The following is a 57,671-nucleotide window of genomic DNA, read 5'->3' as shown; positions in this document are numbered from 1 at the left end:
TCGGTGCGGCGCACCCAGGGCTCGATCCGGCCGTGGTTGAACCGCAGCCGCAGCGCCCCGCGCATCCGGACGGTGCCGCTCAGGCCCTCCACCAGCCGCACCAGCCGCGGCAGCCGGTCGCGCTGGGGCATGAAGTCGGTGATCCGCACGGTGCCGGTGGGCGTGCGCCAGAGCGACTCCAGCACCAGGGTCTCCGGCAGGTAGCGGCGCTCCGTGCACGGCCCGCCGCCCTCGGGGGCCAGCCGCCAGGCGCCGTGCCGGTCGCTGCCGAGCAGGCCGGCGAAGCAGCTGGGGGAGTCGAAGCGGGGCAGGCAGAGCCAGTCGACCGAACCGTCCCGGCCCACCAGGGCGGCGGTCTGGAGGTCTCCGAGGAGCGCGTAGTCCTCGATCCGTCCGGCCATGAGGCTTCCATTCTGGGACGGATCGCCGGGACCGACCAGGCAGGGGAGGGGAGACGGTTCGTCACACTGTTCACTTCCGTCTCTGCTGCTTCGCTGGTGACAGGCGGCGGAGCGATGATAGGAAGATCCTCGTGTTGTCCCGTCAGAATCAGAACCGGTAGGGGTGCGGTCATGCAGCAAGCGAACTGGGTGCCCGCCGGAACGGACCTCGACAAGCCGAACGCGGCCCGGATGTACGACTACTACCTGGGCGGCTCGCACAACTTCGAGGTCGACCGGATGATGGCCCGCAAGGCCATGGAGCTCTGGCCGGAGCTGCCGGAGATCATGCGCGCCAACCGCGCCTTCCTGCGCCGCGCCGTCCAGTTCCTCGCCGAGAGCGGCGTCACCCGCTTCCTGGACATCGGCTCCGGCATCCCCACCTTCGGCGCGGTGCACGAGGTGGCCCAGGCGATCCGCCCCGACAGCCGGGTGGTCTACGTGGACCACGACCCGATCGCGGTCGCGCACAGCCGCCTGCTCCTCAAGGACGACCCGCAGAGCCTGGTGGTCGAGGCCGACCTGCGCGATCCGGCCGACGTCCTGGCCCGCCCCGAGGTGAAGGAGCTTCTGGCGGACGGCGAGCCGGTCGCCCTGCTGCTGGTCTCGGTGCTGCACTTCATCACCGACGACGACGACCCGTACGCGCTGCTGCGGCAGCTGCGCGACGCGCTGCCCTCCGGCAGCGCCCTGGTCATGTGCCACGCCTCGCTGGAGGGCCGCCCGGACCAGGCCGAGGCCCACCAGGACCTCTACAAGCGGACCCCGACCCCGATCACGATGCGCAACTACGCGGCGGTCGAGGCCTTCTTCGAGGGCTTCGAGCTGCTGGAGCCGGGCCTGGTCTACATGCCCCAGTGGCGCCCGGAGGACCCGGAGTCGGTCGGCCCGAACCCGGAGCGGATGACCGGTCTGGTGGGCGTCGGGCTGAAGCCGTGACCGCAGGCCCGGGCGAGACCGAGGGGCTGGCGCAGGCCGAGCGGGAGGTCCGCTTCCACCACGAGTGGGAGCGGCTGCTCTCCAGCGGCCACGGCGCGGCCGTGCACCCGGGCATCCTGCGCCGACTGGTCTCCCGGACGGCCGCGCTGCTGCACCGGGCGCAGTCCGAGGAGCCGTTCCGCCCGGAGCTGGCCGCCCAGGCCGGGGCCCAGCTGGTGGACGCGCACTTCACCGACCCGGTGGTGCTCGCCCGGGCGGTGGAGCTGCTCCAGCGCACGCCGGACCGGGACGGCCGCGGCCCCGAGCTCTGCGGCTCCTTCGCGGCCGGCTGGGCGCGCGCCCTGCGCGAGCGGACCCTGCGGGAGCAGGAGGCGATCCGGCTGGCGGCGGACACCGCCAAGCTGGAGGTGGAGAAGGCGCTGCGGGAGTCGGAGAACAAGTTCCGTGCGCTCTTCGAGTCGGCCGCGATCGGCATCGGCATCGGCGACACCGACGGCAACATCATCTCGGTGAACAAGGCGCTCGGGGAGATCTTCGGCACCGGCCCGATCGACATGACGGGCCGTCGGGTGGACGAGCTGGTGCACCCGGAGGACACCCCCGGCGTCTGGGAGGCGTACGAGGACCTGATCTCCGGGCGCACCGAGTACTTCCAGTTCGACAAGCCGTACTACCGGCAGGACGGCGAGGTGGTCTGGACCCACCTGACCGTCTCGCTGATCCGGGACGACGAGGGCGTCCCGCTGTACCAGGTGGCGATGCTGGAGGACATCACCGACCGGTACCGCCTCCAGGAGCGGCTGCGCCACCAGGCCACCCACGACCCGCTGACCGGCCTGCCCAACCGGGTGGCCTTCTTCGAGCGGCTGGAGAAGCTCTTCGAGGAGCCGGAGCCCGGCGCCCGCTTCGGCCTCTGCTACGTGGACCTGGACGGCTTCAAGGTGGTCAACGACAGCCTCGGGCACGACACCGGTGACCAGCTGCTGGCCGCCGTCGCCCAGCGGCTGGAGACCGCGCTGACCCCGCTCGGCCACCTGGTGGCCCGCCTCGGCGGCGACGAGTTCGTGGTGCTGCTGGAGAACTGCCGGGGCGAGCAGGAGGCGGTGGCCGCCGCCAAGACGGTACTGGCCGCACTCGCCAGACCGGTGCAGGTGGGCGACCACTCGCTGGCCGTCGGCGCCAGCGTCGGCGTGCTGGAGCGCCGGGTGGCCACCACCACCCCGGGCGCGGCGGTGCGCGCGGCGGACCTGACGCTCTACCGCGCCAAGGAGGCCGGGCGCGGGCGCTGGACGCTCTTCGACCCCAAGGAGAACGCCCGGGCGGTCAGCCGCTACGCGGTGTCCGTCCGGATGCCGGCCGCGCTGGACCGGGGCGAGTTCTACATCGACTACCAGCCGCTCTGCTCCCTGGACGACGGCCGGCTGGTCGCGGTCGAGGCGCTGGTGCGCTGGAGACATCCGCAGCTCGGGGTGCTCGGCCCGGACGAGTTCATCGGGGTGGCCGAGGAGACCGGCCTGATCATGCCGCTCGGCCGCTGGGTGCTGGAGCAGGCGTGTCGTCAGGCCACCGAGTGGGTACGGGAGTTCGGCGAGGCGGCCCCGCAGCTGAACGTCAACCTGGCGGTCCGTCAGGCCCGCAGCGCCGGGCTGGTCACCGACGTGGACCGGATTCTGCGCAAGACCGGGCTGCCGCCCGGCAAGCTCCAGCTGGAGATCACCGAGTCCACCGTGGTCGGCCCGGAGGACGAGACCCTGAAGGCCCTGCACGGGGTGCGTGACCTGGGCGTCTCGCTGGCGGTGGACGACTTCGGCACCGGCTGGTCGAACCTCGCCTACCTGCGGGACCTGCCGGTCTCCTGCCTGAAGATCGCCGGCTCCTTCGTCGGCGACATGCACGACCCGGCCAAGGACACCCACACCGGCTGGCGGATCGTCAGCGGCCTGGTCTCGCTGGCCCACACCCTGGGGCTGACCGTCACGGCGGAGGGCGTGGAGACCGACAAGGACGCCGCGCGGCTGCGCGAGATGGGCTGCGACTGGGCCCAGGGCTGGTTCTTCGGCCGCCCGGCCCGCCCGGAGGACATCGCCCGGCGGCTGGCCGAGCAGACCGCGGCCGAGCGGACCGAACTCCCTTAGGTCAATTCGGACATAAGGGTTGACATCGTCCGTCGGGCGGGCGGACGATGAGGCCCTGGCACCAGTTCATTCGCCAGTTGCCCGACCCAGGCGGCTCCTGCCGCCGGAGACCGGTCGGCGCGGATCCCGAAGGGTTCTCGGGGAGTCCTCACCACAACCCCCGCGCCGTTCTGAACCGCTCTCCCCCTTCAACCGGGGCCATCCCGCGCCCGAGGCGCGGTGCACTCCGCCCCGTCGACAGAGGGCCACGCCCGTGGGAGTACCGGCGTGCCCGCTGCCTCCCGAGAGGCTGTCCAACGATGAGCACCACGCTGCCTCCCAACGTCCTCCCGTACCCGGACCGCGAGATCCGACCGCTGCGCCGCTCCACCGACCGGCCGCCGGCCGAGCGGCCCCGGCGCCGGGTGGAGGACGGGACACGGACCCGACACTCCGTCAGCCTGGTCATCCCCGCGCAGAACGAGGCCCGCAACATCCCCTGGGTGTTCGAACAGATCCCGTGCTGCGTCGACGAGGTGATCCTGGTCGACGGCTCCTCCGACGACGCCACCCTGGCCGTCGCCGAACACGCCCTCCCCACCGTCCGTTCCCTCCAGCAGAGCGCCCCCGGCAAGGGGAACGCGCTGCGCACCGGATTCGCCGCCGCGACCGGCGAGTACGTGGTGATGATGGACGCGGACGGGTCCATGTGGCCCGGCGAGATCCCGCACTACCTGCACTTCCTGGACCACGGCTACGACTTCGTGAAGGGCTCGCGCTGCATCGGCGGCGGCGGCTCCCTCGACCTGACCCGGATCCGCACGCTCGGCAACCTCGCGCTGCTGAGCGTGGTGAACCGGCTCTACCGGGCCAGGCTGACCGACCTCTGCTACGGCTTCTGCGCCTTCCGCCGCAGCTTCCTGGACCAACTCGACCTGCGCTCGGCCGGTTTCGAGATCGAGGCGGAGATGGTCGCGCACGCGCTCCGCTCCGGCCTGCGGATCGCCGAGGTACCGAGCCTGGAACTCCCCCGACGCAGCGGACGCTCGCACCTGCACGCCGTCTCCGACGGCCGCCGGGTGCTGCGCACCCTGATCGCCGAACGACCTGGCGGCCGGGGTGCGGCCGCCCCCGTGCCGAGGGAGCGATGATGAACGGCAACGACCAGCGGACCGCAGCGGCCTGCCCCTGCCCCGCCGCCCGTGACACGCTCGACACCCCCGTCCACGTGGTCGAACTGGACCTGGCCGAACCCGGTGAGCTGCGCTCGCCCGGCGGCACCGGGCCGGCCGCTCCCGACGGCCGCGTGCTGGCGTTGGTGCGGCTGCACGGACACCCGCTCGGCCTGGTCGAGGCCACCGGTGCCGACCCCGCCGACCCCGGCGGCACGTACCGGTCGCTGGTCGCTGCCGCTCACCGCGAACTCGGCCCCGTCCCCGAGCAACCACCCACGAAGAATGACCGGTTGACCTCCGCGACGTCCGGCGGGCCCTCAAGTCGGGTCGGCGGCCCCCGGACGCCCGCGGGCCATCCGCCGCGCGTCAGCGTGGTGATCGCCACCCATGACAGACCGGAGCCACTCCGCCAGTGCCTTGACTCCCTACTGCGGATCGACAGCCCGCGGTACGAGGTGCTGGTGGTCGACAACGCCCCGGCAGGGGACGACGCCCACGCGCTGATCCGCGAGCGGTACGCCGGCCGGGTCCGCTACCTGCGAGAGCCGGTGGCGGGCCTGGCCCGGGCGCACAACCTCGGACTGGCCGCCGCCAGGGGCGAGTTGGTCGCCTTCACCGACGACGACACCCTGGTGGACCGGAACTGGCTGGCCGCCCTGACGGCCGCCTTCGACGACGACGCCAGGACCGGCTGCGTCACCGGCCTGATCCTGCCCGCCGAACTGGCCACCCCGGCCCAGCTCGCCCTGCACCGCCAGGGCGGCTACGACAAGGGCTTCGCCGGACGCCGGCACGCCCTCGACCTGCCGAGCGCCGACCCGCTCTTCCCGTTCACCGCCGGCCGGTTCGGATCCGGGGCCAACATGGCCTTCCGGACCGGACTGCTCCGCGCCCTCGGCGGCTTCGACCCCGCCACCGGCGCCGGCACCCCCGCGCACGGCGGCGACGACCTGCTGGCCTTCTTCCGGATCGTCAACTCCGGTCTGGTGCTGGACTACCGGCCCGACGCCATCATCTGGCACCGCCACCGCCGCACCGACGAGGCGCTGCCCGCCCAGCTCTACGGCTACGGCGCCGGCCTCGGCGCCTACCTGGCCGCCGCCGTCAGCGCCGACCCCCGGCTGCTGCCCGCCCTGGTGCGCCGCCTGCCCGGCGGGCTGCGCCAGGCCCTCGGCCAGGCCAGGAACCGCACCACCGTGCAGGGGGAGCACTCGACCCGGCTCACCCTGCTCGAGCTCTCCGGCATGCTGTACGGCCCGCTCGGCTACCTGCGCTCCCAGCACCAGGCCGAGCGGCGCCGGATCGCCGACGAGCGGATCGCGCGCGGCCCGGAGCCGGCCGGCGCCCGAGTGCCGAGCCTGCGGGCGGGGTGAGCCCGATGGCCGTCACCACCGCGGGCTCCACGGCCGGGCGAACCACGACCGCGGGGTGCGGCTGCCCGCTCCCGCTGCCCTGCCAGTGCTCCTACCCGGCCCTGCTCCGGGCCCGGCTGCGGGCCGCCCTGGCCACCGAGCCCCTGCTGCGCAACGGCCACGTCCTGACGGCGAGCTCCCTGCTCACCGCCGGGCTCGGCGGCCTGTTCTGGCTGCTCGCCTCCGCCTGGTACGGCCCGGCGGCGGTGGGCCGCGGCTACGCCGCGCTGGCCGCCGCCGCGCTGCTCTCCGGCATCGGCCAGTTCAACCTCGGCGACGTGCTGATGCGCTTCGTCCCCACCGCGGGGCGGCACACCCGCCGGCTGCTGCTGCGCTGCTACGCCGTCAGCTCGGCCGCCACCGTGCTGGCGGCCGGCGCCTTCCTGCTGCTCGTCCCCGTGCTGGCCCCCGAACTCGGCTTCCTGCGCGCCCCGTTGACCGCGGCGGCCTTCCTCGCGGCCGCCGCCGGGTACACCCTCTTCGTGCTCCAGGACGGCGCGCTCACCGGCCTGCGCCGCCCCGGCTGGGTGCTCGGCGAGAACGCGCTGTTCGCCGTCGCCAAGACCGCGCTGCTCGGCGCCTGCGTCCTGCTGCTGCCCGGCTCCGGCATCCTGCCGGCCTGGAGCGTGGCCCTGCTGATCTCCCTGCTGGTCACCAACGCCTACCTGTTCCGCCGCGCCGTCCCGGCCCACGCCCGGGCGGGCCGGGAAGCCGACCCGCCCGTCGGGCTGGTCCGCTACGCGGCCGCCGACTACCTCGGCGCCCTGCTGCGCACCGCCTCGTACAGCGTGCTGCCGCTGCTGGTGCTCGGACGGCTCGGGGCCGAGCAGAACGCGTACTTCTCCCTCGCCTGGGTGATCGCGTACACCCTCCAGCTGGCCGCGCTCAACATGGGCAGCTCGCTGATCGTCGAGGCCGCGCACGCCCCGGAGCAGCTGGCCGCCCAGGCCCGCCGGGTGCTGCGGCACTCCGCGCTGCTGATCGGCGCCGGCGCGGTGGTGCTGGCGGTGGCCGCCCCGTGGATGCTCTCGCTGTTCGGCCCCGGCTACGCCGAGCACGGCACCACCGCGCTGCGGCTGCTCGCCCTGGCCGCCCTGCCGAACCTGGTGCTCGGCCTGGCCGTGGACGTCTGCCGGGCCCGCCGGGCGATGCGCCCGGTGGTCGCCCTGCAGGCCGCCCTGCTGGGGCTGGTGCTGCTGCTCGCCCTCCTGCTGATCCCCCCGCTCGGCATCACCGGCGTCGGCCTGGCCTGGCTGATCGCCGAGAGCGCCCTGGCGCTCCCCCTGTTGGCCACCCTGGGCCGCTGGCTCCCGAAGGGACGGTGACGGCGATGACCGCCCACCCGCTCACCGAACCGGTCCTGACGGGCCGTCCGCCCACCCTCACGGTGGTCATCTGCTCCTACACCATGGCCCGCTGGCCCGATCTGGTGGCCGCGGTCCGCTCGGTGCAGCGCCAGCACCACCCCGCCGAGGAGCTGCTGCTGGTGGTCGACCACTGCCCCGAGCTGGCCGTACGGGCCGCCGGAGTGCTGGCCGGGGTGCGGGTGGTGCCCAACCACGAGCGCCCCGGCCTGTCCGGCGCGCGCAACACCGGCACCGCGCTGGCCCACGGCGAGGTGGTCGCCTTCCTGGACGACGACGCCACCGCCGACCCGGACTGGACCGAGCGGCTGCTGGCCGGCTACCGGGACGAGCGGGTGCTCGGCGTCGGCGGCCTGGTCCGCCCGCACTGGGAGAGCGGACGCCCCTCCTGGTTCCCGCCCGAGTTCGACTGGGTGGTCGGCTGCTCCTACCTCGGCATGCCCGAACAGGGCGGCTGCGTACGGAACTTCATCGGCGCCAACATGTCCTTCCGGCGGGCCGAGCTGCTCGCCGCGGGCGGCTTCCGCCCCGACCTCGGCCGGGTCGGCAGCCGCCCGCTGGGCTGTGAGGAGACCGAGCTCTGCATCCGGCTGACGGCCCGTCACCCCGGCGCCGTGCTGCGCTACGAGCCCACCGCCGGGGTCAGCCACCGCGTGCCCGAGGGCCGCACCAACTGGAGCTACTTCCGGGCCCGTTGCTTCGCCGAGGGCCTCTCCAAGGCCGCCGTCGCCCGGCACACCGGACGCCGCCCGGCGCTGGCCAGCGAGCGCCGCTACCTGTACGCGGCCGTGCCGCGCGGGATGGCCCGGGCGCTGAGCCGGGAGGGCGGCGGCCCGCGCGAGCTGGCCGCGCTCGCCCTCGGGGTGGCCGTCACGGTGACCGGCTACACCACCGGCCGGCTGCGCCAGGCGCTCCCGTCGGCGGTGCCCCCGCCGTCCGCCGCCCCGCCCGCGGCCCCGGCCGGAAGAGGGGGAGGGGCGGGCGGGCCGGGCGGGCCGGGAGGTGCGCCATGACCGTCGTACCGGTGTACCTGTGGCACTCGGTCTCCGAGGACCCGCCCTCCTGGATCGCCCCGTGGACCGTCACCCCGCGCGCCTTCGCCGAACAGCTGGACCGGATCGCCGACAGCGGACGCACCGTCGTCCCGCTGCACCGGCTGGTCTCCGCGCTGCGCGGCGGTCCGGCGCTGCCGGAGAACTGCGCGGTGCTCACCTTCGACGACGGCTTCGCCGACTTCTACTGGACGGCGGTCCAGCAGCTCACCGACCGCGGCCTGCCCGCCACCCTGTTCGTCACCACGGGAGCCGTCCACCCGCCCGGCGGCCCGGCCTCCGGCAGCCTGCTGCCGCCGGCCCGGATGCTGAACTGGCGTCAGGTGGTCACCCTGGACGCCTGCGGGGTGGAGATCGGTGCGCACACCCGGACCCACCCGCAGCTGGACACCCTGCCGGGCCGCTGGCTGCCGGGCGAGATCGTCGGCTGCCGCCGGGAGCTGGAGGACGTGCTCGGCCACCAGGTGCTCTCCTTCGCCTACCCGCACGGCTACTCCAGCCCGTCGGTGCGGCGCCAGGTGGCCCTGGCCGGGTTCACCTCGGCCTGCGCGGTGGGCAACGCCTTCAGCTCCGGCAACGACGACCCGCTGCGGATCGCCCGGCTGATGGTGCGCGCCGACACCACGCCGGAGCACTTCCGGCGCTGGTCGGACGGCGAGGGAGCCCCCGTCGCGCCCTTCCCGGAGCACCTGCGCACCAAGGGCTGGCGGTACTACCGGCGGCTGCGGGCCGCGGTGGGCCGCCCGGTCGGCGGGCCGCCGGACCTGTGAGCCGCTGGATCCGCGAGCCGCCGGGCCATCGGGCCGGCGGCCGCTCAGTGCTGCCAGACCCGCACCCAGTCGACCTGCATCCGGGCGGTGTCCACGCCGTCCGGCGGGGCCGAGGGGTAGCCGACCGCCAGGTCGAGCAGCAGTTCCATCGGCTGGTCCGGGATCCGCTCGGGCCTGGTCTCGCGGTGCCGGGCGACCCCGTCCACGTACCAGGTGAGCGAGTCCTTCTCCCAGGCGAGCGCGAAGACGTGGTACCCGGCGGGGAAGTCGGCAGGTCCGTAGGAGGCCGAGTCGTGCAGGTCCTGGCCGCCCGGGCCGGGCCAGTGCACGGTGAACTGGGCCCGGTCGGTGGAGCCGATGAACTCGACCACGTCCAGCTCGGGCGGGGTGGTGCGGGTGGCCGCCGGCATCAGCCAGAAGGCGGGGAACATCCCGCCCTCGGGCGGGATCCGGACCGCCGCCGCGAAGTAGCCGCGGGTGAAGACCTGCCGGGGCGGCGCGTCCCAGGAGTCCCGGCCGGTGGTGACCATGCCGGAGGTCCACGGGTAGACGTGCCCGTCGGCGCCGGTGGTGGGGCGGCGCTGCGCCGTCAGGGTCAGCGCGCCGCCGCCGACGGTGGCCTGGGAGGGCAGGTACCACTCCAACTCCCCGTTGGCCTTGTTGGTGCAGCCCCCGTCGTTCCAGTCGTAGCAGGTGGCCCAGCGCCGGGTGTCGAGCGCGGTGCCGTCGAACTCGTCCTGGAGCACCAGCCGCCAGTCGCCCGCCGGAGCGGGGGCCGAGGCCGCGGCGGAGGCGGTGCTCTCGGAGATCCGGGCACCGGGGGTGTTCCACACCTCGTGGCCGGTGCCCCCGCCGCCGCAGGCGCTGACCAGCAGGAGCAGCCCGGCCAAACCCACCCGGCCGAACGGGGGACGCGCCAGCACCGCCGCAGTGGTCAGCAGGGCCAGCACCAGCACCGCCCGCGCCGGGGTGAACCAGCCGCCCAGGTAGAGCGCCACCGCGACCAGGGTCTCCACCGCGAGCCCGAGGGCCCCGGCCAGCACCACCGACCGGGTCCGCCCGCCCCGCCCGGGTGCCAGCCGGGCCAGCGCGGTGCCCGGACCGGCCAGCAGGAACAGCAGGGTGACGGGCAGTCGGACGGCCTGCGGCAGGGCGAGGGCGGCCAGCGCGGCCCAGCCCGCCAGGACGGGCAGCAGGGGAACGGCGAAGCGACGGAACACCTCTGACACCTCCTCGGACGGCCCGCCCCGGTCAGCCCGGATCGGGGACGTAGCGGTAGACCGCCGCGTCGTCGTTGCGGTCCACCACGGCGAAGCGCGGCGCCTCGTCCACCGCGGTGCCCAGCCGGGCCACCGTGTCGGCGGGCAGCACGCCGGTCAGGTAGCACTCGGCGGCCTGGCCCCGGTTGAGCACCAGGTAGAAGGGCGTGCCCGGCGGGGCGAAGGCGGTGGCCCGGGCCAGCGCGGCCAGCGGGTCGGTGGCCAGCTGGCGGCGGACGTCCTCGCTCTCCTGGTTCAGCTGGACCCGGGGGTGGACGTCGTAGTGGGAGGCCACCCCCGGAACGTTCCCGGTGACCGAGACGATCACCGCGCCGGGTGGTGCCACCTCGATCATCCTGGCCACCGCGGAGACCTCGCCGGGGGTGAAGTAGTTCATGTTCTCCTTGCTGTAGTAGCCGAAGAACAGGCCGCCGAGCAGGGTCAGCACCACCGCCACGGCCGCCGTCGCCCGCACCCCGGAGCGGGCCGTCGGGCGGAGCAGGGCGGTGACCAGGAAGGCACAGGCGGGCAGCGCGAAGAGGTAGACCCGGAAGATCATCTCGCCGCCGTAGCTGTTGGCCAGCAGCAGCGGCAGCGGGGCCGCCGCCATCAGCGGCAGGGCGGTGCGGCGCACCCAGGGCCGGCGCCAGACGGCCAGCACGGCCAGCAGGATGACGGCGGCGGAGAGCCCGCGGTCCACCCAGGCCACCACCACCTGGCCCGGTGCGGCGGCGCCCAGCCCGGCCAGCCCGGAGACCACGTTGGAGTCCGGCGAGGTCAGCCCGTCCAGGAACTCCGGCAGGTTCCTGGCCAGGAAGGGCCGGGCGGCCGTGGTGTCCCAGAGCACGGTGAGCAGCACCGCCCCGGCCAGCGCGGGCAGCACCGCCCGCCGGTTGCGCCGCGGCAGCGCGAGGGCGGTCAGCACGCATATCAGCATCAGCGGGGTGAGCTGGTGCGAGACCACCACGGCGGCCTCCAGCAGCAGCACCGCCAGCAGCGGGAGCAGCCGGGGCGGGCCGGCCCGCTCCGGTGAGCCGGAGGCGTGCGCGCCTCCGCCCGGGGCGGCGCCCGGGAGTTGACGGGCCACCAGGGCCAGCACCGTCACGAAGAGCAGGAAGGCGAAGGCCTGCGGGGCGAAGTAGTCCTGGCCGACCCAGGCGCAGCAGTAGTAGACCCAGAGCGCGCCCCAGACCAGGCCCCGGTCGGTGGAGAAGGAGCGGTAGAGCAGCAGCAGCGGGCCGAGCAGCAGCGCGTTCACCACCGGCGGGGCCCAGGCCGCGTAGCCGAGGGCCGACTCCAGGCCGGTGACGCGCAGGTAGAGGGCGTTCAGCAGGAAGAAGCCGGGCCACTGGTTGTAGATGTCGAAGCCCCCGGCGTGCGGCACCTGGCCGTCGCTGCGCAGCATCGCGTCCAGCACGGCGATGTGCTTCCAGGCCCAGGAGTAGCGCAGCGTCGGGTAGAGCAGTGCCGGGGTCGCGTGGATCATCGCGACCAGTCCGAGCAGGTACCCCGTCAGCCACCGGACGGGGACGGTGCGGTCGCGCAGCGCCAGCCAGAAGCCGGCCGTCAGCAGCACCACCGCCACCCAGTACCCGGCGGGCAGCACCTGGAGCAGCCCCAGGTCGTCCATCCCGGCCAGGTCCACGGTGCGCAGCGAGAGCAGCCAGACCAGCAGCGCCAGCGGCAGCAGCAGGTACGGCGGACGCACCCACCGGTGGAGCGCCTCGGTCGTCATCCGGTGCCCTCCAGACTCCGGTGCCCTCCGGACGGCGGCTCGGGCACCCTTCAGACCAATGTGCACCGGCGCGGCGGGCCCAGCACCCCCGGGGGCGGGGCCGGGCGGGCCGGGCGAGAATGCGGACCGGGAGGTCACGCCGCCGAGGAAGGGCTGGAGCCGGATGTCCCCGATCGAGCCGGACCGCGGCACGCCCGCCCTGTTGGTGAAGGTCGGCCGCTACCCGCAGCACCACGGCGGCCTGGGCGTGGTGCGCACGCTGGGCCGCCTGGGCGTCCCGGTGCACGCGGTGGTGGAGGACCGCTGGACGCCGGTGGCCCGCTCCCGCTACCTGGGCCGGGCGTTCGTCCGGCCGACCGACGGGACGGAGGCCGCGGAGCGGCTGCTGGCCCTGCTGGCGGAGCTCGGCGCGGCGATCGGCCGGCCGGTGGTGCCGGTGGCCACCGACGACGAGGCGGCGGTGCTGCTGGCCGAGCACGCCGAGGCGCTCTCCCGCTGGTACCTGCTGCCCGCGGTGCCGCCCGGGCTGCCGAGGCGGCTGGCGGACAAGGGCGGCCTGGCCGGGCTCTGCGCCCGGCACGGGGTGGACACCCCGCGGGCGTGGGCGCCGGGCAGCTACCGGGAGCTGCTGGAGGTGGGGCGCGGGCACGGGTACCCGCTGGTGCTGAAGAACCTGGCGGCCTTCACCCGGCTGCGCGCGCCGGTGGTGGGGCACACCACGGTGGTGCACGGGGAGGAGGAGCTGCGGGCGCTGCTGCCGGACCGTCAGGAGCCCTCCGTGCTGGTGCAGGAGTACCTGCCGCCGGAGCACTGCGAGGACTGGATCACCCATCTGTACTGCGGCCCGGAGGGCACCGAGCCGCTGGTGTTCACCGGCCGCAAGCTGCGCTCCTGGCCGCCGGGGGCGGGGGTGACCACCCGGGCCCGCTCGCTGCCGGAGCCCCGGCTGGCCGCGCTGGCGGCGGATTTCTGCCGCCGGATCGGCTACCGGGGGGTGGCGGACCTCGACTGGCGGCTGGACCGGCGGGACGGCCGCTACCGGCTGGTGGACTTCAACCCGCGCGCCGGCGCGCAGTTCCGCCTGTTCGAGACCACCGCCGGGGTGGACGTGGTGCGGGCGCTGCACCTCGGCCTGACCGGGCGTCAACTGCCGCCGGGGGAGCAGCTGGTGCGCTCCTTCGGGGTGGGCCAGCTGGACCTGCCCTCGGCGCTGGCCGCCGCCCGGCGGGAGCGCCGGGTGCCGGCCGACCTGCTGCCCCGGCGCTCGACGGAGCGCGGGTGGCTCGCGGCCGACGACCCGCTGCCGGCGCTGGTCGAGGCGGTCCGCTTCTGCGGTACGGCGGCCGCCCGGCTCCGCCGGATATGACCGTTATCTCTGACCTGTGTTGGTCAGATCGCACTCGAACTGCCCCGGGCTGTCGCAGAGTTGTGACAGAAGAGAGCGAAATCCTTCCCCTGGTGCGGGGTTTGTGGACGTAGTGTTCGAACATGGCACCGAAGCGCCCCATATCCAACGGCCTGAAGTTCATAGGTTTCTCCACCCTGGCCGGCGTGCTGCTGGCCGGGATGGCCCTGCCCGCGGCCGGCGCCCTCGGCCTGACCGCCAAGAGCGGGGCGGAGAGCTTCGAGGAGGTGCCGGACGACCTGAAGACCCCGCCGCTCTCCCAGGCCAGCCACATCTACGACGCGCAGGGCGGCCTGATCGCGACCGTCTACGGGCGGTTCCGCACGGTGCTGACGGCGGAGGACATGGGCACCTTCATCCGGCAGGCGCAGGTGGACATCGAGGACGCGCGGTTCTACGAGCACGGCGCGGTCGACCTCAAGGGCGTGCTCCGGGCGGCCAGCAAGAACGCCGAGAGCGGCTCCGCCGTGCAGGGCGCCTCCACGCTGACCCAGCAGTACGTGAAGAACGTCCACGTGGAGCAGGCCGGGGACGACCGCGAGGCGGTGCTGGCGGCGCAGCGCAAGACCCTGGGCCGCAAGATCCAGGAGCTCAAGTACGCCATCAAGCTGGAGGAGGAGCTGACCAAGGACCAGATCCTCACCAACTACCTGAACATCACGTACTACGGGAACCAGGCCTACGGCATCGAGGCCGCCGCCCAGCGCTACTTCTCCAAGCACGCCAAGGAGTTGACCGTCCCGGAGGCGGCGCTGCTGGCCGGGCTGGTGCAGAACCCCAGCCAGTACGACCCCAGGCTCCACCCGCAGGCCGCCCAGAAGCGCCGCGACGTGGTCATCGACAAGATGCTGGAGCGCGGCCACCTGACGGCGGCCCAGGCCGCCGAGGCCAAGGCCGCCCAGGTCGGCCTGCGCTACCAGGCGCCGCGCAACGGCTGCATCACCGCCCAGGCCGGCATGGGCTTCTTCTGCGACTACGTCCGCCAGGTGGTCCAGCAGGACCCGGTGTTCGGCGCCAACGCGGCCGACCGCAAGCGCCTGTGGGACCTCGGCGGGCTGGACATCCGCACCACCCTGGACCCGAAGAAGCAGGCCGCCGCGCAGAAGGCGGTGACCACCAAGGTCCGGGTCAGCGACCCGGTCTCGGCGGCGGCCACCATGATGGAGCCCGGCACCGGCAGGATCCTGGCGATGGCGCAGACCCGTCCGTACGGCCTGGACAAGGCCAAGAACGAGACCGTGGTCAACCTCAACGTGGACGCCGCGATGGGCGGGGGCAACGGCTTCCAGCCCGGTTCCACCTTCAAGCCGATCGTGGCCGCGGCCGCCCTGGAGTCCGGGCTCCGGGCCACCCAGGCCTTCCCCTCGCCGGCCAGGATGGACTGGCCGACCATGACCACCTGCGCGGGCACCTGGAAGAACCAGTCGAAGGGGAAGAAGGAGGGCTCCGTCCCGAACGACGACCCGTCGGAGGTCGGCCCCTACGAGCTGAAGCAGGCGATGGCGATGTCCATCAACACCTACTTCGTGCAGATGGAGCAGGAGATCGGCCTCTGCGCCGTCAAGCAGATGGCCAACAAGCTCGGCATCAAGGGCCGGGCCAGCGGTGCCCAGCTGGACGAGGTCCCGGCCATGGGCCTGGGCACCCAGGAGGTGGCGCCGATGACCATGGCCAACGTCTACGCGACCTTCGCCGCCCGGGGCACCTACTGCGCGCCGGTGGCCATCGAGAAGATCACCAATGCCGAGGGCAAGGCCGTCCCGGTGCCGGAGCGCCGCTGCTCGCGGGTGATGTCCGAGGAGACCGCCGACGTCCTCAACACCGTGCTGCTCGGGGTCACCGAGAAGGGCACCGGCCGCCAGCTCGGCCTGGAGGACGACCGCCAGATCGCGGGCAAGACCGGTACCACCGACCAGAAGAAGTCCGCCTGGTTCACCGGCTACACCGCCGACCTGGCCACCTCCGTCTGGCTGGGCGGCCCGACCGGCGGCGTCCCGATGCGCAACATCAGGATCGGTGGCGTCCTCTTCGACGAGGTCTACGGCGCCACCGGCCCGGGGCCGATCTGGAAGATGGCGATGGACCTGGCGGTCGAGGGCACCCGGGAGCGGGAGTTCGAGACCGTGCACATCCCGGATCCGGTCCGCCAGCCCGGCCCGAGCGCCTCGCCGAGCACCTCCGGCAGCGCCTCGCCCGGTGCCCCGGCGACCCCCGGCTCCCCCGCCCAGCCGGGCACCCGCCCCGGGGCCCCCTCGAACGGGGCGCCCCGGCGCTGACCCGGCGTCAGCCGGCCAGTTCGGCGAGGGGGATGGCGTGGTTGGTGTGCTCGACCTTGGCGCGCAGGTAGCGGAGATTGGCCGGGGAGACGTGGACGCCGGTGGGGACGTGCTCGGTGACCTCGATGCCGTGGGCGGTCAGCTGGGCCGCCTTGTCGGGGTTGTTGCTCAGCAGGCGGATCCGGGGCGTGCCGAGGGCGGTGAGCATCTGGGCGGCGGCGGCGTAGTCGCGGCCGTCCTCGGGGAGGCCGAGCGCGGCGTTGGCGGCGTATGTGTCGAGGCCCTGGTCCTGGAGGGCGTAGGCGTCGAGCTTGTTGTACAGGCCGATGCCGCGCCCCTCCTGGCGGAGGTACAGCAGGTAGCCGCCGTCGGTGGCGATCCGCTCGACCGCCTCGCGCAGCTGCGGGCCGCAGTCGCAGCGGTCCGAGCCGAAGACGTCGCCGGTGAGGCACTCGGAGTGCAGCCGCACCAGCGGGGCGTCGCCGGACGGCTCGCCCAGGCGCAGGGCCAGGTGCTCGGCGCCGTCGGCCAGGCCGTGGAAGGTGGTGACCTCGGCCTGGACCCGGTAGCCGTCCGGGAACGTGAGCGGGATCCGGACGGTGGTGCGGACGGTCGCCTGGTCGAGCTGCTCGGGCATGCCCGTCCTCCTCGTGCTCTGGTGGGTGTGCTGTGCGTGCTGTCCCGGCCGACCGTACACCTGTAGTTCCAATTTGAACAACCTCCTGGGTCACTCCGGCACCGTTCGGCCCAGCAGCCTCCGGCGTGCCCGGGTCGGGGCCCGCAAGCTGGTGGGGTCGGACGAGCCACAGGTGGAGGAAGCGCGATGTCGAAGGCGTTCGGATTCGAGGCGTACGGCGGGCCGGAGAACCAGCGGTTCCTGGACCGGCGCATTCCGGTGCCGGGGCCGGGCCAACTGCTGATCGCGGTGCGGGCGGCCGGGGTCAACCCGGCCGACTGGAAGGTCCGGGAGGGCCTGTTCGGCCGGACCAAGCCGGTGCCCCGGGTGCTCGGTTCGGAGGCGGCCGGGGTGCTGCGGGTGCTGGGCGAGGGCGTCTCGGGCTTCCTGGTGGGCGACCCGGTCTTCGGGATCGCGCCCGACGGCGCCTTCGCCGACCACGTGCTGCTGGACGCCGGCGAGGCCGCCAAGGTGCCGGACGACGTCACCTTCACCCAGGCCGCCACCCTCTCGGTGGCCGCCGCCACCGCCCTCGACGCGGTGGACCAGCTGGGCCTGACGCCCGGTCAGACCCTGCTGGTGCTCGGCGTGTCCGGCGGGGTCGGCAGCGCCGCCGCCCAGATCGCCCGCAGCCGGGGGATCACCGTCATCGGTACCGCGAGCGACCAGTCCCGGGAGTACGTGGCGAGCCTGGGCGCCACCCAGGTCCGGTACGGCGATGGGGTGGCCGAGCGGATCGGGGCGGTGGCGCCGGAGGGTGTGGACGGGGTGCTCGACCTGGTCGGCGGCCAGGACGCGATGGCCGCCTCCGGCACGCTGCGCAAGGGCGGGCGGCTGGTCTCCACCGCCGATCCGGCCACCGTCGCCGGGCTGGGCGGGGAGTACGTGAAGCGCCGTCGCACCGGGGAGGTGCTGGCCTCGGTGGCCGCGCTGGTGGCCGGCGGCGCGCTGGACCCGCACATCTCGGAGACCTTCGCGCTGGACCGGGCGGCCGAGGCGATGCTGGCGGTGGAGTCCGGCCACGCGCGGGGCAAGTGCGTCATCGAGATCAGGGCCTGAGGGGGCGTCATGGTGCGGATCACCGAGACCCGGCCCGGTACGCCCTGCTGGTTCGAGCACGGCAGCGCCGACCCGGCGGCGGCGCAGCGGTACTACGGCGAGCTGTTCGGCTGGCGGGGCGAGACCGACCCCCGGCCGGAGGCCATGTGCTACACCGTCATGTACCAGGGGGAGGCCCCGGTGGCGGCGGTCGCCCCGCTGGTGGCCGACGGGCAGCCGACGGCCTGGTCGGTCTCGATCGCGGCCGAGGACGTGGACGCGGCGGCCGAGGCGGCGCGGGCCGGGGGCGGGCAGGTGTTGGCCGGGCCGATGGAGGCGCTGGACCTGGGCCGGTTCGCCGTGGTGGCCGACCCGGCCGGGGCGGTGTTCGGGCTCTGGCACGGCCGGGCCTTCCCGGGGGTGGCGCTGTTCGCCGAGCCGGGCGCACCGGGGTGGATCGAGCTGGCGACCCGGGACGTGGCCGGGGCGGTCGGCTTCTACTCCGACCTGTTCGGGTGGAGCGTCAACCCCGGGGAGCAGTACACCCAGTGGGGGCTGGACGGGACCGACTTCGGCGGGGTGCTGGACATGGGGGAGCAGTTCCCGGCCGACCTGCCACCGTACTGGATGCCGTACTTCGCGGCGGCGGACGTCGACCTGGCTGCGGAGCGGGCCCTCGGGCTCGGGGGAGACGCGGTGCTCCCGCCGACCGACGTCCCGGACGGACCGCGCCTCGCGGTCCTGAAGGACCCGCTCGGCGCGGTCTTCGGGCTGTACCAGCCGGAGGCCTGACGCACCCGCGGCCCGTGCGGCCCCGAAGGGGCCGTCAGGGGCGCGGGGAACTGCGCGCGGCGGAAGTCAGCGGCCCGTCTGCCGGGTACGGAGACTCAGGTGCAGGTGGCTGTCCGTACCCGGCACACGGTCCGCGTCTCCCGCTTCGCGCAGTTCCTCGCGCCCCTGGTCGCCGATGGCTGACCGCCGCCGGAAGGCCAGGCAAGCGGACAGCAGGGTGATCCCCGCCGCCGTGTACGGGACCCAGTCGCCGAGGCGGACGTACCAGGTGGTGGCGGTGGGGGCGGCGAGGGGGAGACGGACCGTCAGGGAGCCGGTGGAGCCGGTGCCGAGGAGGGCGAGGCGTCGGCCCTGGCGGTCGTAGGCGACCGACTCGCCGGTGAGGGCGGCCTGGACCACCGGCCGGCCGGTCTCGGCGGCGCGCAGGGCGCCGAGCGAGGCGTGCTGCTGCGGGGCCCAGGAGTCCTGGAAGGTCGAGGTGGCGGACTGGAGGACGAGCATCCGGGCGCCGTCGGCTGCGGCCTCCCGGGACATGTCGGGGAAGGCCGACTCGAAGCAGATCAGTGCACCGAAGGGGAGCGGGCGGCCCTGCCGGTCGGTGGTGTGCAGGAGGTGGAAGGAGGAGCCGGGCGCGCGGTTCTCGCCCGCCGCCCGGCTGACGCCGGTGAGCCAGCCGAACAGCGGCCGCAGCGGGATGTACTCGCCGAACGGCACCAGCCGGATCTTCCGGTAGCGCTCGGCGACCCCGTCCGGGGTGACCAGCACGGCGTCCTTGGAGATCAGGCCGTCGCCCTTGCGGGCGTCCTCGCCGGCCAGCACCGGGGCGCCGACCAGGGCGGAGAGCCGGGCCACCTCCCGGCGGGCCACCTCGTCCCGGTCCAGGTCGGAGTTGGTGCTGCTCTCGCCCCAGACCACCAGGTCGGGCGCCCGGCCCGCGAGTTCGGCGGTGATCCGCCCGCTCGCGGCGAAGCGGGCGGCCGAGTCGGCCACCTCGCCGGGCTGGACCAGGGCGACGGTGGCGGTGTCGCCCGGCGTCGGTGCGGGCAGGGCGGCGAACAGCAGCGGGCCGGCCAGCAGGGTGCCGGTGACGGCGAGGGCGGCGAGCACCCGGACCCGGAGGCGGCGGCCGGTGAGCAGGATCAGCACGCCGACGTTGGCGGCCGCGACGGCGGCGCTCACCAGCCAGGCGCCGCCGACGGAGGCGAGGCCGAGCACGGCGGGGTGCTTCCACTGGCTGGCGCCGAGCAGGGCCCAGGGGCCGCCGAGCGCGTGCCAGGAGCGGACGAACTCGGTGCAGACCCAGACCGAGGGGACCACCACCAGCGCGAGCAGCGTCCGACGCACCGTCAGCGGGGGTGACAGCAGCCGCCACACCGCGTACCCGACCGCGCCGGGGAGGACGCCGAACACCACCGCGAGCGCGAGCAGGCCGGGCCCGATCGAGGGCACCAGCCAGTACATCGACACCAGGATGAACCCGGCACCGAACCACCAGCCCCGGATCACGGCCTCCCGCCCGCTGCCGGCCCGCCGCATCACCTCCAGCCCCGGCACCAGCGCCACCCAGGCGAGCCACGAGAGACCGGGCGCGGGGAACGCCAGCACGGGCAGCCCCCCGAGGACGAGCGCGGCGTACCGAGCGGGTTGGCACAGGGAGGCGGGCAGGTGCATGGTCCCAAGCTAGCCCCGTCGGCGGCGTGGGGCTCGCAGGAGCGGGGGCCGGGTCGGTACTCCGTCGCCTGACGGGGCGTCAGGTCCGGTGTGCGGAAGGGGGATGGCCCGAACTGTCAAGCGGACGACGGGAGGGTTTTGCAGAGTGGACGGTCGGTTGACGCTACTGGTTCAGACCAATACCTTCCCAGCAGCAAAGCTCCATCCAGTCCGCACAACAGGAACGAGCCCATGCGTCACGGATCCATCTCCCGGCTGACCGTCGCCACCGCCGCGGCCCTCGGCCTGCTCGTCTCGATCGCTCCCGCCGTCTCCGCGCACGACGGCCACGACGGCCACGGCGCCCCTGCCTACAAGCGGATCGGCTACTTCACCCAGTGGGGCATCTACGGCCGCAACTACCAGGTCAAGGACCTGCAGACCAGCGGCACCGCGGCCAAGCTGACCCACATCAACTACGCGTTCGGCGCCATCGGCAAGGACGGCAAGTGCCTGGTCGGCAACGTGCCGGGCGCCGACCCGTGGGCCGACTACGGGCGCCCGGTGGACGCGGCCACCTCGGTCGACGGGGTGGCGGACACCGCCGAGCAGAAGCTGGCGGGCAACTTCAACCAGCTGCGCGAGCTGAAGGCGAAGAACCCGGGCCTCAAGGTGCAGATCTCGCTCGGTGGTTGGAGCGGATCGGCGCACTTCTCGGACGCCGTGCTGACCGACGCCGGCCGCAAGGCGCTGGTGGCCTCCTGCATCGACACCTACATCAAGGGCAACCTGCCGGTGGACGGCGCCCGCGGTGGCGTCGGCGCGGCGGCCGGGGTCTTCGACGGCGTGGACCTGGACTGGGAGTGGCCCGGCTCCGAGGGCAACGAGGGCAACGGCATCCGCCCCGAGGACAAGCAGAACTTCACCAAGCTGGTCCACGAGTTCCGGGTCCAGCTGGACGCCTACGCCCGCACCCAGCCGGGCCGCAAGCACTACGACCTGAGCGCGTACGTGCCGACCAACCCGGCGAAGATCGACGCGGGCTTCGAGGTCAAGAAGATCATCAAGGACTTCGACTTCGTCAACCTGCAGGGCTACGACTTCCACGTCTCCGGCGAGAAGACCACCGCCCAGCAGTCCGCGCTCTACGCCAAGCGCGGTGACTTCAGCGTCGACCAGACCGTCAACGCCTGGCTGGACCGCGGCGCCCCGGCGAACAAGCTGGTGGTCGGCATGCCGTTCTACGGCCAGGGCTGGACGGGCGTGACCGGCGGCGGCGACGGCCTCGGCCAGCCGGCCACCGGCCCGGCCCCGGCCACCTGGGTGGCGGGCACCGAGGACTACAAGGCGCTCAAGAAGCTGGCCGACTCCGGCACGTACAAGATCTACCGCAGCCGGGACAAGGGCAGCGCCTGGCTGTTCGACGGCTCCACCCTGTGGACCTACGACGACCCGACGGTGCTGCGCACCAAGGCCGCGTACATCCGCCACGAGGGCCTGGCCGGCGCGATGATCTGGGCGCTGGACGGGGACACCCCGAACGGTGAGCTGATCTCCGCCATCGACCAGGGCCTGAAGCGTCGCTGACGCTCCGCCAGGACGGCACGGGGGGACCGGCGGCCACCGGTCCCCCCGTGCGCTGTCCGCGTTCCGACTAGCTGTCGGACTCCAGGTCGCCCTCGGTCTCCAGGAACGCCGTCTTCAGCTCCTCGATCAGCGCCGGGTCCGGCTCCGCCCACAGGCCGCGGTCGGCCGCCTCCAGCAGCCGCTCGCTGATCCCGTGCAGCGCCCAGGGGTTGGCCCCGGCCAGGAACTCCCGGTTGGTCGGGTCGAGCACGTACTCCTGGGTGAGCTTCTCGTACATCCAGTCGGCGACCACGTTGGTGGTGGCGTCGTAGCCGAACAGGTAGTCCACGGTGGCGGCCATCTCGAAGGCGCCCTTGTAGCCGTGGCGGCGCATCGCCTCCATCCAGCGCGGGTTGACCACCCGGGCGCGGAAGACCCGGGCCGCCTCCTCGGTCAGGGTGCGGGTGCGGACCGTCTCCGGGCGGGTCGAGTCGCCGATGTAGGCGGTCGGGGCCTTGCCGGTCAGGGCGCGCACGGTGGCCACCATGCCGCCGTGGTACTGGAAGTAGTCGTCCGAGTCCGCGATGTCGTGCTCGCGGGTGTCGGTGTTCTTGGCCGCGACGGTGATCCGCTTGTAGGCGGTCTCCATCTCCTCCCGGGCCGGGCGGCCGTTCAGCTCGCGGCCGTAGGCGTAGCCGCCCCAGACGGTGTAGACCTCGGCGAGGTCGGCGTCGGTGCGCCAGTCCCGGCTGTCGATCAGCTGGAGCAGGCCCGCGCCGTAGGTGCCGGGGCGGGAGCCGAAGATCCGGGTGGTGGCCCTGCGCTCGTCGCCGTGCTCGGCCAGGTCCGCCTGGACGTGGGCGCGGACGAAGTTCTCCGCCTCCGCCTCCTCCTGACGGGCCGCCAGCCGGACCGCGTCGTCCAGCAGCGCGACCACGTGCGGGAAGGCGTCCCGGAAGAAGCCGGAGATCCGCAGCGTGACGTCGATCCGCGGGCGGCCCAGCTCCTCCAGGGAGATCGGCTCCAGACCGGTGACCCGGCGGGAGGCGTCGTCCCAGACCGGGCGCACGCCCAGCAGGGCGAAGGCCTCGGCGATGTCGTCGCCGGCCGTGCGCATCGCGCTGGTGCCCCAGAGCGAGAGGCCGACCGAGGGCGGGAACTGCCCGTCGTTGTCCGCCTGGTAGCGGTCCACCAGGGACTGCGCCAGCGCCTGCCCGGTCTCCCAGGCCAGCTTGGACGGGACGGCCTTCGGGTCCACCGAGTAGAAGTTGCGGCCGGTCGGCAGCACGTTCACCAGACCGCGCAGCGGCGAGCCCGAGGGCCCGGCCGGGACGAAGCCGCCGCCCAGCGCGTGCAGCACCGCGTCCAGCTCGTCGGTGGTGGCGGACAGCCGCGGGACCACCTCGCGGGCGGCGAAGTCGAGCACCTCGCGGACCGCGTCCGGGTGCCCGGCGGCCACCTTCTCCACGGCGGACGGCGCCCAGTCCTCGGCCTCCATCGCCTCGACCAGGGCACGGGCCTGTGCCTCGGCCGCGTCGGTGGCGCCCAGGGTCAGCGCCGCCTCGTCCAGGCCGAGCGCCTCGCGCAGGCCGGGCAGCGCGCTGACGCCGCCCCAGATCTGCCGGGCCCGCAGGATCGCCAGCACGATGTTGACCCGGTCCTCGCCGGCCGGGGCCTGGCCGAGCACGTGCAGGCCGTCCCGGATCTGGGCGTCCTTGATCTCGCAGAGCCAGCCGTCGACGTGCAGCAGGAAGTCGTCGAAGCCGTCGTCCTCGGGGCGCTCCTCCAGGCCGAGGTCGTGGTCCAGCTTGGCGGCCTGGATCAGGGTCCAGATCTGGGCCCGGATGGCCGGGAGCTTGGCCGGGTCCATCGCGGCGATGTTGGAGTGCTCGTCGAGCAGCTGCTCCAGGCGCGCGATGTCGCCGTAGGAGTCGGCCCGGGCCATCGGCGGCACCAGGTGGTCGACCAGGGTGGCGTGGGCACGGCGCTTGGCCTGGGTGCCCTCGCCCGGGTCGTTGACCAGGAAGGGGTAGACCAGCGGCAGGTTGCCGAGCACCGCGTCCGGCCCGCACTCGGCGGACAGCGCGGCGGTCTTGCCGGGCAGCCACTCCAGGTTGCCGTGCTTGCCGAGGTGGACCACGGCGTGGGCGCCGAAGCCGCCGTCGGCCTGCGCGGCCTCGATCCAGCGGTAGGCGGCCAGGTAGTGGTGGCTCGGCGGCAGGTCCGGGTCGTGGTAGATCGCGACCGGGTTCTCGCCGAAGCCGCGCGGCGGCTGGATCAGGACGAGCAGGTTGCCGGAGCGCAGCGCGGCCAGCACGATGTCGCCGTCCGGGTTCTGCGCGTGGTCCACGTAGAGGTTGCCGGGGGCCGGGCCCCAGTGCTCCTCGACCTGCTCGCGCAGGCCCTGCGGCAGCTCGGCGTACCAGCGGCGGTAGTCGGCGGCCGGGATGCGGACCGGGTTGCGGGCGAGCTGGTCCTCCGTCAGCCAGTCCTGGTCGTAGCCGCCGGCCGCGATCAGCGCGTGGATCAGCTCGTCGCCCTCGTGCCCGTCGCCGGTGAGGTCCAGGCCGGGGACGTCGGTGCCGATGTCCATGCCCTCGGCGCGCAGCCGCGCCATCAGCCGCATCGCGGAGGCGGGGGTGTCCAGGCCGACGGCGTTGCCGACCCGGGCGTGCTTGGTCGGGTACGCGGAGAGCACCAGGGCCAACCGCCGCTCGGCGGCCGGGACGTGACGCAGCCTCGCGTGGGCGACCGCGATGCCCGCCACCCGGGCGGCCCGCTCGGCGTCGGCCGCGTAGACGGTCAGGCCGTCCGCGTCCAGCTCCTTGAAGGAGAACGGCACGGTGATCAGCCGGCCGTCGAACTCCGGCACGGCGATCTGGGTCGCGGTGTCCAGCGGGGAGAGGCCGTCGTCGCTGGCCTCCCACTGCTCGCGGGACCAGGTCAGGCAGAGCGCCTGCAGGATCGGGCGGTCCAGCGCGGCCAGCGCGCCGGCGTCCCAGGCCTCCTCGTCGCCGCCGGCCTGGGCGTCGGCCGGGCGGGTGCCGCCGGCCGCCAGCACGGTGGTGACCAGCGCGTCGGCCTGCCCCAGCTCGGCCAGCAGCTCCGGCTCGGCCCCGCGCAGGGTGGCGCAGTAGACCGCCTTGGCGCGGGCGCCCTTGGCCTCGATCGCCTGGCAGAGGGTCTCCACGAAGGCGGTGTTCCCGCTCATGTGGTGGGCGCGGTAGTAGAGCACCGTCACCAGCGGGCCGTCGTTCTCGGCCGCCTGACGCTCCAACGGACCCCAGGCCGGGGCCGAGGCGGGCGCCGCGAAGCCGTGGCCGGTGAGCAGCACGGTGTCGGAGAGGAACGCGCCGAGCTCGGCCAGGTTGGCCGGGCCGCCGTGCGCCAGGTAGGCGTGCGCCTCGGCGGCCAGGCCGGCCGGGACGGTGGAGAGCTCCATCAGCTGGGCGTCCGGGGCCTGTTCGCCCGTCAGCACCACCACCGGGCGCGGCCCGGCGAGCAGCGCGTCCAGACCCTCCTGCCAGGCCCGGCGTCCGCCGAGCAGCCGGACCACCACCAGGTCGGTGCCCTCCAGCAGCGCGGGCAGGTCGTCCACCCCGAGCCGGGCCGGGTTCCCCAGCCGGTACGGGACCGGACCGTTCGAGGCGCGGGCGCTCAACAGGTCGGTGTCGGAGGTGGAGAGGAGCAGGATCATACGGAGGCCCTCCCGGCCGTGGCTTCACGCCGGGACGGCGGCGGGCACGAGGAGACGACGGCGCGACGGAGCGCTGGCGAACGGCGCACGGGCACGGCGGAGCCTTCCTCGGGGTCCGCGCCCCGGGCTGGTGTGAGGACGGCAGGAGTTCCTGGCTCCCACGGACTGGCCGTGGTCACAGTGGCGGGACCGCACCGGATTCGCACCGGTTTCCTCCCCATAGCGCCGTCGCTGGCGTTGGCTGGGCTGTGCGCCCACCCGGGGAGCATCGTACGGGGTGCGTCCGGGTTGCGGACCAGGGTCCCGAAGGTCTGTCAGGTGATCACGGTCGCGACGAGGCGCGGATCGCGGGGCGGACGGAGGGCCGGGCCGCCGTGGAGGGAGGCCGGGCCGCGGTGGACGGAGGGTCGCGCGGACGTGACGCAGCGGACAGGAGCAAACCGGCGGAACGTGGGTATGCTCGCGGCCATGCCACCCACGCCACCCGTCGCCGAGCCACGCCCCGGTGCGTCCGGCCGCGACCGGGACGGTGCCTCCGCCGGCGGGCGGGACGGCGCCGCCGGGCCCGGCCGCGACCGGGGCGACGCCTGCCCCGGGGCACTGCGACTGCACCGGGCCGACGACGGCGCGCTGGCCCGGGTCCGCCTCCCCGGCGGGCTGCTGACGGCCGCTCAGGCCCTGGTACTGGCCGACGCCGCCGAGCAACTCGGCGACGGGCGGCTGGAACTGACCTCGCGCGGCAACGTCCAGCTGCGCGGCCTGGCCGAGGACGCCGGGGCCGAGCTGGGAGCCCGGCTGCGGGCCGCCGGTCTGCTGCCCTCGGAGACCCACGAGCGGGTCCGCAACGTCATCGCCTCGCCGCTCTCCGGCCTGGACGGGCTCGGCCACGCCGACGTCCGGTCCTGGGCACGGGAGTTGGACGCCCTGCTCTGCGCCAGCCCGCTCGCCGCCGGACTGGCCGGCCTGTTCCTCTTCGTCCTGGACGACGGCCGCGGCGACGTGGCCGCCCTGGACGCCGATGTGACCTTGATCGCAACGCCCGGCGGCGGAGCGCTGCTGCGCCTCGGCCGGGCCGCCACCGCCCGCCGGATCGCCCCCGGGTCCGTACCGACCGCCGCGCTGGCCGCCGCCGAGGAGTTCCTGACGGCGGTGCGGGCGGCCGGGGTGAAGGCCTGGTTCGTCCGGGAGGCCGCGGAGCTGCTCGACCCCGGCGCCGAGCCGCTGCCCGCCTTCGCGGGCGGGGCGCCGGAGTCGGGGCCCTTCGACGGCGGGCTGGTGGCCGGGACCGGGTTCGGCACCGTGAGCGCCGCGCAGTGGCGGACGCTGGCGGAGGCCGCGGCGGCTTCGGCCGGGGAGCTGCGGATCACCCCGTGGCGCAGCGTCGTCCTCCCCGGAGCCACGGCGGTGCGCGAACTGGCCGCCGCCGGGCTGCGCCTGACGCCCGGTTCGCCCTGGGAGCTGGCCACCGCCTGCACCGGCGCGCCCGGCTGCGCCAAGTCACTCGCGGACGTGCGGGCGGACGCCGCCCGGGCACTGGGGACGGCCGGGGTGCCCGGGCTGCCGGTGCACTGGTCCGGCTGCGAGCGGCGCTGCGGCCACCCCGCCGGGGAGTGGGTGGACGTGCTGGCCACCGGCCCGGGCGCGTACCGGGTGACGGCCCGTCGGACGTCCGGACCCACAACGACCATGCAGGACCTGACCACGGAACAGATGGCCCAGGCGGTAGCCGAAGCCCGGAGGACGAAGTGATCCAGTACGAGAAGGACGGCGCGGCCATCTACCGCGAGTCCTTTGCCACCATCCGGGCCGAGGCCGAGCTGGCCCACCTGCCGGCCGACGTGGCCCAGGTCGCGGTGCGGATGATCCACGCCTGCGGCATGACCGACCTGGTGAAGGACCTGCTCTGGTCGCCGAAGGCGGTCGCCGACGCGCGCGCCGCGCTGAACGCCGGGGCGCCGATCCTGTGCGACGTCTCCATGGTCGCCAGCGGCGTCACCCGCAAGCGGCTGCCCGCCGACAACCAGGTGATCTGCACCCTCGCCGACCCCTCGGTGCCCGGCCTCGCCAAGGAGCTCGGCAACACCCGCAGCGCCGCCGCGATGGAGCTCTGGCTGCCGCACCTGGAGGGCGCGGTGGTGGCCGTCGGCAACGCGCCGACCTCGCTGTTCCGCCTGCTGGAGATGGTCGAGGCGGGCGCCCCCCGCCCGGCCGCCGTGATCGGCGTGCCGGTCGGCTTCATCGGCGCGGCCGAGTCCAAGGAGGCGCTGGCCGCGAACGATCTGGGCCTGGAGTACCTGGTGGTCCGGGGCCGTCGGGGCGGCAGCGCGATCGCCGCCGCCGCGATCAACGCGATTGCGAGCACCGAAGAGTGACCGAGTCTCGGATCGGCAAGCTGTACGGCGTCGGGCTCGGCCCGGGCGACCCGGAGCTGGTGACCGTCAAGACCGCCCGGCTGATCGGCGAGGCGGACGTGGTCGCGTACCACAGCGCCCGGCACGGCCGGTCGATAGCGCGCTCGATCGCCGCCCCGTACTTCAAGGACGGCGTGGTCGAGGAGAAGCTGGTCTACCCGATCACGGTGGAGACCACCGACCACCCCGGCGGCTACCGGGGCGCGCTGGACGACTTCTACGAGGAGGCCGCGGGCAGGCTGGCCGCCCACCTCGACGCCGGCCTCACCGTGGTGGTGCTGGCCGAGGGTGACCCGTTCTTCTACGGCTCCTACCAGCACATGCACAAGCGCCTGGCCCACCGCTACCCGACCGAGGTGGTGCCCGGCGTCACCTCGGTGAGCGCCGCCGCCGCCCGGCTCGGCAAGCCGCTGTGCGAGGCCGAGGAGACCCTCACCATCATCCCCGGCACCCTGCCGGAGGAGGAGCTGACGGCCCGTCTGTCCGGCGCCGACTCGGCCGTGGTGATGAAGCTCGGCCGCACCTTCCCGGCCGTCCGCTCGGCCTTCGAGCGCTCCGGGCGGCTGGCGGAGGCCTCGTACGTCGAGCGGGCCACCATGGCGGGGGAGCGGACCGGTGCGCTGGCCGACATCGACCCGGAGTCGGTGCCGTACTTCGCGGTGGCCGTCCTGCCCAGCCGGCTGGGCGGCGGCTCGCCCGCGCCCGTGTACGAGGGCCCCCGGCGAGGTGGTCGTGGTCGGCACCGGCCCGGCCGGGCCGCTCTGGCTGACCCCCGAGGTGCGCGGCCAACTCGCCTCCGCCACCGACCTGGTGGGCTACACCACCTACCTGGACCGGGTGCCGGTACGGGCCGGGCAGGTGCGGCACGGCTCGGACAACAAGGTGGAGTCCGAGCGGGCCGAGTTCGCCCTCGACCTGGCCCTGCGCGGGCGGAAGGTCGTGGTGGTCTCCTCCGGCGACCCCGGCGTCTTCGCGATGGCCACCGCCGTGCTGGAGGTCGCCTGCGAGGAGCGGTACGCCGACGTCCCGGTGCGGATCTGCCCCGGCATGACGGCCGCCCACGCCGCCGCCTCCCGGGCCGGCGCCCCGCTCGGCCACGACTACGCGGTGGTCTCGCTCTCCGACCGGCTCAAGCCCTGGTCGGTGGTGGCCTCGCGGCTGAAGGCCGCGGCCTCCGCCGACCTGGTGCTGGCGCTGTACAACCCCGGCTCCAAGTCCCGTACCACGCAGGTCGGTTCGGCGAAGGAACTGCTGCTGGAGGTGCGGGCCGCCGACACCCCCGTGGTGATGGCCCGGGACGTCGGCGGGCCGACCGAGCGGGTACGGACGGTCCGGCTCGGCGAGCTCGACCCGGCCGAGGTCGACATGCGGACCATCCTGCTGATCGGCTCCTCGCAGACCCAGGCCGTCAGTCGTGGGGACGGTGCCGAGGTGGTCTGGACGCCGCGGCGGTACCCGGAGGCGTGACGGCCGGGGCCGGCCGGCCTCCTGGCGGACGATCCGTCAGGGGGCCGGCACGGCGATGGTGCGGGTGCCCTTGCCGGTGGTGACCGCCAGGTGACCGCGGTCGGCCCAGGCCGCGGACACGAAGGCGCCGTCCCGGCCCGACTCCGGCAGGTCCGCGACCCGCCAGTGGCGCTCGGACCAGCCGCTACCGGTGTGCAGGACGAGCTCCCAGGACTGGGACTCGGCCTCCGATCCCGGGTTCCCGACGTGGGTCACCACCAGGACGTGCCCCGGGACGCCCGGCCTCGGCTGACGGCCGGTCACCTGCCGTTGCGGCAACGCGCCCTGGAGTGCCAGTGCGCCGGCGGCGTACAGCAGCGCGCAGGCGGCCAGCAGGCCGGCCACCGTCCGGCCGCCGCGGCCGCGGGCGGCCACCGCCACCACCAGGAAGGCCAACCCGGCCCCGCCCACGATCAGCGGGCGGAACAGCGCCACCGCGACCATCGTGCGCCCGCCCGAGCGGTCTTCGTACACGCCCCAGGCGTACGCGGCCAGCGCCAGCAGGCCCACCAGTACGAACAGGGCCGGCCAGCGTCGTCGTTCCGTCATGTGTGCCCCCTCCGGCGGGGATCGTAGCGTGCGGAAATAACGAGTCGTCACCGCCGTCGAAGATCCGTACGATGCGCGCTCATGACCTCCCACCACGAGATTCTCGACGCCGCGCTGGACAAGATCACCGCCGGCTACGTCTTCCCCGACCTCACCGGCCCGATCGCCGAGGCGCTGCGGGGGAAGCTCGCCGACGGCGCCTACGAGGGCCTGTCCGAGCCGGACTTCTGCGCCGCCGTGACGGCCGACCTCCAGGCCGTCTGCCCCGACAAGCACCTGCGGCTGCTCTGGAACGAGGAGGCCACTCCGGTCGAGGAGGAGGACTCCCCGGAGGAGGAGAAGGCCCGCTGGCTCGCCCACTACCGGGAGGGCAACTTCGGCATCGCCAAGGTCGAGCGGCTGGAGGGCAACGTCGGCTACCTCGACCTGCGCTTCATCCCGGACGCCGACGCGGGCGAGGCGGCGATCGGCGCTGCCATGCAACTCGTGGCCCACACCGAGAAGTTGGTGATCGACCTGCGCCAGTGCCGGGGCGGCTCGCCGAACGGCGTGGCCCTGTGGTGCAGCCACTTCTTCGGCGACGACGAGGTCCACCTCAACGACATCTACGAGCGCGCCACCGACTCCCACCGCCAGTACTGGACCTACCCGAACACCCCCGGCCCCCGCTACCTCGGACCGCCCCGGTCACCGTCTCGACCGCCGCCTTCACTTCTCCGCGGCGAGGAGCTCGCCTACAACCTCAGGCCCTGAAGCGCGCCACCCTCGTCGCGAGACCAACCGCGCGGCGGCGCCCACCCCACCGACCGCATCGCCCTCACCCGCACACATCGCGGTCAACCGGTCCCGGCCGCCCGCTCCATCAACCCGGTCACCGGCACCACTGGGAGGGCGTCGGCGTCAGCCCGACGTCGAGCCAGGCCGAGGACGCCTCGACGCGGCCCTCGCGGTGCTCGCCGGCTAGGGTCCTCCCGCCGGAACGGCGGGTGTGCCGGGACCGGAGTCCGGGCACGCCCGCCGAGCTGTCACGGCCTGCGCGGACGCTACGCCGGAGCCTCGGCGAACACCCTGATCGCGGCACCTGAACTCCACCATCCGCGGGTGGTAGGAGTCGTGGAACGCCTTCATGGCCCCGTCCTCGGCGTAGAAGAGCGACATGCCGACGTACGCCTCCTGGACGGGGTGTAGAACCGGCTGACGATGTCGAAGTGCCTGCGGACGAGCTCCTGAACCCGCGGGTCCCCGGTAGGCGCCGCCGTCGAGGACGGCCGTGATCTCCCGGTACAGGACGTCCAGTCCTGGTGACCCGCTCCCTGTCCACATGTGCCCAGTTGTCGTTCCGGCGAGGCTCTCCGCCTGCTCCCGCGGGCCAACGACCGCGGCACTCGTCCTCATAGCTGTCTGCCACGCATGGTTCCCCATCGTTCGTCGCCTCTCCGGTCGGTCCCGGGAGGCGGCCGGCCGTCGATGATCAACTGCCGGTCCAGGCCGAACGGTTTGCACACCACCACCGGGGCGGCAATCCATTTCCCGCTCCCTCCGCGACCGCGCCCCGGCCGACCGGCCCCCGGCGGGCTAGCCGCTGTGTGCGGCGGCGCGGTCGGACTCGCTGCGCATGACGCAGAACTCGTTGCCCTCCGGGTCGTGCAGCACCGCCCAGGCCGAGCCGTCGGGGTTGACGGCGGTCGGCGGCCATGGTGGCGCCGAGGGCGAGGAGGCGTTCGACCTCGGGGGTCGCGGGAGTCGGTGGGGCGCAGGCAGAGGTGGACGCGGTTCTTGACGGTCTTAGGGCTCGGGGACGGTGTTGAAGTAGAGGACCGGCCGCCGTCCAGGACCACCTGGGTCCTCGTGGTCGCCGGGGCGGCAGTCCGGGTCGCACCGGACAGCCCGTCACCATCGCTCCAGAACCGCGCCAGTTCGTAGGCGTCCGCACAGTCGATCGCGACGTTCTGCACCACTGAGACCATGGGTGCGAGTCTATGCGGATCTTGGTCGGGGACGCCAGCCGGACGTACGCTCCGGGGATGCTCCTGTGGATCAACGGCCCCTTCGGCGGCGGCAAGACCCAGACCGCGGTACGAGCTCGCGCGGCGGTTGGCGGGCAGTGTGGTGTGCGACCCCGAGCACGTGGGGTTCGGGCTGCACCGGATGCTGCCGCCCCGCGCTGCGCGGGGACTTCCAGGACCTGCCCGCCTGGCGGCAGGGGGTCTTCGAGGTGCTGGACCGGGCGCTCGGGGAGCAGAGCGGGGGTGGTGATCGTGCCGATGACGGTGGTGGTAGCCACGCGTACTTCCGCCGAGGACCGTCGGGCGGCGTGCGCGAACGCGGCCACGACGTACGGCACATTCGCGCTGGCTCGCGGAGCGGGGGACGTGCTGCGGCGGCGGCTGCGGGAGCGGGGGTTCGGGCACGCCGTGGCGGCTGGTCGGGGGGAAGGACGCACCGCTGCGGCGGGAGAGCTTCGCGGTGTCCAAGCTGGACCTGTGCCTGGAGCGGTTGCGGGGCGAGGAGTTCGACGAGCACCTGTGGACCGACCGGCTGACGGTGCCCCAGGTCGCCGACCGGATCGCCGCCTCGGCCGGGCTGACCCTCGCCCCGGAACACCGAGAGCCCCCTGCGGGGCCGGCTGCGCCGCGCACTGGACGGGCCTGCGCACATCCGCTTCGACATGAGCTCAGCCCGAGCCGGGCCAGTCCGGGCCGGTCAGGGCGGCGGTGAGGCGGCGCGCCCGCCAGTGGACGGTCACCGTCGCGGTCGGTCGTCACCCGGGTGGCGAAGTCCTCGGCGGGGAGGTGGTCGAGGAGGAACACGAAGTGCAGGGGAAGGCCGGCATGTCGTCCGGGAAGCCGTCGGAGTCAGGCGGAGGTTGGCCCGCCAGGCCGCCTTGCAGAGCAACCGAGACGACACAGGCCGAGGTGCTCCGCCGCCCCAGGCAGGTGATCGGCCGGCGACCAGCACACGCGACCGCCGGTTGCCGTGCCAGGGCCCGTGCAGGTCGTTGTCAGGCAGTCCACCAGGAGCGCCGCCCAGTTGTGGCCGAAGACCCGGGGAAGGGCAGCTCACCGCGCGAAACGCACCGGAACAGCGAGGCCGGCTCCAGCAGCTCCCGCCCGTCCAGCCGGAAGGCGACGCCCACCGCCGCCTCCAGCGCGGCCCAGCCACCGCCGCCACCAGGGATCCCGACGGGACGTCAGCACGACCCACGGTGAGCGGGTCTCGACCAGGGTGGGGCGCGTCAACCCATGGAGCTCATCCTCGCAGCCCGGACCGTGTTCCGTACCCGATCGGTCAGGCGGCGGCGAAGGCTGTCCGAGCACTGTTCGACAGCGGCGAGTGAGTTCTTCCAGGGGGCACTCCTGGCGGCCCATCACGATCGGCCTGAAGTCCTTGATCCGCCGTGCGGAGGAGAGGTACGCCAACGGGCGGACCGAGTAGCCGTCCACGGCGCTCCAGCCTGCTTCCAGGGGCGGCGTGTGCTCACAGGCCGGCCAGCCAGGTGAGGGCTGACAGGACGTCGGGGGCGGTGGGGAGGCCGGCCGGGGGGTCGGGGCGGCGGACGATCACGACGGGGAGGGAGAGTTCGCGGGCGGCGGCGAGTTTGGGGGCGGTGGCGGCGCCGCCGCTGTCCTTGGTGACCAGAACGTCGATGCGGTGGTCGCGGAGGATGCGGAGTTCGCCGTCGAGGGTGAAGGGGCCGCGGTCGAGGAGGACCTCGGTGGAGGCGGGGAGCGGGGGCTCGGGGGCGTCCACGGAGCGGGCCAGGAAGTGCAGGGGGGAGCCGGCGAAGGCGGCCAGGCCCTGGCGGCCGGTGGTGAGGAAGACCCGTCGGCCGAGCGAGGGGAGCAGGGCGGCGGCCTCGGCGAGGGAGCCGACCGGGTGCCAGTGGTCGCCGGGGACGGGGACCCAGCCGGGGCGGCGGAGGGCGAGCAGGGGAGTATGGACCTCGGTGGCCGCCTCGGCCGCGTTCCGGCTGATGGCCCCGGCGAAGGGATGGGTGGCGTCGATGACCGCGTCCACGTGTTCCGCCCGGAGCCAGGCGGCGAGCCCGGCGGGGCCGCCGAAGCCGCCGATCCGCACCTCTCCGGCGGGCAGCCGGGGCTGCGCGACCCGCCCGGCCAGGGAACTGGTCACGCGCAGGTCGGGCCGGGTGGCGGCGAGAGCGGCGGCCAGTTCGCGGGCCTCGGTGGTGCCGCCGAGGATCAAGATGTGCAACAGGACTCCAGGGGAACGTACGTGACTGGTGAGCGTAGTGGGAACGCCGAGGCCAAGGGCGGCCGGGAGGCGCAGCTGAAGAGCAGCGGGCTGCGGCACGGCTGGACCACCGGTGCCTGCGCCACGGCCGCCACCACCGCCGCGTACACCGCGCTGCTCACCGGTGAGTTCCCCGACCCGGTGACCATCACGCTGCCCAAGGGCCAGCGGCCCGCCTTCGCGCTGGCGGCGGAGCTGCTGACGCCGGGTCAGTCGGCGATGGCGGGCGTGGTGAAGGACGCGGGCGACGACCCGGACGTCACGCACGGCGCGCTGATCCGTTCCACGGTGCGGCACGGGGCACCCGGCAGCGGCGTGGTCTTCGAGGCCGGGCCCGGGGTCGGGACGGTCACCAAGGCCGGGCTGCCGATCCCGCCCGGGGAGCCGGCCATCAATCCGGTGCCGCGTCAGCTGATGCGCGATCACGTGGCGGAGGTGGCGGCCCGGTTCGGGGGCAGCGGGGACGTGGTGGTGCAGATCTCCGTCGACACGGCGAGGAGATCGCGCCGCTCGCACCTGGAAACCCTCGGCTCGGGATCCTCGGCGGGGCTCTCCATCCTGGGGACGACGGGGATCGTGGTCCCGTACTCCTGCTCGGCCTGGATCGACTCCATCCGGCGCGGCGTGGACGTCGCCCGGGCGGCCGGCCGCACCCACGTGGCCGGGTGCACCGGCTCCACCTCCGAGAAGGTGGCGGTGGCGGTGCACGGCCTGCCCGAGGACGCCCTGCTCGACATGGGCGACTTCGCCGGGGCCGTCCTCAAGTACCTCAAGCGCCACCCCGTCTCCCGCCTCACCATCGCCGGCGGTTTCGCCAAGCTCTCCAAGCTCGCGGCCGGCCACCTCGACCTCCACTCCGGCCGCTCCCAGGTCGACAAGTCCTTCCTCGCCGACCTCGCCCGCCAGGGCGGCGCCGACCCGGCCCTGGTCACGGCCGTCGCCGAGGCCAACACCGGCCTCGAGGCCGTGCAGCTGTGCACCGCCGCCGGCGTCCCCCTCGGCGACCTGGTCGCCGCCCGCGCCCGCCGCACCGCCCTGGACGTGCTGGCCGGGGCCCCCATCGAGGTCGACGTCATCTGCATCGACCGCGCGGGCACCATCGTCGGCACGGCCTGAGGAGGCGTCAGGCCCCGGGCCGCCCGTGCTCTTCGGTCCACCGGCGGAGGTGCTCCAGCCGGGGGTTCCACCCGCCGTCCGCCTCGGAGTACGGGCCGAGGCGGCGGTACGCCTCGAAGGCCCGGTCGTCGTTGCGTAGGGCGAGCCCCTCGCCGCCCGCCTCGCGGACCTCCTGGTCCTCGTCGTCCAGCAGGCCCCAGAACAGGTCGCCGATCTCCGGCCGGGGCTCCTTGCTGTACTGCAGGGCGAATGCTGCCCAGACCCGCACACGGGGCACGGGGTCCTTCAGGAGTGTCAGCAGGGGCTCCCAGAACTCGGGGGCGGCTTCCGGACGGAGCACGGCGGCGGTGGAACGGCGGCACCATCGGGTCGGGGTCGCGGGCCAGCTCCAGCAGCACGGGGACGGCGGCAGGCACAGATGAGCAGACCAGGCCGGGAACCCAGTACCGGACCCGGGGGTCCGGGTGGGCGCGGTGCTGGAGCCCGACCGCGTGGCGGTCCTCGTGCTGCGTCTCGTCGAGGGCGAACAGCACCCGGGCGAGCACCTCCGGGTCGGTCTCGGCCCGCGCCCAGGCCGCCAGCAGTGGCGGGTCGTCCTCCTCGTGGACGGCGTCCGGGTCGATGCCCGCACACATCGCCCGGTACAGCAGGAAGTCGGCGAGCACCTTCCGGTGCACCGGAGAAGGGTGGTGCCGGAGCCCGGTGACGGTCGTCCAGGTATCGGTGTCCTGACGGCGGCTCAACACGGAACAGGCGGTGCCCCAGTCGGGGTGGTCCTCGGTCGGCTGCCGGACCGCCCGGTCGATCAGCTCCCCGGCCGGGACCGCGACGCCGAAGTCCCATTCCAGCTGGGTGAGGACCGCTCCGTGCCCGGCTCGGACGGTGCGCCCGTCCACCACGAGCTGCTGGACCCGCGAGGTCTGCTCGTCCTCGACCCAGGTGACCGCGCCGAGCCCGGCCACGTCCCGCTCGTACCAGCGCCGGGCCACCGCCAGCAGGTGGTCGCGCTGCTCCGGTGAGAGCCGCGCGCGGGTCTCCCCGTCGAGCAGATGGGAGACCAGCAGCGGCGAGCCCGACTCCACGGCGAGCCGCAGCGGGGTGACCCCGTCGGGGCCCGGGGTGAGCGGGTCGGCGCCCGCGTTCAGGGCGGCCTCCACCGCCGGGGCGTCGAAGGCGGTGATCGCGGTGGTGAGGTCGGTCACGTGGGGTCCCTCCGGAGAGCAGGAGTGCGGCGGGTGACGGCCGGTCAGGGACGTGCGGTCGGGGTGTACCAGGCGATCTCGGCACGGACGGCGGCGTCCGGGTGGGCGACAGCCCGGGCGGCGATGGCGTCCGGATCCGCGAGCCGGTACTGGAACAGGGAGACCAGGAGCAGTCTCAGCACCTCGGCGTCGGCCTCGGTGAGCGCCCACTCCTCCAGGGGCGCCCCGGTGCCCGGCGACTCGGGGGCCGGGTCGGAGTCCGGCAGCAGAGTCCGGGAGAGGACGAACTCGGCGGCCAGCAGCCGGTGCAGCGCTGAGCTGTGGTGACGCAGGCGCAGGATCTCGTCCCAGGTGCGTCGGCTGGGGCGCCCGCCCAGGACGGTGGACACCGTGCGGAAATCCACGTGCTCGGGGTCGCCCGGCCGGACGGCGCGCGCCACCAGTTCGGCGTTCGGCGTCTGCACCACGAAGGCACGCTCCAGCAGGGTGAGGACTGCGCCGTGCCCGGACCGGACGGTGGAGCCGCCGAGTGTGACCTGTTCGACCGTCCCGCACCACTCGCGGTCTTCGACCGTGACGACCTCTGCGGGCCCCTCCGCGCCCGTCCGGCGGCGCAACTCCTCGACCGCGTCCGCCTCGTACCAGTGCCGGGCCGAGGCGAGCAGTCGGTCCCGGACGGAGGCCGGCAGCCGCAGGCGCGGCTCCTGGCCGAGTGCCGCGAGGACCACGGCCGGCGAGCCCAGGCCGACCGCCAGCTCCAGGGGGCTGATGCCGTCCGGGCCGGGGGCGAAGGCGTCGGATCCCGAGCGGACGGCCGTTTCGACGGCTGGGGCGTCGAAGGAGGTGATCGCGGTGGGGAGGTCGGGCAAGGGGGCTCCGGGGGTCGGACGGGGCGTCAGTCGCAGGTGTGGGTGCGGTCGCGGTCGGTGGAGTAGAGGTGGCTGTCGCGGAACTGTTCGGCGCCGAGGGTGCGGCCGACCAGGATGACGGCGGTGCGGAGGAGGCCGGCCTCCTTGGTCTGGGTGGCGATGGTGGAGAGGGTGCCGCGCAGGACGAGCTCGTCGGGGCGGCTGGCCATGGCGACCACGGCGGCGGGGCAGTCGGGGCCGTAGTGGGGGAGGAGCTCCTCGACCACGGAGTCGACGTAGCGGGTGGCGAGGTGGAGGACGAGCAGGGCGCCGCTGCGGCCGAGGGTGGCGAGGTCCTCGCCCTCGGGCATGGGGGTGGCCTGGCGGGCGACCCGGGTGAGGATGATGGTCTGGCCGACCGTCGGGACGGTGAGCTCGCGCTTGAGGGCGGCGGCCGCGGCGGCGAAGGCGGGGACGCCGGGGACCACCTCGTACGGGACGCCGGCCGCGTCCAGGCGCCGCATCTGCTCGGCGACGGCGGAGAAGACGGAGGGGTCGCCGGAGTGCAGGCGGGCCACGTCCTGGCCGGCCTCGTGGGCGCGGACCAGTTCGGCGACGATCTGGTCGAGGTCGAGGTCGGCGGTGTCGACCAGGCGGGCGTCCGCAGGGCACTCGGCGAGGAGTTCGCGCGGGACCAGGCTGCCGGCGTAGAGGCAGACCGGGCTGGCGGCGAGCAGGCGCTGGCCGCGCAGGGTGATCAGGTCGGCGGCGCCGGGGCCCGCTCCGATGAAGTAGACGGTCATGCGGGGGCGTCCTCTCGGGAGACGGGCTTGACGACGGACCACTGGGTGACGGGCATGGCCTGGCGCCAGCCGGTGAAGCCGCCGACCGGGACGGCGTGGGCGACGGCGAGCTTGAGCAGTTCGCCGCCGTGGCGGCGGTACCACTCGGTGAGCAGGGCCTCGGATTCGAGGGTGACGGTGTTGGCGACCAGGCGGCCGCCGGGGGCCAGGGCGGCCCAGCAGGCGTCTAGCAGGCCGGGCGCGGTGAGGCCGCCGCCGATGAAGACCGCGTCCGGGGTGGGGAGTCCGGCCAGCGCGTCCGGGGCGGGGCCGGTGACCACCCTCAGGCGCGGGACGCCGAGGGCGGCCGCGTTGCGGGTGATCCGGCCGGAGCGGACCGGGTCGCGCTCGATGGTGACGGCCCGGCAGTCGCGGTGGGCGCGCAGCCATTCGACGGCGATCGAGCCGGAGCCGCCGCCGACGTCCCAGAGCAGCTCGCCGGGTGCCGGGGCGAGGGTGGCCAGGGTGACGGCCCGGACGTGACGCTTGGTCAGCTGGCCGTCGGTCTCGAAGGAGTCGTCGGGCAGGCCGGGGGTGAGGGTGGTGCGGGGGCCGTCGGGGGCGCAGTCGACGGCGATCACGTTGAGCGGGTCACCCGCCGGGTGCGGCCAGGCGGCGGCGGTGCCGTCGAGGTGGTGCTCGGCCGGGCCGCCGAGCTGCTCCAGGACGCGCAGGCGGCTGGCGCCGAAGCCGCGTTCGGTGAGCAGGGCGGCGACGGCGGCCGGGGTGGCGGCGTCGGCGCTGAGGACGAGGACCCGGCGGCCGGGGTGGAGGGCGAGGGTGAGCGAGTCGAGGGGGCGTCCGACCAGGCTGACCACCTCGGTGGACTCCAGCGGCCAGCCCAGGCGGGCGCAGGCGAGGGAGAGCGAGGAGGGGTGGGGGTGCACGGCGAGCCGCTCGGGGCCGGCCAGTTCGGCCAGGGTGCGGCCGATGCCGTAGTACATCGGGTCGCCGCTGGCCAGGACGGCCAGGCCTCCGGGGGCGTGCTCGGCCAGCAGGGCCGGGACGGCGGGGCGCAGCGGGGAGGGCCAGGCGATCCGGGCGGCGGTCACCGAGGCGGGGAGGAGGGCGAGTTGGCGCGGGCCGCCGAGCACGGTGCGGGCCTCGGTGAGGGCCGTGCGGGCGGCGGTGGTGAGGCCGTCCCAGCCGTCGGCACCGATCCCGACGACGGAGATCGGCGGCCCGGGGAGCGGGGCGGTGCTCAAGAGGTACTCCTCGGGGCTTCGGAGGCGGACGCGCCGAGGCGCGTCATGATCGGCCCGGGCACCCGGCAGCCTACCCGGGGCGTCGGGCGGGACGGCGGGGCGGTCGTCGCCAGGGCGCATGGCACCCGGCGCGGTCGCGGGTGTCGTGACCGGCCCCGTCGCGGAGCCGCCCTCGGGGAGAGGCGGTGGGGCGGTGAGGTGAGGGGGCCGGGGGAGAGTGCCGAGGTCGCGTGCCAAGGGTCGGTAAAGGATTGCCTGACGGGCCATCAGCGCCCTTGACGGGTCACTGGTCTAGTCCAACTATGGGCGATGTCCATCCGACCGGGACGCACTGTGGGGGTGTCAGATCCGGGCGGCGGGCGCGCACTGCCCTGCCCCTTTCCCCCGGACGCCCCCACACCCGCGTACGGCGACCGTGCCTCCCTGCACCGCCGTCCCGCCTCCCTTTCCGATGACCACACGTCTGCTGGAGAACCCCCATGCGCCCAGGTAGACCACTCCGTGCCCTGGTGGCCGCCTTCGCCACGCTGGCCGCCTCGGCCGGCCTGATGACGGCCGGCACCACCACCGCCCAGGCGGCCGCCACCCCACTGCCGGCCCGCGTCTTCGCCCCGTACTTCGAGGCCTGGACCGGGCAGAGCCCGGCCACCCTGGCCGCGCAGTCCGGCGCCAAGCACCTCACCATGGCGTTCCTGCAGACCGCCACCAAGGGGTCCTGCACGCCGCTGTGGAACGGCGACACCTCGATGCCGGTCTCGCAGTCCGTCTTCGGGGCCGACATCGCCACCATCCGCGCCAACGGCGGCGACGTGATCCCGTCGTTCGGCGGTTACACGGCCGACAACACCGGCACCGAACTGGCCGACAGCTGCACCGACGTCAACCAGATCGCGGCCGCCTTCGAGTCGGTGATCACCACCTACGACGTCAGCCGGATCGACCTCGACATCGAGGACAACTCGCTGACCAACACGGCCGGAATCGACCGCCGCAACAAGGCGATCAAGCTGGTCCAGGACTGGGCCGCCGCCAACGGCCGCTCCATCCAGTTCTCCTACACCCTGCCGACCACCACCAGCGGTCTGGCGGCCAGCGGCCTCAAGGTGCTGCGCAACGCGATCACCAACAACGCGCGGATCGACGTCGTCAACCAGATGACCTTCGACTACTACGACAACGCCGCGCACGACATGGCCGCGGACACCAAGACCGCCACCACCGGCCTCTACAACCAGCTGGCCTCGCTCTACCCGTCGAAGACCCCGGCCCAGCTCTGGGCGTCGATCGGCATCATCGAGATGCTCGGCATCGACGACTTCGGCCCGGCCGAGACCTTCACCGTGGCCAACGCCACCGAGGTCTACAACTGGGCGCTCTCCAAGGGCGTCAACACGCTCTCCTTCTGGGCGCTGCAGCGCGACAACGGCGGCTGCCCCGGCACGGCGGGCTCGGACAGCTGCTCCGGCATCCAGCAGGGCACCTGGGACTTCACCCGGATCTTCGCGCCCTACACCAGCGGCGGCACCACCCCGGCCAACGACTTCTCGGTGACCGCCTCCCCGGCCGCCGGTTCGGTGCAGGCCGGCTCGTCCACCACGGCGAGCATCGCCACCGCCGTCACCTCCGGCTCGGCCCAGAGCGTCGCGCTGACCGTGGCCGGTGCCCCGGCCGGCGTCACCGCGAGCGTCAGCCCGTCCTCGGTCACGGCCGGCGGCAGCGCCACGCTCTCGGTCTCCACCACGGCGGCCACCGCCCCGGGCACGTACCCGCTGACGGTCACGGGCACCGGCGCCTCCGGCACCCACAGCGCCACCTACACCCTGACGGTGACGGGCGGTCAGCCCGGCAACGACTTCTCGCTCGCGGTCAGCCCGGCGGCGGGCTCGGTGCAGGCGGGCTCGTCCACCACGGCCGCGCTCTCCACCGCCGTGACCTCCGGCTCGGCGCAGAGCCTGGCGCTGACGGTCACCGGCGCTCCGGCCGGGGTGACCGCCACCGTCAACCCCGGTACGGTGACCGCCGGTTCGGGCGCGACGCTGTCGATCGCCACCACCGCCGCGACCGTGCCGGGCAGCTACCCGCTGACCGTCAAGGCCACCGGCGCCTCCGGCAGCCACACCGCCACCTACACCCTGACGGTCACCGGCACCGCCCCGACCGGTCTGGTCAACGGCGGCCTGGAGACCGGCAGCCTGGCCCCGTGGAGCTGCCAGCCCGGCGGCGCGGTGGTCTCCACCCCGGCCCACAGCGGCTCGTACGCGCTGCAGGCCGCGGCCACCGGCTCGCAGAACGGCCAGTGCTCGCAGACCGTCACCCTGGCTCCCAACACCAAGTACACGCTGACCGGTTGGGTCCAGGGCAACTACTCCTACATCGGCGTCAGCGGCGGTGCCACCGCCTCCACCTGGACCCCGGGCTCGTCCTCCTGGACCAAGCTCTCCGTCCCCTTCACCACCGGCGCCAACGGCACCGTCACCGTCTACCTGCACGGCTGGTACGGCCAGGGCAGCGTCTACGGCGACGACTTCTCGATCGCCTGATCCACGGCACGGTCCCACGGGCCCGGTCCTCGGCAGCCAGCCGGGGCCGGGCCCTCCGTGTGCCTCAGGGCTTCTGCGTGGTGGGTACGAAGGGCGCCGGGTCCGAGGGGAGCAGGTGGTCCGTCGGGAAGGTCTGGGCCGGGCCCAGGGGCTGGCAACCGTTCCAGGTGGGGTACTGCCACGGCGGGCAGCTCGCGGGCCGGGTGCCGGCCACGGAGGGAGGCGGCAGCGGGGCCGGGGTGTGGGGCGGATGGGACTTCGAACCGCCGCCCGGGGTGGGAGCCGTGGTGCGCTTCGTCGTCGCGGACGGCGTGGCCGGGTGCGGGGTGGTGGTCGCCGGTGCCGGTGACGGGGCCTCGGCCTGGGGGGGTGGGGGCGGCCGTCGGGCTCGGCGGGGGCTCGGCGGGGGGCGTCTCCGCCGGGGGCGGGGTGGCCGGGGCCGAGGGCGGGGCGGACGGAGCGCCGGCGGGGGCCGGTTCGGCGGCCGGCCCGGTGCCGTCCGGCCCGGAGAGCAGGAGGGCGGTGGTCAGCCCGATCAGGGCCGCCCCGGCCGCGGCGCCGAGCGCGAGCCGTCCGCGCCGGGCGCCCTCCGCCGTCGCCGGTGCCGCCGGTGCCCCGGTGTCCTCGTGCACGTGCTCCCCGCCCTCTGCCGGCCCCGCTGTTCGAATCGGCGGATGCTAGCAGGGGCGGGTGCCGGCGGTCAGGCGAGGGTGAGGAAGAGCTTCTCGAGCTCGGCCTCGGTCAGGGGCTGGGAGCCGTCCTCGGACTCGCCGTTGAGGCACTGGCGCATGCCGCTGGCCACGATCTTGAACCCGGCCCGGTCCAGGGCGCGGGAGACGGCGGCGAGCTGGGTGACCACGTCCTTGCAGTCGCGGCCGGCCTCGATCATCGCGATGACGCCGGAGAGCTGGCCCTGGGCGCGGCGCAGCCGGTTCAGCACGGCCGCCTGGGCCTCTTCTTCCACCTTCACCGGGCTCCTCCTCCGTGCGGCGGCGTGGACCGCCCAGGATACCCCAGCGGGTATGGCGGGAAGGCGGACGCCCGCCCACCCGGACGGGGGTGGACGGGCGCCGCGGCGACGGAGCGACTCAGTCGCCGATCCCCGGGAAGAGGTCGAGGAAGGGCTGCGCGGTGACGGACAGGCCCCGGCCGAAGGGGTTGTCGAAGTCCCAGATCAGGAAGAGCAGGAAGGCGATCAGCGCGCTGAACGCGGCCGCCAGGAACAACTCCCGCCCGGAGCGCCGGATCTGGAGGGTGAAGAGCAGGCCGACGGTGACCACGGCGCCCGCCACCAGGCCGAACCAGACCACGCCCGGCATGGTCGGCCCGGCGTTCTGGCCGCGGGAGTTGCGCGCTTCGTCGGCGGCGGCGATCCGGTCCACCATCGGCTGGTAGTTCTGGTTCTCGATCTCGGTCTGCGGGGCGCGTTCGGTGACGGTGCGGCGCAGCTGGGCCAGCTTCTCGGTGCCCTCGGGGGAGAGGCTCTCGTGCTTCTCCATGTAGGACCACTCGGTGTCCACGATGAACGAGACGTAGCCGTTCACCTCGGCGCGCACCTTGTCGCGGTCGGCGGCCGGCAGCACCTCGGCCCGGGCGCTGACCTCGTGCAGCGCCTGGGCCTCGCGCAGCGCGTCGGCCTGGGCGGAGCCGCGGGCCTCCCAGACGCCCGCGATGGCCAGGCCGAGCACGATCGCGTAGACCACGCCGATCATCATCGTCATGTACTCGATGACGTCCGGCGTCTCGGACGGGTCGTCGTCCTCGCCGACCCGGCGTTGTCGCAGGACCACGACGGCCAGCACCACGGCGCAGACCGCGGCCATGGCGATGACGAGGGCCACCCACTCGGACATGAGGGAACTCCACTTCGGTGACCGGGACGGCTGTCCCGGTTGGGGACGGTCAGGGGGCTGTGGGGTGACGCTGGGTCAGCGGCGGCCTCGGCCGCCGCCACTGCCGCCGCGCGGGCGCAGGGCGCCGGCCGCCAGGACGGCCGGGACGGTGACCAGCAGCACCGTCCGGGTGGTCGGCATGCTGTTCCGCTCGGGCGGCTTGGCCACCGCGACGGGCGCCGGCTTCCAGAACGACACCGTGGGCCGGGGGGCCGGTGGCGGTGCGGGCGGCGGCGGGGTGGTGGCCGGGGGCGGTGGCGGCGGGGGGACGACCGGCGGGGGCACGACCGCGCGGGACGGGGTCGGCTTCGGCGTCGGCTTGGGAGGCGGGGGCGGTGGAGGGGTGGGCTTCGGTGGCGGTGGCGGCGGAGGTGTGGGGGTCGGCGTCGGGGTGGGGGTCGGTTTGGGGGTCGGGGTCGGGGTCGGGGTGGGCTTCGGGGTGGGGCTGGGGCTCGGCTTGGGGGTGGGCTTGGGGCACGGGTGGTGGTGATGGTGGTCGTGGCCCTTGCCGTTGCCGGTGCCGAACTCGTACTCGAAGCCGACCTCCACCCCGACCGGGGCGAGGCCGACCCCGACCCAGTGGCACCAGCCGAGGTGCAGTCCGTTGTCGTGGGGGTCCCCGCCGCGGGAGGCGCCCGGGGCGGCTCCCGCCAGGGTGAAGCAGAGCGCGGTCGCGCCCAGCACGGTGGCGGCCCGTCGGAGCAGCCGGCTGCGGGGTGCCGTAGGGGAAGAGTCGCTCACGTGGAAGATCACCGAGCGACCTGGCGGACAGGTTCTCCGGTTGGCCACTGAATACCTCGAAAGGGCTAACGTATGGTCAGAATGTCCGACCACGAACCGATGGCGGCAACGCCGCGGAGGGGCCCGGACGGCGACGGCCGTCCGGACCCCTCCGCGGGCGAGGGGGTTCAGCTCCTGCGCAGCAGCTCCACCACCCGGGCCGCCGAGGTGCCCAGTCCGGTCGGGGCGCCGAACGGGGGCGGGGGAGGGGTGGGGAGGGGTTCGGGCGCCGGCGCCGGCGCGAAGTGCCGCAGCAGCGAGGGCTCGTCGTAGCGGTGGCACTCCCGGTGCCAGAGCAGGATGCCGTACATCCAGTGCCGGAGCTCCTGGACGTAGCCGTCCAGCGCCGCCCTGGTCTCCTGGGGGAGAGCCAACTGCTCGTACAGCTGCGGGAGTTCGACGGTGCTCAGGTGCTCGAACTGGCGCATCCGCTCGGTGTTCAGGTCGTGCACGACGGCGATCGCCTGCTCCGGGGCGCAGTCCAGGAAGTTCCGCACCACCACCACGGCGTTGTGCAGCTCACCCTCGAACTGGACCTCCTTCTGGTACGAGAACAGGTCGTTGACCAGTGTCGCGTAGTCGAAGGCCGCGGCCTCCAGCTCGGTCAGCGGCGAGGCCGCGAACACCTCGGCGGGGACGTCCTCGGTGCGGCCGAGCCGCAGCAGGCCGCGGGTCAGGTCGGAGCCGAAGGTGAGGCGGCGCATCTCGAGGTAGTCCACCGGATCCGGTACGTGGTTCTGGATCTGGTTGGTCAGCTCCCAGAGCCAGCTCTCCAGCATCCGGACCACGCCGGTGCGGAAGGAGCGGCGCTGTTCGGGGGCCATCGGCGCGGCGGTGCGGTGCCAGAGGTCCGCCAGGGCGACCTCCGCCGGGTGCGGGCCGGGCGTCGCGGCCCCGCCCTCCACCGGCATCGCCGCCAGCAGCCGCTCGTGCATCAGCCGGGCCCCGGCCAGGTCGTGGGTCCGGCCGTAGACCAGCGGGTAGTAGTCGTCCACCCAGGTGCCCCAGGTCAGCCAGGCGCTGGTGAGGTCCAGCTCCTCGGCGGTGGCCCTCGGCTGCATGCCGGCCGAGCAGAGCGGGAAGTCGAAGTCGCGCAGGTCGGCCTCGGTCCACAGTCCGCTGCCGGGCACTCCGGGCACGGCGTCGAGCAGGCCCGTCCGGTGCGCCCAGGCGACGGTGGCCTCCCGGGAGTGCTGGAGGTGCGGGTTGAGCCCGTTGCCGAACGGCATCCGGAACTCCGGGAGTTGGACCGCGCCGACCTGCTCGAAGGGGGTGTAGGAGAAGGACCGCAGCCGGGCCGGCATGGTCCGGGCCACCGAGGCGAAGAGCCGGGCGGCCGAGGTCCCGATCCCGGCCGGGCCGCCGAGCGGGCCCTCGCCCAGGTCCGCCTCGGCGTTCATGTAGCGGCTGGAGCGCATGTGCCACTCGTGGCCGCCGGACTGCCAGTCCTGGAGGCCCTTGACGTAGGCGAAGACGTCGGCGGCGGCCCGCGCGTCCATCCCGCGGTCGGCCAGCAGGGCCGGGACCTCGGTCAGCGCGGTGTGCTCGAACTGCTGGAGCCGGGAGGTCAGCAGGTCGTTCAGCCGCTCGGCCGCCTCCTGGGTGGAGCAGCCCAGGAAGGTCTCCAACACCAGGACGCCGTTGGAGAGTTCGCCTTCCTCCTCGACCTCGCGCTGGTACGAGAAGAGGTCGTTGCGCAGGTGCACCGCATCCGAGAAGGCGTCCCGGAGCACCTCCATCGGCCTGGTGGCGGCGATCTCCGCGGGGACCTCGGCGCCGGCCGCGTGCTCGACCAGCCCGGCCGACCAGGGGGCGCCGCCGACCTTGCGGCGCATCGCGATGTACTCGACCGGGTTGGAGACCCGGCCCTTCTCGATGTTGGACAGCTCCCACATGGACTCGTTCAGCAGCGCCTCGGTGGCGGTGGCGAAGCGTTTCCGCCAACCGGCCGACATGGCCGGGACGGAGCGGGCCCAGAGGTCGGCCAGCCCGGCCTCCACCGCGTTGGTCGGCTCGGGGTACCCCCGGGAGTCGTCCAGCGGCATGAAGGCGGCCAGCCGGTCGAGGTAGGCCTTGCCACCGGCCAGGTCGCGGGTGCGCTTGAAGATGTCGAGGAAGTGGTCGTCGAAGAAGAAGACCCAGACGTACCAGTCGGTGATCAGCCCCAACTCGGCCGCGTCGCAGTCGGGGTGGGTGTACGCGCAGAGCAGCGCGTAGTCGTGCCGGTCGAAGTCGTCCTCGTCCCAGATCCCGGAGCCCTCGATCATCGCCATCTCGCGGGCCCAGGCCTTGGAGTGCGTCCGGGCGCTCTCCAGGTGCGGGTTGAGCCTGGCCGGGTACGGCATGTAGAAGTCCGGCAGTCGGAAGGGTTGCGCCGCCATCGGTGCCAAGCCTTTCGGGGGATACGGTGCTGGGCGGGCCGGAGGATTCCGGCCCGCCCAGCACCCCGCTCACTGAGGGTCAGTCACGGCCGTTCGAGATCTGGACGTTCTCCAGGACGCCGAGGGCGTCCGGCACCAGGACGGCGGCGGAGTAGTAGGCGGTCACCAGGTAGTTGATGATCGCCTTCTCGTCGATGCCCATGAAGCGGACCGACAGGCTCGGCTGGTACTCGTCCGGGATGCCGGTCTGGTGCAGGCCGATGACGCCCTGCTCGGCCTCGCCGACGCGCAGCGCGATGATCGAGCTGGTGCGCTCCTTGGTGACCGGGATCTTGTTGACCGGCAGGATCGGGACGCCGCGCCAGGCCGGCACCTTGGAGCCGTGCAGGTCGACGTGGTCCGGGTACAGGCCGCGGGAGTTGAACTCGCGGCCGATCGCGGCGATGGTCCGCGGGTGGGCCAGCAGGAAGTGGGTGTCGCGGCGCATCGAGAGCAGCTCGTCCAGGTCGTCCGGGGTCGGGGCGCCGGTCTGGGCCTGGATGCGCTGCTTGAAGTCGGCGTTGTGGAGCAGGCCGAACTCCGGGTTGTTGACGAGCTCGTGCTCCTGACGCTCCTTCAGCGCCTCGATGGTCAGGCGGAGCTGCTGCTCGGTCTGGTTCATCGGCTGGTTGTAGAGGTCGGCGACCCGGGTGTGCACCCGCAGCACGGTCTGGGCGACGCTCAGCTCGTACTCGCGCGGCTTGAGGTCGTAGTCCACGTAGGTGCCGGGGAGCTCGACCTCGCCCCAGTGGCCGGCCGAGAGGGCGATCTCGGCCTCGCCGAGCTCGTTCTGCCGTTGCTGCGGGAGGGTGAGGAACTCGGCCAGGTGGGCCTGGAGTCCGGGGGACTGGTCGAGCACCGCCTGGAAGTCGGAGCGGCTCAGGGTGAGCAGCGTGCCGTTGGTGGCGGCGGTGACGGTGTAGTCCCACAGGGCGTCGGACTCGGTCAGTGCCTGCTCGCCGAAGCGGGAGCCGTCGGCCAGCACGCCGAGCTGGGTGGGCGCGTCGTAGGCGTCCAGGCCGGCCCGGTTCACCTTGCCGTGCGCCAGCAGGTGCAGCTGGTCGATCGGCTCGCCGAGCTCGGCCAGCACCTCGCCGGCCCGGAACTCGCGCTGCACGCAGCGGTCGGCCAGCGCGGTCAGCACGTCGTTGTCCTCGAAGCCGCGCAGCAGGGCGAGCTCGCCGAGCTCGCCGGGGATCACCCGCACCTCGGAGCCGGTCTTCACGAAGTCGATGCGGCCGTCGCCGACGGTGTACGTCAGACGGCGGTTGACGCGGAACGCGCCGCCCGAGGTCTGGACCCAGGGGAGCACCTTGAGCAGCCAGCGGGAGGTGATCTCCTGCATCTGCGGGGCGGACTTGGTCGTGGTGGCGAGGTTGCGAGCGGCGGCGGTACCGAGACTGAGCTGCTTCTCCGGTGCCTGGGAGTTCGTGTTCTCCAGGCCTGCGTCCACGGACATCTGCCGGGTCTCCTTCATAGTGGCTCGGCGAGCGCCCTGCCAGCACTGACAGGTCGTCAAAATATGTGAATAACACCGGGCTTGGAGCCGACGGCCGATCCTCCGGCCTGCCCCCTCCCCGACCTCTGACGACCCTAGATCCACATCGCCCCGCCGGATCGGAGAGTGTCCCTCCACTCCCCCGAACGAGTGAATAAGCGGGCGGGCCCGATCATGGATGGGTCCGATCTGCTCAAGGCCGTACCCGAACGGAAGCCGCCCGCCCCCGTGGACACGGGGGCGGGCGGCGGGCCGGGACGAGGTGGGACGGGGCGGTCAGGAGCCGATGTGGAGCCAGCCGTCCGGGTCGGCGGCGAGGCCGTGGTGGAGGTCGGTGAGGGCGGTGCGCAGGGCGCGGGTGACGGGGCCGGCGGTGCCGTCGCCGACGGTCCAGTCCCCGTCCCGGTCGCGGACCAGGCCGACCGGGGTGACCACGGCGGCGGTGCCGCAGGCGAAGACCTCGGTGACGGTGCCCTCGGCGCACTCGCGGCGCCACTGCTCCAGCGAGATCCGCTCCTCGCCGGTGCGGTAGCCGAGCCGCTCGGCCAGCGCCAGCAGGGAGTTGCGGGTGACGCCGGGGAGCAGGGTGCCGGTCAGCTGCGGGGTGATCACCTGGGCGTCGGCACCGCTGCCGCGGACCAGGAACATGTTCATCCCGCCCATCTCCTCGATGTACGTGCGCTCCAGCGCGTCCAGCCAGACCACCTGCTGGCAGCCGAGCGCCTCGGCCTCGCGCTGGGCCACGAAGGACGGCGCGTAGTTCCCGGCGATCTTCACGTTGCCGGTGCCGCCCGGGAAGGCCCGGACGTAGTCGTGGCTGACGTGCACCGAGACGGTCGAGGTGTTGTCGCCGAAGAAGCCGCCGGCCACGAAGGCCATCAGCAGGAAGCGGTAGGTGCGGGACGGGCGGAGCATCAGCGAGGTGTCCGTGCCGAAGATCATCGGGCGGATGTAGATGCTGTGCGCCGGGTCGTCGGAGAGCTGGCCCTGGTCGGCCTCGATCAGCCGGTCGATGACGGAGACGAAGGTCTCCACCGGGAGCTCGGGGATCGCGAGCCGGGCGCAGGAGCGCTGGAAGCGGAGCGCGTGGTCGCGGGAGCGCCAGGTGCCGACGGTGCCGTCGGTCCGGCGGTGCGCCTTGAGGCCCTCGAACGCGACCTGGCCGTAGTGCAGGCCGATCATCGCCGGGTGGATCGAGAGGTTCTCCAGCGGGCCGAGCACCGGCTCGGACCAGCCGTCCAGCTCGTTCCAGTCCATCGAGATCATGTGCGCGGTGAAGGACTCGCCGTGGCCCGGGTTGGTGATGACCTGGGCGGCGGGCTCGATGGTGGTGGTCATGGTGGTCTCCTCAGCGGTGGGGTCGGGCCGGTCAGACGAGCGGGGCGAAGAAGTAGGTGTCACGGGTGGCGAAGAGGCCGTCGGGGCGGACGGTGAAGGAGTCGGCGAAGCGCAGGTCCACCGGGGCGCCGGAGTGCAGCACGCCGTGGAACTCGCCGAACACGCCGACCGTCGCGCCGTCCGCGAGCACCGTGGTCAGGGTGTGGTTGCCGGAGGCGATGGTGCGGTCGCGGCCGTAGAAGCCGAGCAGGCCCTCGGGGCCGGTCATCAGGCCGTAGCCGGGGCGCCGGTACTCGGCGTCGGGGGCGAACAGCGCGGCCAGGCCGGGGGCGTCGCCGGTGTCGACCAGGTGGTAGAAGCGGCGGACCACGGAGACGGCGAAGTCGGCGTCGACGGTGGTGAGTTCGAGGTCGGGGGAGGTGGTCATCATTCCTCGTTCCGGAGCAGGGCGGCGGTCAGGGTGGGCCGGATCGCGGCGAGCGGCTCCGGACGGGTCATCAGGGCGTGGGCGGTGTCGACCGCGTGGACGGTGAGCCGGCCGCCGACGTGCGGCAGCCAGAGCGACGGGTCGGCCGAGTCGGCGGTGCGACCCTCGGCGGCCAGGTAGAACAGCACGTCCCCGTCGAAGCGGCCGGGCCGGTGGCCGGACAGCAGGTTGAGGTTGGCGGCGAAGACCCGGGGCAGGGCGGTGGTCAGCTCGCGGTCCAGTCCGGCCAGCGGGCCGTCGGGGTGCCGGACGGCGGCCCGGTACTTCTCCGGCGTCGGGCGGCCGTCCCGGTATCCGTCCAAGGGGTAGCCGAGGGTGCCGAGCAGGGCGGCCAGCGTGGTGCCGTCCTCGGGAGACCACTCGCGCAGCTGGTCCGGGATCGGCGGGTAGCCGTCCAGCATCGCCAGCAGCGCCACCTCCTCGCCGGCGGAGCGCAGCTGACAGGCCATCTCGTGGGCGACGGCCCCGCCGTAGGACCAGCCGAGCAGCTGGTAGGGGCCCTCGGGCTGGACCCGGCGCAGCTGCTCCAGGTAGTCCTTGGCCATCTCCTCGATCGAGGCCGGTGCGCCCGAGGGTTCGGCGAAGGCCCGGGACTGCAGGCCGTACACCGGCTGCTCGGGGTCGAGGGTGCGGAGCAGGCCGGAGAACACCCAGCTGATCCCGGCGGCCGGGTGGACGCAGAACAGCGGGGTCCGGGAGCCGCGCGGCCGCAGCGGCAGCAGGACGGCCAGCGAGTCCGACTCGGCCCCGGAGTCCAGGAGTTCGGCCAGCTCGGCCACGGTCGGCGCCTCGAAGAGCGAGCGCAGGCCGAGCCGGACGCCGAGCGCGGTGCGGATCCGGCTGACCAGGCGGGTGGCCAGCAGGGAGTGGCCGCCGAGGGCGAAGAAGTCGTCGTCGACGGTGAGGTCGGGCTGGGCCAGGGCCTCGGCGAAGAGGGTGAGCAGCAGCTCCTCACGGGGGGTACGGGGGGCGCGTCCTTCGGCGCGCTCGGGGAGGTCGGGGGCGGGCAGGGCGCGGCGGTCGAGCTTGCCGTTGGGGGTGAGCGGGAGGGCGTCGAGGCGGACGAAGGCGCTGGGCACCATGTACTCGGGCAGCTGCCCGGCCGCGTGGCGGCGCAGCTCGGCCTCGTCCAGCGGGCCGGTGGTGGTGAGGTAGGCGACCAGCCGTCCGTCGCGGACGTCCAGGGCGGCCTGGAGGACCGCCGGGTGGCGGGTCAACTGGGCCTCGATCTCGCCGAGTTCGATCCGCAGGCCGCGGATCTTGACCTGCTGGTCGGCGCGGCCGGCGAAGGCCAGCTGTCCGTCGGGGCGGCGGCGGACCAGGTCGCCGGTGCGGTACATCCGGCCGCCGGGCGGGCCGTACGGGTCGGCGGGGAAGCGTTCGGCGGTGAGGCCGGGGCGGTTGAGGTAGCCGCGGGTGATGCCGGCTCCGGCGAGGTAGAGCTCGCCGGTGGCGCCGACGGGGACGGGGCGCAGGTGGGCGTCCAGCACGTAGGTGCGGGTGTTGTCGACGGCGGTGCCGATCGGGGGCAGGGCGCCGGGGGAGGGCTCGGGGCCGAGGTCGGCGGCGGTGGCCGCCACGGTGAACTCGGTCGGGCCGTACATGTTGACCATGCGGAACGGCACGCCGGGGGCGGGCCAGCGGCGCAGGGTGTCGCCGCCGAGGTAGAGCAGGCGCAGGGCGCCGGGGCGGGCGGTCAGGTCGTCGAGGGAGGCCTCCAGTCGGGGGGTGGGCATGAAGCAGGCGGTGATCCCGGCCTCGGCCACCCAGCGGGTGAGCGCCTCGGCGTCCTCCAGCAGGGTCGGGTCGGGGAGGCAGGCGGTGCCGCCGGCGGTGAGCACCGGCCAGAGCTCCATCACCGAGGCGTCGAAGCCGGGGGTGGCGATCTGGCTGGCCCGGTCGGTGGCGGCCACGCCGTAGGCGCGGCGCATCCAGGCGCACAGGTCGCTCAGCCCGGCGTGCTCGACCACCACGCCCTTGGGGCGGCCGGTGGAGCCGGAGGTGTAGATCACGTACGCGGCGTCCTGCGGGCCGACGGTCACCCCCGGGTCGGTGGCCGGGGAGCCGGACTGCTCACCGTGGAGCACGAGTTCAACCCCCGGGAGGCGTCCGGCCAGGGCGGGTTCGGTGACCACCAGGCGCAGCCCGGCGTCCTCGGCCAGGAAGGCGAGGCGGTCGGCGGGGTAGGAGGCGTCCAGTGGGACGTAGGCCGCGCCGGCCTTGAGCACGGCCAGCAGGGTGACCACCAGCTCCGGGCCGCGTCCCAGGCAGACCCCGACCAGGTCGCCCCGGCGGACCCCGCGGGCGATCAGTCGGTGCGCCAACTCGTTGGCAGAGGCGTCGAGTTGCCGGTAGCTGAGCAGGCCGTCCGGGTGGTCCAGGGCGGGCGCGTCCGGGCTGCGCCTGGCGTGCTCGGCGATCAGCTCGTGCACGGGTACGGTGGCCGGGCCGGTGGTGACGCCGGGGGCCAGGGCGGCGGCCTGCTCCTCCTCGGTGAGCAGGGGCAGCGCGCCGATCGGCCGGTCCGGGTCGGCGAGCGCCGCGTCCAGCAGGCGGAGCAGCTGGGCCAGCAGGCGCTCCACCGAGGAGTGGTCCAACAGGTCGGTGGCGTAGTCGGCGGTCAGCCGCAGCCCGTCCTCGGTCTCGGCCACCGCCAGGGTGAGGTCGAACTTGGCGGAGCCGGTGCCGATCGCCACCGGGGTGGTGGTCAGGCCCGGGTAGGAGGCGGCGTGCCCGGCGCCGGGCGGCTGGGTGAGCAGCATGATCTGGAACAGCGGGTGCCGGGAGAGCGAGCGGGCCGGGTTGGCCTCCTCCACCAGGCGCTCGAAGGGGACGTCCTGGTTGGCGTAGGCGGCCAGCGCCGTCTCCCGGGCCCGGTGCAGCAGTTGACGGAAGCTCGGGTCGCCGGAGGCGTCGGTGCGCAGCACCAGGGTGTTGACGAAGAAGCCGACCAGGTCGTCCAGCGCCTCGTCGGTGCGCCCGGCGGTGGCGGTGCCGATCGGGACGTCGGCGCCCACCCCGAGCCGGGCCAGCAGCGCTGCCAGGGCGGCCTGCACCACCATGTAGGGGGTGGCGTGCTGGGCGCGGGCGAAGCCGAGCAGCCTCGCCTGGAGCTCCGGGCTGCCGGTGGCGGTGGCGGCCGCGCCCCGGAAGGTCGGCCGGGCCGGTCGCGGTCGGTCCAGCGGGACGGTGACCTCGTCCGGCAGGCCGGTCAGGGTCTCGCGCCAGTGGGCGAGTTGGGCGGAGAGCAGGCTCTGCGGGTCCTGGTCGGAGCCGAGGAGTGCCTGCTGCCAGAGGGTGTAGTCGGCGTACTGGACGGGCAGCGGTTCCCGGGCGGGGGCCGGGCCGCCGGTCCGGGCGGCGTAGCCGGTGGCCAGGTCGCGCAGCAGCGGGCCCGAGCGACCAGCCGTCGGTCGCGATGTGGTGGGTGACCAGCAGCAGCACGTGCTCGGCCGGACCGGTCCGGAACAGCACCGCGCGCAGCGGAAGTTCGGCCGTGAGGTCGAAGACGTGGCCGCAGGAGGCGGCCAGCGCGGCGTCGAGCTCCTCCTCGGTGAGCTCGGTCTCGGTCCACTCGGGGGCGGTGCCGGCGGGCAGCACCCGCTGGAGCGGTCCGTCCGCGCCCTCCAGGTAGGTGGTGCGCAGGATCTCGTGACGGTCGGTCAGGTCGGTGAGGGCGCGGCGCAGCGCCGTGGTGTCCAGCTCCCCGCTCAGGCGCAGGGCGTACGGGAGGTTGTAGGCCGCGCTCGGCCCCTGCACCTGCTCGTGGAACCAGAGCCGGGCCTGGGCGGGGGGAGAGCGGGGCGGTGGCCCCGCGCTCGGCGGGCGTCAGCGCGGGGCGGAGCTCGCCGTCGGTGCCGAGGCGGCCGACCAGTTCGGCCACGGTGGGGGCCTCGAAGACGGCCCGGACGGTGAGTTCGGCGCCGAGTGCGGTGCGGACCCGGCTGATCAGGCGGGTGACCAGCAGGGAGTGGCCGCCGAGGTCGAAGAAGGAGTCGTCGATGGAGACCCCGTCCGCACCGAGCAGCTCCGCGTAGACCTCGCAGAGCAGCCGCTCGGTGGTGGTCCGGGGCGCGCGCCCCTCGCCGCGCTCGGGGAGTTCGGGGGCGGGCAGGGCGCGGCGGTCGAGCTTGCCGTTGGGGGTGAGCGGGAGGGCGTCGAGCTGCACGAAGGCGGCCGGCACCATGTAGGCGGGGAGCCACTCGGCGGCGTAGGCGGCCAATTCGCCCGCCTCCAGCGGGCGGTGGCCGGTCAGGTAGGCGACCAGGCGCCTGTCGCCGGGCCGGTCCTCACGGACCAGCAGGGCGGTCTGCGCCACGTCGGGGTGCCTGGTCAGCAGGGCCTCGATCTCGCCGAGTTCGATCCGCAGGCCGCGGATCTTGACCTGCTGGTCGGCCCGGCCGAGGAAGGCCAGCTGCCCGTCCGGCCGCCACCGCACCAAGTCGCCGGTGCGGTACATGCGTTCGCCCGCCGGGCCGTACGGGCAGGCCGGGAAGCGTTCGGCGGTGAGGCCGGGGCGGCCCAGGTAGCCGCGGGTGATGCCGGCTCCGGCGAGGTAGAGCTCGCCGGTGGCGCCGACCGGGACGGGGCGCAGGTACGCGTCCAGCACGTAGGCCCGGTTGTTGGCGGCCGGGCGGCCGATCGGGGGAAGGGCGCCGGGGGAGGGCTCGGGGCCGAGGTCGGCCGAGGTGGTGGTGACGGAGAACTCGGTGGGGCCGTACTGGTTGGACATCCGGAACGGGACGCCCGGCTCGGGCCAACGGCGCAGGGTGTCGCCGCCCAGGTAGATCAGCCGCAGGGCGCCGGGGCGGGCGGTCAGGTCGTCGAGGGCGGCCTCCATCCGGGGCGTGGGCATGTAGCAGGCGGTGATGCCGGCTTCGGCCACCCAGCGGGTGAGGGCCTCGGCGTCGTCCAGGAGTCGCGGGGTGGGCAGGCAGGCGGTGCCGCCGGCCACCAGGATCGACCAGAGCTCCATCACCGAGGAGTCGAAGCCGGGGGTGGCGATCTGGCTGGCCCGGTCGGCGCTGGTGAGTCCGTACTCGTGGACCATCCACTCGGTGAGGTTGGTCAGCCCGGCGTGCTCGCAGACCACGCCCTTGGGGCGTCCGGTGGAGCCGGAGGTGTAGATCACGTAGGCGGCGTCGCGCGGGTGCACGGTCACGCCCGGGTCGGTGGTGGGGGAGCCCGACTGCTCGCCGTGGAGCAGGAGTTCGGGCCCTGAGAGGCGCCCGGCCAGGGCGGGTTCGGTGACCACCAGGCGGAGCCCGGCGTCCTCGGCGATGTAGGCGAGGCGGTCGGCAGGGTAGGAGGCGTCGAGCGGGACGTAGGCCGCGCCGGCCTTCAGCACGGCCAGCAGGGTGACCACCTGCTCGGTGCCGCGGCCCAGGCAGACCCCGACCAGGTCGCCCCGGCGCACTCCCCGGGCGATCAGGTGGTGGGCCAACTCATTCGCGGAGGTGTCGAGTTCGCGGTAGGAGAGGATGCGGTCGCCGCACTCCAGGGCCGGTGCGTCCGGCGTCAGCCGGGCGTGCTCGGCGATCACCTCGGGCACCCGGCGGTCGGTGCGGAAGCGCACGGCGGTGTCGTTCCAGCCGTGCAGCACGGTCCGGAGCTCCTCCTCGCCGAGCAGGTCGAGCCGGCCGACCGGCACCTCCGGGGCGTCGAGGGCGGCCTCCAGCAGGCGCAGGAAGCGTTCCAGCAGGCGCTCCACCGTCCCGGCGTCCAGCAGTTCGGTGGCGTAGTCGGCGTTGAGCCGCAGCCCCTCCGGGGTCTCGGTGACGGCCAGGGTGAGGTCGAACTTGACGGTGCTGGTGCCGACCGGGACCGGACGGGCCGTCAGGTCGGCGAAGCCCTCTCCGCCGCCGGTGGCGGAGACCGGGGGCTGGGCGAGCAGCATGACCTGGAACAGCGGGTGGCGGGCCAGGCTGCGGGCCGGGTTGAGCTCCTCCACCAGGCGCTCGAAGGGCACGTCCTGGTGGGGCGAAGGCGGCCAGGTCGGTCTCCCGGACCCGGTCCACCAGCTCGGCGAAGCCCGGCTCGCCGGAGACGTCGGTGCGCAGCACCAGGGTGTTGACGAAGAAGCCGACCAGGTCGTCCAGCGCGTCGTCGGTGCGCCCGGCGGTGGCGGTGCCGATCGGGACGTCGGTGCCGGCGCCGAGCCGGGAGAGCAGCGCGGCCAGCACGGCCTGCGCGGCCATGTAGAGGGTGACGTGCCGCTCCCGGGTGAAGGCGAGCAGCCGGGCCTGGAGCTCGGGGGAGCTGGTCAGGCTGACCGCCGCGCCCTGCTGGGTGGGCGCCGCCGGGCGGGGCCGGTCCAGCGGCAGGGTGACCTCGTCCGGCAGGCCGGCCAAGGTCTCGCGCCAGTGGGCGAGTTGACGGCTGAGCAGGCTCTCCGGGCCCTCGTCGGCGCCCAGCAGCGCCTGCTGCCAGCGGGTGTAGTCGGTGTACTGCACCGGCAGCGGCTTCCAACCGGGTGCCGCGCCGTCCCGGCGGGCCCGGTAGGCGGTGGCCAGGTCCCGGCTGAACGGGCCGAGCGACCAGCCGTCGGTGGCGATGTGGTGCAGCACCAGCAGCAGCACGTGCTCCTGCTCGCCGAGCCGGTAGAGGTACGGCCGCAGCGGCAGGTCGGCGGCCAGGTCGAACGGCAGGTCGCCGGCCCGGGCGAGTTCGGCCCGCAGGCCGTCCTGGTCGAGCTCCGCGAAGGTCCAGACGGGGCGGGCGAGTTCGGGCACCCGGACGACCTGCCGCGGCTCGCCGCCGACCTCCTGGTACCCGGTGCGGAGCACCTCGTGCCGGGCGATCACGTCGTCCAGGGCCTGCTCCAGGGCGGCCCGGTCCAGCTCCCCGGCCAGCCGGATCGCGTACGGGAAGTTGTACGCGGTGCTCGCGGCGCCCTGGGCCTGCTGGTGGAACCAGAGCCGGGCCTGGGCGGGGGAGAGCGGGGCGCTCGGGCCCTGGTCGGCGGAGCGGCGCAGGACGGGGCGGGAGGTGTCGGTGGTGGAGAGGTGGTGGACCAGCTCGGCCACGGTCGGGGCCTCGAACACCGCCTTGACGGTGAGTTCGGCGCCGAGCGCGGTGCGGACCCGGCTGATCAGGCGGGTGACCAGCAGGGAGTGGCCGCCGAGGTCGAAGAAGGAGTCGTCGATGGTGACGGCCTCCTCGCCGAGCAGCTCGGCGTAGATGCCGCAGAGCAGCTCCTCGCGGGCGTTGCGCGGCGCCCGTCCGCCCTCCCGGCCCGGCAGTTCGACGGCGGGCAGGGCGCGCCGGTCCAGCTTGCCGTTGGGGGTGAGCGGCAGGGCGTCCAGCTGCACGAAGGCGGCGGGCACCATGTAGTCCGGGAGCCACTCGGCGGCGTGCCGGCGCAGCTCGGCCGGGTCCAGCGCCTCGGTGGCGGTCAGGTAGGCGACCAGCCGGTCGTGCTGGACGT

Annotated in this window: 39 protein-coding genes, 5 pseudogenes and 1 riboswitch (1 of these 45 running past the window's edge); of the genes and pseudogenes, 20 read left to right on the top strand and 24 right to left on the bottom strand. The window is 74.1% G+C overall.

Annotation, left to right across the window (positions count from 1 at the left end; translation table 11 throughout):
- On the bottom strand, positions 1 to 401 hold the start of the coding sequence (locus ABD946_RS07485) for a glycoside hydrolase family 15 protein (protein WP_345281308.1). It extends 1,420 nt beyond the left edge of the window; only the first 401 of its 1,821 coding nucleotides appear in the window; its start codon is at positions 399 to 401; the stop codon falls past the left edge of the window.
- 171 nt (positions 402 to 572) lie between these two features.
- On the opposite strand from ABD946_RS07485, the gene ABD946_RS07480 reads away from it, so the two are divergent.
- The 7 genes from ABD946_RS07480 (at position 573) to ABD946_RS07450 (ending at position 9,266) form a co-directional block, all read left to right on the top strand.
- On the top strand, positions 573 to 1,379 hold the full coding sequence (locus tag ABD946_RS07480; RefSeq protein WP_345281307.1) for an SAM-dependent methyltransferase: 807 nt from the start codon (positions 573 to 575) through the stop codon (positions 1,377 to 1,379).
- Positions 1,376 to 3,514, top strand: coding sequence for a putative bifunctional diguanylate cyclase/phosphodiesterase (locus ABD946_RS07475; protein WP_345281305.1), 2,139 nt, complete (start codon positions 1,376 to 1,378; stop codon positions 3,512 to 3,514). Before ABD946_RS07480 ends, ABD946_RS07475 begins: the two co-directional genes overlap by 4 nt.
- 299 nt (positions 3,515 to 3,813) lie before the next feature.
- Positions 3,814 to 4,644: a glycosyltransferase family 2 protein gene (locus ABD946_RS07470; RefSeq protein WP_345281303.1), complete on the top strand. Its 831-nt coding sequence runs from the start codon at positions 3,814 to 3,816 to the stop codon at positions 4,642 to 4,644.
- A complete protein-coding gene (locus ABD946_RS07465; RefSeq protein WP_345281301.1) occupies positions 4,641 to 6,041 on the top strand; it encodes a glycosyltransferase family 2 protein in 1,401 nt (466 codons plus the stop codon). The genes ABD946_RS07470 and ABD946_RS07465 overlap by 4 nt, the downstream gene beginning before the upstream one ends.
- 5 nt (positions 6,042 to 6,046) lie before the next feature.
- Positions 6,047 to 7,405, top strand: coding sequence for a lipopolysaccharide biosynthesis protein (locus ABD946_RS07460; protein WP_345281299.1), 1,359 nt, complete (start codon positions 6,047 to 6,049; stop codon positions 7,403 to 7,405).
- A 5-nt stretch (positions 7,406 to 7,410) separates the two neighbouring features.
- On the top strand, positions 7,411 to 8,457 hold the full coding sequence (locus ABD946_RS07455; RefSeq protein WP_345281297.1) for a glycosyltransferase family 2 protein: 1,047 nt from the start codon (positions 7,411 to 7,413) through the stop codon (positions 8,455 to 8,457).
- Positions 8,454 to 9,266, top strand: coding sequence for a polysaccharide deacetylase family protein (locus tag ABD946_RS07450; RefSeq protein ID WP_345281296.1), 813 nt, complete (start codon positions 8,454 to 8,456; stop codon positions 9,264 to 9,266). The genes ABD946_RS07455 and ABD946_RS07450 overlap by 4 nt, the downstream gene beginning before the upstream one ends.
- Before the next feature lie 44 nt (positions 9,267 to 9,310).
- On the opposite strand, the gene ABD946_RS07445 is transcribed toward ABD946_RS07450, so the two are convergent.
- Together ABD946_RS07445 and ABD946_RS07440 are read right to left on the bottom strand one after the other, a co-directional pair.
- Positions 9,311 to 10,486: a glycoside hydrolase family 16 protein gene (locus ABD946_RS07445; RefSeq protein ID WP_345281295.1), complete on the bottom strand. Its 1,176-nt coding sequence runs from the start codon at positions 10,484 to 10,486 to the stop codon at positions 9,311 to 9,313.
- Between the two features lie 31 nt (positions 10,487 to 10,517).
- Positions 10,518 to 12,260, bottom strand: a complete 1,743-nt coding sequence (locus tag ABD946_RS07440) for a glycosyltransferase (protein ID WP_345281293.1) — start codon at positions 12,258 to 12,260, stop codon at positions 10,518 to 10,520.
- 163 nt (positions 12,261 to 12,423) lie between these two features.
- Between ABD946_RS07440 and ABD946_RS07435 the strand changes: the two genes are divergently transcribed.
- The gene (locus ABD946_RS07435; RefSeq protein WP_345281292.1) at positions 12,424 to 13,626 is read left to right on the top strand and encodes a carboxylate--amine ligase; all 1,203 of its coding nucleotides are present in this window, start codon (positions 12,424 to 12,426) and stop codon (positions 13,624 to 13,626) included.
- A gap of 122 nt (positions 13,627 to 13,748) precedes the next feature.
- Positions 13,749 to 15,941, top strand: a complete 2,193-nt coding sequence (locus ABD946_RS07430) for a transglycosylase domain-containing protein (RefSeq protein ID WP_345281291.1) — start codon at positions 13,749 to 13,751, stop codon at positions 15,939 to 15,941.
- A gap of 7 nt (positions 15,942 to 15,948) precedes the next feature.
- Here ABD946_RS07430 and ABD946_RS07425 read toward each other — a convergent pair whose 3' ends face one another.
- The gene (locus tag ABD946_RS07425; protein ID WP_345281289.1) at positions 15,949 to 16,578 is read right to left on the bottom strand and encodes a GTP cyclohydrolase II; all 630 of its coding nucleotides are present in this window, start codon (positions 16,576 to 16,578) and stop codon (positions 15,949 to 15,951) included.
- 186 nt (positions 16,579 to 16,764) lie between these two features.
- Between ABD946_RS07425 and ABD946_RS07420 the strand changes: the two genes are divergently transcribed.
- Both ABD946_RS07420 and ABD946_RS07415 read left to right on the top strand, forming a co-directional pair.
- Complete coding sequence (locus tag ABD946_RS07420; protein WP_345281288.1) at positions 16,765 to 17,676, top strand: NADP-dependent oxidoreductase; 912 nt, start codon at positions 16,765 to 16,767, stop codon at positions 17,674 to 17,676.
- A 9-nt stretch (positions 17,677 to 17,685) separates the two neighbouring features.
- Positions 17,686 to 18,447, top strand: coding sequence for a VOC family protein (locus tag ABD946_RS07415; protein WP_345281287.1), 762 nt, complete (start codon positions 17,686 to 17,688; stop codon positions 18,445 to 18,447).
- A gap of 66 nt (positions 18,448 to 18,513) precedes the next feature.
- Here ABD946_RS07415 and lnt read toward each other — a convergent pair whose 3' ends face one another.
- Positions 18,514 to 20,118: an apolipoprotein N-acyltransferase gene (lnt, locus tag ABD946_RS07410; protein ID WP_345281286.1), complete on the bottom strand. Its 1,605-nt coding sequence runs from the start codon at positions 20,116 to 20,118 to the stop codon at positions 18,514 to 18,516.
- Between the two features lie 231 nt (positions 20,119 to 20,349).
- Here lnt and ABD946_RS07405 point away from each other — a divergent pair, with 231 nt between their 5' ends.
- Positions 20,350 to 21,684, top strand: coding sequence for a glycoside hydrolase family 18 protein (locus ABD946_RS07405; RefSeq protein WP_345281285.1), 1,335 nt, complete (start codon positions 20,350 to 20,352; stop codon positions 21,682 to 21,684).
- A 67-nt stretch (positions 21,685 to 21,751) separates the two neighbouring features.
- On the opposite strand, the gene cobN is transcribed toward ABD946_RS07405, so the two are convergent.
- Positions 21,752 to 25,360 (bottom strand): cobaltochelatase subunit CobN, encoded by a 3,609-nt coding sequence (gene cobN / locus ABD946_RS07400; RefSeq protein ID WP_345281284.1) that lies wholly within the window; start codon positions 25,358 to 25,360, stop codon positions 21,752 to 21,754.
- Between the two features lie 145 nt (positions 25,361 to 25,505).
- A riboswitch (cobalamin riboswitch) is annotated at positions 25,506 to 25,576 on the bottom strand.
- 240 nt (positions 25,577 to 25,816) lie between these two features.
- On the opposite strand from cobN, the gene ABD946_RS07395 reads away from it, so the two are divergent.
- The 3 genes and pseudogenes from ABD946_RS07395 to ABD946_RS07385 all read left to right on the top strand — a co-directional run bounded on the left by ABD946_RS07395 (position 25,817) and on the right by ABD946_RS07385 (position 29,238).
- Positions 25,817 to 27,109: a cobalamin biosynthesis protein CobG gene (locus ABD946_RS07395; RefSeq protein WP_380150497.1), complete on the top strand. Its 1,293-nt coding sequence runs from the start codon at positions 25,817 to 25,819 to the stop codon at positions 27,107 to 27,109.
- A complete protein-coding gene (locus ABD946_RS07390) occupies positions 27,106 to 27,732 on the top strand; it encodes a precorrin-8X methylmutase (RefSeq protein WP_345281280.1) in 627 nt (208 codons plus the stop codon). The genes ABD946_RS07395 and ABD946_RS07390 overlap by 4 nt, the downstream gene beginning before the upstream one ends.
- Positions 27,729 to 29,238 (top strand): annotated as a pseudogene (locus ABD946_RS07385) (precorrin-2 C(20)-methyltransferase). Before ABD946_RS07390 ends, ABD946_RS07385 begins: the two are co-directional and overlap by 4 nt.
- A 36-nt stretch (positions 29,239 to 29,274) precedes the next feature.
- Here ABD946_RS07385 and ABD946_RS07380 read toward each other — a convergent pair.
- Entirely contained in the window at positions 29,275 to 29,826 is a 552-nt protein-coding gene (locus ABD946_RS07380) for a hypothetical protein (protein WP_345281278.1), read from the bottom strand.
- Between the two features lie 81 nt (positions 29,827 to 29,907).
- Here ABD946_RS07380 and ABD946_RS07375 point away from each other — a divergent pair, with 81 nt between their 5' ends.
- Positions 29,908 to 30,579, top strand: coding sequence for a S41 family peptidase (locus ABD946_RS07375; RefSeq protein WP_345281276.1), 672 nt, complete (start codon positions 29,908 to 29,910; stop codon positions 30,577 to 30,579).
- A 638-nt stretch (positions 30,580 to 31,217) separates the two neighbouring features.
- On the opposite strand, the gene ABD946_RS07370 is transcribed toward ABD946_RS07375, so the two are convergent.
- Positions 31,218 to 31,793 (bottom strand): VOC family protein, encoded by a 576-nt coding sequence (locus tag ABD946_RS07370; RefSeq protein ID WP_425558538.1) that lies wholly within the window; start codon positions 31,791 to 31,793, stop codon positions 31,218 to 31,220.
- Positions 31,794 to 31,850: 57 nt separating this feature from the next.
- On the opposite strand from ABD946_RS07370, the pseudogene ABD946_RS42460 reads away from it, so the two are divergent.
- Positions 31,851 to 32,494, top strand: a pseudogene (locus tag ABD946_RS42460) (hypothetical protein); the annotation flags it as partial.
- Between the two features lie 809 nt (positions 32,495 to 33,303).
- Here ABD946_RS42460 and ABD946_RS07360 read toward each other — a convergent pair.
- Complete coding sequence (locus ABD946_RS07360; protein ID WP_345281273.1) at positions 33,304 to 34,038, bottom strand: cobalt-precorrin-6A reductase; 735 nt, start codon at positions 34,036 to 34,038, stop codon at positions 33,304 to 33,306.
- A gap of 21 nt (positions 34,039 to 34,059) precedes the next feature.
- Here ABD946_RS07360 and ABD946_RS07355 point away from each other — a divergent pair, with 21 nt between their 5' ends.
- A complete protein-coding gene (locus tag ABD946_RS07355) occupies positions 34,060 to 35,193 on the top strand; it encodes a cobalt-precorrin-5B (C(1))-methyltransferase (RefSeq protein ID WP_345281271.1) in 1,134 nt (377 codons plus the stop codon).
- Between the two features lie 7 nt (positions 35,194 to 35,200).
- Here the strand turns inward: ABD946_RS07355 and ABD946_RS07350 are convergent, their stop codons facing one another.
- On the bottom strand, positions 35,201 to 35,533 hold the full coding sequence (locus tag ABD946_RS07350; protein WP_345281269.1) for a hypothetical protein: 333 nt from the start codon (positions 35,531 to 35,533) through the stop codon (positions 35,201 to 35,203).
- Between the two features lie 526 nt (positions 35,534 to 36,059).
- On the opposite strand from ABD946_RS07350, the gene ABD946_RS07345 reads away from it, so the two are divergent.
- Positions 36,060 to 36,212, top strand: a complete 153-nt coding sequence (locus tag ABD946_RS07345; RefSeq protein WP_345281266.1) for a hypothetical protein — start codon at positions 36,060 to 36,062, stop codon at positions 36,210 to 36,212.
- 227 nt (positions 36,213 to 36,439) lie between these two features.
- Here the strand turns inward: ABD946_RS07345 and ABD946_RS07340 are convergent, their stop codons facing one another.
- The 3 genes from ABD946_RS07340 to cbiE are packed head-to-tail and all read right to left on the bottom strand — an operon-like array spanning position 36,440 to position 39,290.
- A complete protein-coding gene (locus ABD946_RS07340; protein ID WP_345281264.1) occupies positions 36,440 to 37,264 on the bottom strand; it encodes a hypothetical protein in 825 nt (274 codons plus the stop codon).
- 26 nt (positions 37,265 to 37,290) lie between these two features.
- Positions 37,291 to 38,046, bottom strand: a complete 756-nt coding sequence (gene cobM / locus ABD946_RS07335) for a precorrin-4 C(11)-methyltransferase (protein WP_345281263.1) — start codon at positions 38,044 to 38,046, stop codon at positions 37,291 to 37,293.
- Positions 38,043 to 39,290, bottom strand: coding sequence for a precorrin-6y C5,15-methyltransferase (decarboxylating) subunit CbiE (gene cbiE, locus ABD946_RS07330; RefSeq protein ID WP_345281261.1), 1,248 nt, complete (start codon positions 39,288 to 39,290; stop codon positions 38,043 to 38,045). Before cbiE ends, cobM begins: the two co-directional genes overlap by 4 nt.
- Positions 39,291 to 39,769: 479 nt before the next feature.
- Between cbiE and ABD946_RS07325 the strand changes: the two genes are divergently transcribed.
- A complete protein-coding gene (locus tag ABD946_RS07325) occupies positions 39,770 to 41,830 on the top strand; it encodes a glycosyl hydrolase family 18 protein (RefSeq protein ID WP_345281259.1) in 2,061 nt (686 codons plus the stop codon).
- 700 nt (positions 41,831 to 42,530) lie between these two features.
- Here ABD946_RS07325 and ABD946_RS07320 read toward each other — a convergent pair.
- The 11 genes and pseudogenes from ABD946_RS07320 to ABD946_RS07270 all read right to left on the bottom strand — a co-directional run.
- The gene (locus ABD946_RS07320; protein WP_345281257.1) at positions 42,531 to 42,800 is read right to left on the bottom strand and encodes a metal-sensitive transcriptional regulator; all 270 of its coding nucleotides are present in this window, start codon (positions 42,798 to 42,800) and stop codon (positions 42,531 to 42,533) included.
- A 118-nt stretch (positions 42,801 to 42,918) separates the two neighbouring features.
- On the bottom strand, positions 42,919 to 43,683 hold the full coding sequence (locus ABD946_RS07315; protein WP_345281256.1) for a bestrophin-like domain: 765 nt from the start codon (positions 43,681 to 43,683) through the stop codon (positions 42,919 to 42,921).
- Between the two features lie 75 nt (positions 43,684 to 43,758).
- A complete protein-coding gene (locus ABD946_RS07310; protein ID WP_345281254.1) occupies positions 43,759 to 44,463 on the bottom strand; it encodes a hypothetical protein in 705 nt (234 codons plus the stop codon).
- Positions 44,464 to 44,630: 167 nt separating this feature from the next.
- Positions 44,631 to 46,883: a terpene synthase family protein gene (locus tag ABD946_RS07305; protein ID WP_345281252.1), complete on the bottom strand. Its 2,253-nt coding sequence runs from the start codon at positions 46,881 to 46,883 to the stop codon at positions 44,631 to 44,633.
- A 79-nt stretch (positions 46,884 to 46,962) separates the two neighbouring features.
- Entirely contained in the window at positions 46,963 to 48,381 is a 1,419-nt protein-coding gene (locus ABD946_RS07300) for a family 2B encapsulin nanocompartment shell protein (protein ID WP_345281250.1), read from the bottom strand.
- A 315-nt stretch (positions 48,382 to 48,696) separates the two neighbouring features.
- Positions 48,697 to 49,758 carry a branched-chain amino acid aminotransferase gene (locus ABD946_RS07295; protein ID WP_345281248.1) on the bottom strand — a complete coding sequence of 354 codons (1,062 nt, stop codon included), beginning with the start codon at positions 49,756 to 49,758 and terminating at the stop codon, positions 48,697 to 48,699.
- 31 nt (positions 49,759 to 49,789) lie between these two features.
- Complete coding sequence (locus tag ABD946_RS07290) at positions 49,790 to 50,188, bottom strand: nuclear transport factor 2 family protein (protein WP_345281246.1); 399 nt, start codon at positions 50,186 to 50,188, stop codon at positions 49,790 to 49,792.
- Positions 50,185 to 53,622 carry a non-ribosomal peptide synthetase gene (locus tag ABD946_RS07285; protein ID WP_345281315.1) on the bottom strand — a complete coding sequence of 1,146 codons (3,438 nt, stop codon included), beginning with the start codon at positions 53,620 to 53,622 and terminating at the stop codon, positions 50,185 to 50,187. The genes ABD946_RS07290 and ABD946_RS07285 overlap by 4 nt, the downstream gene beginning before the upstream one ends.
- 76 nt (positions 53,623 to 53,698) lie before the next feature.
- Positions 53,699 to 54,004 (bottom strand): annotated as a pseudogene (locus tag ABD946_RS07280) (condensation domain-containing protein); the annotation flags it as partial.
- A 160-nt stretch (positions 54,005 to 54,164) separates the two neighbouring features.
- Positions 54,165 to 56,195 (bottom strand): annotated as a pseudogene (locus tag ABD946_RS07275) (non-ribosomal peptide synthetase); the annotation flags it as partial.
- Between the two features lie 94 nt (positions 56,196 to 56,289).
- Positions 56,290 to 57,573 (bottom strand): annotated as a pseudogene (locus ABD946_RS07270) (condensation domain-containing protein); the annotation flags it as partial.
- Between the last annotated feature and the right edge of the window lie 98 nt (positions 57,574 to 57,671).

The organism is Kitasatospora albolonga (assembly GCF_039535905.1).
Classification (GTDB): domain Bacteria; phylum Actinomycetota; class Actinomycetes; order Streptomycetales; family Streptomycetaceae; genus Kitasatospora; species Kitasatospora albolonga.
Note: the sequence above shows the minus strand (reverse complement) of the source record. Positions and strands in the feature narration are given on the sequence as shown.

What these genes read in the sequence shown, in the direction of transcription:
- ABD946_RS07480 (WP_345281307.1), top strand. Translation starts at nt 573, where the DNA reads ATGCAGCAAGCGAACTGGGTGCCCGCCGGAACGGACCTCGACAAGCCG.
- ABD946_RS07470 (WP_345281303.1), top strand. Translation starts at nt 3,814, where the DNA reads ATGAGCACCACGCTGCCTCCCAACGTCCTCCCGTACCCGGACCGCGAG.
- ABD946_RS07465 (WP_345281301.1), top strand. Translation starts at nt 4,641, where the DNA reads ATGATGAACGGCAACGACCAGCGGACCGCAGCGGCCTGCCCCTGCCCC.
- ABD946_RS07460 (WP_345281299.1), top strand. Translation starts at nt 6,047, where the DNA reads ATGGCCGTCACCACCGCGGGCTCCACGGCCGGGCGAACCACGACCGCG.
- ABD946_RS07455 (WP_345281297.1), top strand. Translation starts at nt 7,411, where the DNA reads ATGACCGCCCACCCGCTCACCGAACCGGTCCTGACGGGCCGTCCGCCC.
- ABD946_RS07450 (WP_345281296.1), top strand. Translation starts at nt 8,454, where the DNA reads ATGACCGTCGTACCGGTGTACCTGTGGCACTCGGTCTCCGAGGACCCG.
- ABD946_RS07440 (WP_345281293.1), bottom strand. Translation starts at nt 12,260, where the DNA reads ATGACGACCGAGGCGCTCCACCGGTGGGTGCGTCCGCCGTACCTGCTG.
- ABD946_RS07435 (WP_345281292.1), top strand. Translation starts at nt 12,424, where the DNA reads ATGTCCCCGATCGAGCCGGACCGCGGCACGCCCGCCCTGTTGGTGAAG.
- ABD946_RS07430 (WP_345281291.1), top strand. Translation starts at nt 13,749, where the DNA reads ATGGCACCGAAGCGCCCCATATCCAACGGCCTGAAGTTCATAGGTTTC.
- ABD946_RS07425 (WP_345281289.1), bottom strand. Translation starts at nt 16,578, where the DNA reads ATGCCCGAGCAGCTCGACCAGGCGACCGTCCGCACCACCGTCCGGATC.
- ABD946_RS07420 (WP_345281288.1), top strand. Translation starts at nt 16,765, where the DNA reads ATGTCGAAGGCGTTCGGATTCGAGGCGTACGGCGGGCCGGAGAACCAG.
- ABD946_RS07415 (WP_345281287.1), top strand. Translation starts at nt 17,686, where the DNA reads ATGGTGCGGATCACCGAGACCCGGCCCGGTACGCCCTGCTGGTTCGAG.
- lnt (WP_345281286.1), bottom strand. Translation starts at nt 20,118, where the DNA reads ATGCACCTGCCCGCCTCCCTGTGCCAACCCGCTCGGTACGCCGCGCTC.
- ABD946_RS07405 (WP_345281285.1), top strand. Translation starts at nt 20,350, where the DNA reads ATGCGTCACGGATCCATCTCCCGGCTGACCGTCGCCACCGCCGCGGCC.
- cobN (WP_345281284.1), bottom strand. Translation starts at nt 25,360, where the DNA reads ATGATCCTGCTCCTCTCCACCTCCGACACCGACCTGTTGAGCGCCCGC.
- ABD946_RS07395 (WP_380150497.1), top strand. Translation starts at nt 25,817, where the DNA reads ATGCTCGCGGCCATGCCACCCACGCCACCCGTCGCCGAGCCACGCCCC.
- ABD946_RS07380 (WP_345281278.1), bottom strand. Translation starts at nt 29,826, where the DNA reads ATGACGGAACGACGACGCTGGCCGGCCCTGTTCGTACTGGTGGGCCTG.
- ABD946_RS07375 (WP_345281276.1), top strand. Translation starts at nt 29,908, where the DNA reads ATGACCTCCCACCACGAGATTCTCGACGCCGCGCTGGACAAGATCACC.
- ABD946_RS07370 (WP_425558538.1), bottom strand. Translation starts at nt 31,793, where the DNA reads ATGGTCTCAGTGGTGCAGAACGTCGCGATCGACTGTGCGGACGCCTAC.
- cobM (WP_345281263.1), bottom strand. Translation starts at nt 38,046, where the DNA reads ATGACCGTCTACTTCATCGGAGCGGGCCCCGGCGCCGCCGACCTGATC.
- ABD946_RS07325 (WP_345281259.1), top strand. Translation starts at nt 39,770, where the DNA reads ATGCGCCCAGGTAGACCACTCCGTGCCCTGGTGGCCGCCTTCGCCACG.
- ABD946_RS07315 (WP_345281256.1), bottom strand. Translation starts at nt 43,683, where the DNA reads ATGTCCGAGTGGGTGGCCCTCGTCATCGCCATGGCCGCGGTCTGCGCC.
- ABD946_RS07305 (WP_345281252.1), bottom strand. Translation starts at nt 46,883, where the DNA reads ATGGCGGCGCAACCCTTCCGACTGCCGGACTTCTACATGCCGTACCCG.
- ABD946_RS07300 (WP_345281250.1), bottom strand. Translation starts at nt 48,381, where the DNA reads ATGTCCGTGGACGCAGGCCTGGAGAACACGAACTCCCAGGCACCGGAG.
- ABD946_RS07295 (WP_345281248.1), bottom strand. Translation starts at nt 49,758, where the DNA reads ATGACCACCACCATCGAGCCCGCCGCCCAGGTCATCACCAACCCGGGC.
- ABD946_RS07290 (WP_345281246.1), bottom strand. Translation starts at nt 50,188, where the DNA reads ATGATGACCACCTCCCCCGACCTCGAACTCACCACCGTCGACGCCGAC.